Raw genomic sequence first — 57,671 nt, 5'->3', positions numbered from 1 at the left:
CGCTTGGTGAGATATTCTGCGAATGACGGCGACTTAAATGAGTCGAACTCACGCCTTTTAGACCATCGTAAAGAATAGTGTAATGTTTTTCGAACAAATCTACCGCGTTATGAGAAGAGTTTTGCTCATATGGAAGCGTTGCTCCCCAAGCTTGGTTATATTCTTGAGCTTCATAAAATTCAAAAAACTCAGTAAAACCTGCAATCAAATCCATTTTTGAAAAGACTAAGTAAACAGGTACTACCACTTCTAAACGTTCAGTTAGATCTTGAATACGAGCACGTAAATTTTTAGCAAGCTTTAATGAATTTTCAGGACTTTGACTAATTAGCTCAGCAATACTAACAATTAGAATCAAACCGTTAACTGGTGCTTTAGAGCGGTTCTTTTTTAAAATATTTAAGAAACCTAACCACTCAGAATGATCTTCGCTATAAACAGAATAACGGCCCGCTGTATCGAGCAAAATACCTTCTGTAGAGAAGAACCAGTCACAATTTCGAGTACCACTTAAGCCAGCAGATACCATTTTCTGATGTGTTTCTTCAAAAGGAAACTTTAAACCAGAGTTATAGATAGCTGAACTTTTACCGGCGGCTGGGTTACCAATAACCATATACCAAGGAAGTTCATATAATGCAGCATTCCCTTTTTTATCACCCAACTTAGATTTACGAATCAGTTGAATTGATTCTTTCATTTGTTGACTAACTAGCTGAAGCTCTTCTTTATCTTTATTTTTGCCATATTCAGCTTGGTTATCTTTTTCGATTGCCTCAGCTAACTCTTCACCTTGAGCAGCATGCTTTCTTCGTTGAATAAGCCAATAGATACCATAAACAATAAGACCCAAAGCATAGGCAGTTGCTAAAGCCCAGAATATATGACGAGGAATTGAAGTATATGAAGACATCAATGCCACGAACAATGACAAGGCGATAATTGCTTTAGGATTCGTGATGTACTGCCACAAGTAGCCTAAAATTGTATGCATTCTATTCTCGTTCTAAGTCCAAAGTTTAAATTAGTTATTCAACACCATCGCATCATCTTCTGTGTTTTCAGTGATACTCTGCACAAACGTATGTGCTGACACCGTATTTTCTCCAAAGACAAAAGGAATGATATGTTCAGGGAAATGCATGCTCAGCATAAAGCCATAAATATCAGCTAAATTTTGGGTATGCCCTAATGAAGATTTCACATAAATATAGTGATGCGGTTCTACAGGCGTTTGAAGAAAGTGTTGTTGCAATTTCTTCGAAACTTTTATATCGGTTTGATCTGACAAAATCAGTACATAAGGCTCATCACCTTCATGCTGAGGTAAATCATTAAATTCAAAATTATTAAAAAGCTTCGCTGTATCTTGTTGACCTACTACCACTTTCAGTACTTTAGTCGGTTCTAATTCTTGAATTTTTACTAAAGGATCTGCGAGTAAACAGCTTGCTGCAAATTCAGCAGGAATATAATCTTTAATCATCCAAGATTTTTCATCAACTAGATCTTGATCAATTTCCGAATCGGCCACGACCAAAAAGAACATCTCATGCTCTCTTTTATGAATACCCTTTAATAAATGCATTAACTCTTGGTAAGCCAGTTGCTCTCCAAAAAAATGATATTCAATATGGATTTTTTGAGCAGGAATACCAATCTCAGTAAAAAACTCTAAAATTAATTCATTACTGTGGTCATCATTCCAGATATGTAACAAATCCTCCGAAAGAAGGATGTGTAGATTTAAGCGATTTAAGCGATAAACTTCTACGATCGGCATTTCAACATCGTCATATTCAGACTCGGGATTTACCCATGCCGGATGCATATGATATTCAAGGGCTTGCTGCGACTCATAAAATAAAGTTGAACGCTTTAAATGCTCAGCTAGAAGATATAAATTTTCTATATTTTGATCGAGTTGCTGTCTTATTAATGACATCATACGAACTTGTCGTGGAGATGAGTAATCACTCTCCTCATGATTCTCTTCATCCAAATCTTTAATACGGTAAGATAAAAGAGGTAATCCGTAAGAATTTAACAGTTGATCATCCAGCTCTGGACTTCTAAAATTTTGTAGCTGCTCAATAATGCTTTCATTCTCACCAAAAGCATGTAAAGCAAAACCAGAATAAATATTAAAATCTAGCTGTTCTAATGGTTGATCAGTTACCGCGGTTTGTTTTGAATTAACGTCATCTTTATCTTGATTTATAGCTTGCTCTTTTTTGTCTTTATACGTTGTATAAGCGCTATAAATTAACCATGGCGATAAAATCACCAATGTAATTATTGCTGGTAAAACTAAGAAATAAAGGAAAAAATCTCCTTTATCAGGGTTATATTGAACATCGCGCCAGTAGAAAATAATTATTCCACTAACCACTGAAAAAATAGCAATGAATGAGAGTAATATTTTTTTAATCATATTGTCTCTCCAATAAGGCTATAGCAGGTTTCATGACTATGTACTTTTGGTTGTCGTGATATGAGAAAAGAACCCTGCCCTAACCCACTCTGATTCTTATGAGTGAGACAAATAGGTTGTATTTCTGATTCATCCAAGATAAGCCGTAAATCTATTGATAAAGTTGGACTACACCACGTTTCTACAAGTTTTTTAAGCTTTAAGCTTAACTCTTGATTTGGTAAGAAACTGAGATATTGATGACGTTTTAATGGTCCAATTTGAATTTCAATTTTTCCGTCAATCTGCTGAATGGTTTCCCCACAAAAAGTATTAACACCAAGTAGGCTCGGCTGACTTCCACCTAAAGTTGTTAACTGATCACTCGCTAACTTAAATGATTCTTGTACAAATTCTTTAATCGTAATTTCATGTTTAAAAATACACGACAGCATCGTTTTTAATGCATGAACTGTATTATTTTGCCCCTGCATTAATCCAGAGAATTCTGCAAAATATTCATCAAGATCAGCTTGTTGATGCTGCGAACGCACATAACCATTCAAAGCATGCAGAATATCTAAATAGTCATTTTTATGCTCTATCTCATATCTAATCGGCAGATTATAAGTAATACTAGACTCTACATATTGAGCAGTAAGCTTATGATTAAATAAGCTTAAAAACTCTTTGGTCTCAGCTCGTTGCTGACGCGGAGCTTGCTTAATCTTATTCGTATACGTATAAGGTAAAGCACCTTGTATACCCGTAAGACCAACGATTAAATTCGTGATATAAATCCGGTCGTCCGTTAGTTCTAAATTTTCAATCTCTGTAGCAGGAAAATTTAAATTAAAAGATGTCTCAAACTTAAAATGATCACTCCAAAATGAACTAACTGTACGACTTGAATCGTGTCTTAATAGCCGTGTTGCTTGGATAAACTCAAAAGACTTTGGTTTTGTAAAGAGCTCAGCTGTTACAGAAGAGTCTTGCCACCAACGTTCTGACTGCATTGGTATAACTCCTGCTGAGATGAATAATCCTTAACAACCAAATCAACAAAACTATTAATTTGAACCTTTAAATTAAAAACACGACTTAATAACTGACTAAAAATGTATAGGCTATGACCTCTAAATACCGATGAATCAATTTGTAACTCTGCCTTTACTCCTCTTACAAACATTGGGAATGGCTTTCCATCTACAAGTTTGTGAGTAAGTGAAAATTCAAGATGTTTGATTGATTCAATAATTAGATAATTTTCTTTTGATAAAGGTAAGTTATATAAAGCAAGTAATTCTTTAATATGAGATACCGCATCACCTTTCATTAACGCTAAACTATTTAATGAAAGGTGTGAAATAACACGCCACTGCTCACTCTGGCTTTGACCAAATTGATAAGGCTTCGTAGGTCTTTTTAAAACAATGGCACGACGAGCCAGACTACTATCATTAAGGTTTAATATATTATTGGATTGCCCTAATGCTTCATGCGGCAAGTCACGATTTGAGCATAATAGTTTTGTACTAATAAAATCCGAACGTGTTGACGAAGGATTTAAATTTTTAGAAATAATTGAATAACCCATTTCGACAAAATTGGGTTGTAGCTTTTGATAGTTCACTGAATAGAAAAAACGCGCCGTGTCAGCATGATAATGACTCATGGCAAAAAAAGGCAGCACCGGAACATAGCTTTCTTCTTGACTCGTTTTTTCACGAACCATATTCATGTCAAGTATTGAATACACCTGATAAAACTCAGGATGATGAGCATCTGTAATCAGCGGATATTCTAATTGCTTATGTACAATTTTTTGTGGTTCAGCATATTTTTCAAATAAATTAATAACTGGGGTAGTAAACAATTTAAAATTAGCGACATTTAATTCAGAATAATTTCGCACTACAGCTTGATCATTTAAATTTAATTTAAAATGTATAAGCAGTTCAAAATTACTATCTTCTAGAGATAAGCGCTTTAAAAAACCTAAATCGAGTTTTAGATAATTAAATTTTTCAGGGAAACAAAAATACTCCATCAGCAAACGATAAGCATGATGAGTATGCTGATCGAGTGGCAATAGACTTTCTTGCTCGGAAAAACCTGTTAACTCAAATGGATTTTTATCCAGTTCAACAATTTTCTGTCCTATTTTAATAGCAAAAGTTGTTCCCTTCTTAAAAATACTGTCTAGTACTTGAAGTGGAAAATTAGAAATTGCATCTAAATAAATAGGTAGTTTTTCATTTATTAAACATACATGAGCATGATTAAAAATTTCAAACTTAAAAGTTAAAGTCGCATTTTGACTTAAATGCATGTGTGCACTAGGTGTACTTTTAAACTCTAGCGTTTGTAAATTTATAGGGAGTAATTTGACTTCTTGGGTAGTATTAAACTCACACTGAACCCCTTTAAAGCTACGTGACTTCAAGACTGTGTGAGCAGGAACAATATGCGCGTCTGTGAGCTGCTTTATTTTATTTATATCTTCAAAACTTATTACTGAACAAGCAGGAAAATGACGTAAGTATTGAGGGAACATTACCTCAAATAAGGAACGTGTAAATACATCATAACTATCAGCTAGTTTTTTATCAATACGAGCCGAAATTAATGAAAAAGCCTGTATAAGACGTTCAATATGCGGATCATCGATCTGCTCTTGATTTAAAGATAGACGCTGAGCAATTTTCGGATATTTTTGAGCAAATTCACGAGATTGCTGACCAAATTCCTGTAGTTGTTTTTCGTAAAAAGGTAAAAGCTCTTCTATCACAACACACCCACTATGCCTAGGTTCTCGCTGAAATTACATATTGCTGCGTTGTCGGTTTTAACAATGCATCAAAAACGACAGGTTCATACAGTGGATGAATATTTAGATACGCCTGAATACTTAAACACAATGCCCCCATATTGTGCCCATCCAACAACATCTCTACCCGTATTTGTCTTAAACGAGGTTCATGAGCTGCAATTGACTGTTCAATAGATTGGCAAATCTTGTCACGATCTAGCGGATTGGCTGTAGAAAGCCCCACAAAATCAATAATACCGAACTGAAGTATAGATTTTTTAACTAGCGGGTAATCATCAACTACATGATCCAATTTAGCGACCCGACTATTAAGCAAGTCTTCTAAATCTTTTGCTACTGATTCTCTTAATTGCTGAATAGAAAGACCTTTTGCATAATCTTCACTTTCAGGAATTAAGCGGTCAAACAAAGTTGAACGAAATCCATATGGATAAAGCCGATCTAAATTCATTCGAGTTCACAACAAGCATACTTAAAGACAGCAGAGGCTAACTTTAAGTCAGCCTCCACCAAATATTCACTTAAACAATTACGCTGCGTAAGAAGCCGTATTGTTAGAAAGTGACCATTTCTTAGTAACAGCACCTTTAGCAGTACCGTTAATATCTTGTTGATTGTAAGTCCATTCAACAGCTGCGTATTTCAAACCAAACGCTTCTGTTGGAACACCTTCTTCATTAACTGTTGGAGTTACACTAGAAACTAGAACATGTTTCAATTTGATTTGTAAGTACTTGATGCGCTTATCACCATTTGCACGGTAGAAGTCGATTTGTACTTCATCAAATGTATAACCAGCTGAACATGCTTCCCATAATTTCGGGCTAGTTGCATCTAAATCTTTAACAAAAACCATATCTGAATGTTCAACACGTTCAGCAGTATGACCACCAACGCTACTTGAAGTAGCAGATTTAGGTTGACGAATGTTATGAGACCATGAGTTAACTTCTAACCAGCCTTTGTGCTCAGCGTCACGAGACTCTCCATCAACTTTGTATTTACCGCGAAACTCAACGTATATATCTTTCATTTAGAACTTTCCTATTTGTAATTTAAAGTTATTCTTTCGCTGACCTTTATTAATTTGAGGACTGAGGTAACTCAGTGACAAGTCGTAAAGAAACTGACAACTCGTCCAGCTGGAAGTGTGGTCGCAAGAAAACCACAGATTTGTAGTGACCTGGTTGAGCAGGATCTTCTACAACTTTTACAGACGCTTCACGTAGAGGGTATTGAGCTTTTGCTTCTTGAGAAGCGCCATCGTCAAGCAATACATACTGTGACAACCACTCATTTAAAAATGCTTCAACATTTCCAGCAGAAGCAAAGCTACCCACTTTATCTCTCATCATTGCTTTTAAATAATGAGCAATGCGTGAAACGGCCATGATGTACTGAATTTGACTCGATAAAGCAGAGTTAGCATTTGCTGTATCATTGTCATATTTTTTAGGTTTTTGAGTTGATTGCGCGCCAAAGAAAGCAGCGTAATCAGTATTTTTACAATGCACTAAAGGAATAAAGCCTAAATCGCTTAATTCTTTTTCACGGCGGTCAGTGATTGCAATTTCGGTTGGGCATTTGAATACCACTTCGCCATCTTGTGTTTTAAAAGTGTGTACAGGCAAGCCTTCGACTAAACCACCGCCTTCAACCCCACGAATTGCAGCACACCAACCATGCATATCAAATGCATTTGTTAAACGAGTACCGAAAGCATAAGCAGCATTCATCCACAAATATTCATTGTGGTTTGCGCCAGAAACATCTTCAGCAAAGTTAAAACCTTCAGTAGCTGTTCCTTCCTTTGGATGATAAGGAAGACGACCAAGCACATGTGGCAATGTTAAAGCAACATAACGAGCATCTTCACTGTCACGGAATGAACGCCATTGTACATATTCAGCTGTTTCAAAGATTTTTGAAACATCTCTAGGACGGTCAATATCAGTAAATGACTCTAGACCAAGAATGCTTGGGCTAGCGGCCGAAATAAATGGCGCATGGGCTGCTGCTGCCACATGAGAAATTTGCTCAAGCAAATACATATCAGAAGGTGTACGGTCAAATTCAAAATCACCAATGAGCGCAGAGTATGGTGCACCACCAAAAGATCCGTATTCTTCCTCATAGATTTTTTTGAATAAGGTACTTTGATCGAAATCTGTAGCGCCTTGGAAATCTTTTACCAACTCTTTCTTAGTCGTATTCAACATACGAATTTTAATAAGAGGGTTAGATGGTGTCTCTTGACAGAAATAATAGAGACCACGCCAAGTCGACTCAATTTTTTGAAATTGCTCATTGTGCATGATCTGACTTAATTGACTTGAAATCAGAGCATCAATTTCTGCAATACGCTTATCAATCGATAAAGTCATATTTTCAGAAACGGTAATTGTTCCTGCCATTACTTCTTTAGCAAGCTCACCGATTAAGCTTTTTGCACGCGAATGTTCTTCTTCATTTCGGGCAATACGGCTTTCTTCAACGATCGAATCTAAGAGATTAACCTGTTCGTTTTCAACAAGAGGCATTGCTGCTGATTGAGTATTATTCATGATCAGCCTCCGCACTTAATTTACGAATCTGATCTGTATTTTTAAGAACTTCATCAAGTAAATCTTCTAAACGTTCACTGTTAGAAATTTTGTTTCTTAAATCAGTTAAACGCTCACGTGCTTCCACAAGTTTCTTTAATGGATCAACCTGTTGAACCACATTTTCTGGACGAAAATCTTCCATTGATTTAAATGTTAAATCAACAGCGATCTTACCACCCTCTTCTGTTAACGTATTATCTACTTGAAAAGCAGCTCTTGGAGACAAAGACTCCATAACTTCATCAATATTATCTAAATCAACATTAATGAATTTTTTATCTTTTAATTTTGTACGCTCAAGCTCAGATGCAGCTGAAAAATCACCCATCACACCTACAACGAATGGTAATTCTTTCGCTTCTTTTGCATCACCAATTTCGACATCATATGTAAGCTGAACACGTGGAGGTCGAATTCGCTGAAGCTTCTTTTGTACGCTCTCTCTCTTAGCCATAAGATTCTATTCCGGATTATTTAATTAAAGGGTCAAAAGGCGAACTTTTTGATTTATTAACAGTGGCTGCAGGTGCAGTTTTAGGTTTTACTGTAGTCGTCTTTGCTGGGCTTGATACTCGTTTATTTGAAGTTCGAGAATTACTCGCTTTATTACGCGTTACATACTGTTTTTTATAACTTCTCTTTTCATTATCATCCGAGCTACTATCAGAACTCGCTTTAAAGCTCGATGGAGCTGGAGCAGGCATAGCAGTATGAATATTTTCAATTAACTGCTTTGCAGGAGGATAAGTCACATCATTGCTTAAATATCTCATTTCCTGAGTACGCATTTGCTGCAAAGAATTATTTGCAATGCTCACACCAGATAAAAATAAAACATCTGTTATTAATGAACCGCGTATATTTTGACTTTGCAGTTGACTTGCTAAATTCAATGCTTTAACTGGTTGATTGGTCTGATAAAACCGCATAGCAGCTTTAGCTAATAAATCATTTTTTTGAGTTGTATTATCGCTATCACAAACTTGTTTAAAAATATTCAATAGCTCAGGATCATTTTGGCCTTCTGCTAAAGGGTTCTTCTTAATACAACTTTTTTTAAGTTTTACAGGCTCTAGTTCTGCTGCTTGAGCATATGATAGACCGATAATGTTTCCAGTCAAAAAAAGTATCAAAATACTTCGTTTCAACACAACTTTCATTCCTCTGTTTTCTTATTTATTCAAGGCTTTACTGAAAAGTTAATATTCTTAAAACATTAAAGAATCAGTCTAAAAACCTTATATTCAAAAAATTTAGACGCAGTTTATCATATAAACAAACATATTTTATATAAAAATCATATCAACTTAAACCAAAAGTAAATAGTTAAGATGCTTATAAAATATAGCTTAATAAAGTTATTCTTATAAAAATATAATATTGTTATTTTTTGTAATTAAAAATAAGTTATTGAATTTAATGGATTAAATAAAAATTAAAACTAAGCTAAAAATTATTATAAATATCGCTTAGTTAAGATTTATGAAACATTTTCTTAAAAAGATTTTATTTAATTTAAAAGATAAACGAATTAAATGATTGTAAAAGATACATTTCGAATTTATGAAAGTAAAAACTCAATATTAATAAAAATAAAATTGTCAAGACTAATCAGTCTATTTAGTATATTTTGTTTCAGTTTTAATTTACTTGGCAACTTGCTAAAAGAGAAGTTCCTATAGACACCAGATACTCTTATTACAACTTTGAGTAACATTTGTATAATTCCCCCCTAACTAAAGTTTTTAATCTATATAGATTCTCAAGAACCTCTCTGATCGAAGGAAATTTACGTGAACGTATTTCTTTTAAAGAAAGCATTAACATAATACTTCTTTATAGCAAATTTGATTTCCTTTAAAGTATACATTTAATATATACAACCCAATGATTTTCAACAAAATGATGAAACGGAATATAGCTGTTATCTTATTTTCAAGCATTGCTTTAAGTGCTTGTGCCAAATCTACTGAATCAAATCAAAAACAAACAAAGCCCTCACCTGAACTGGAGCAAAAAATTCAGAAATTAGTTGAGAAAACGAAAAAGAATATGATTTTTATCGAAGGTGGTAGCTATCTCATGGGAGATTTTGGGCTAGTAACTGCTGAATTAGAAAAAACTGTACCTGATAGCATGGCAGTAAAAAATCCTAAAGGTAATACTGAAAAACCTAGTAACCAACCATTCTCTCCAGGGGCCGATAATAAAACACTTCATAAAGTCACACTGAGTAGCTTTAATATGAGTGCCTATAAAACAACATTAGAAGATTTTAATATTTTTACTGAGGCAACCGGACAACCTAAGAGCTATTACAATGAACTCTTTACTCCAGAGATCGCCCATGAAATTGCGACAGGAATGGATTGGCAACAAGCCAAAGATTATTGCCAATGGCTAGGCCAACAAGTAGGTACGTCTTTTGACCTGCCGACTGAAGCACAATGGGAATATGTTGCTCGTAATAAAGGTCAATACACAGCTTTTGCAACCGATACAGGAAAAGTGGAGCCGGAGAAGAACTTATGGAAACTAAATCAATATGACAATTATAGACATAGTAATAACCCTGATTCAGTACTTGAAATTCCAGTACTTGGAAGAACACCTCCAAATCCGTTAGGTTTTTATGACCTTGTCACCAATAATTATGAATGGATGAATGATTGGTATGATAAAGATTATTATAAACACTCACCTACTGATAACCCAACGGGACCTAAGTCGGGAACTGAAAAAGTATTGCGTAGTACAGCTCCTATGGGTGCAGATAATTTAATGATGGCTGATGGACTCAATATAGCAAGAGCGCACGCTCAACCCAAATCAAATGAAGAGAATAAAATGACTTATCGTTTATATGGAGTGCGCTGTGTTGCCAACATCCAACAGCCAATTAAATAACTTTAGGCTGTATATGAGCCATCCGAATTTTGTTCATAGTTTGCTGCAATAAATAACTCCGCATCAGTACCATCTACCTCAATAGATGGTACTGTTTCTGTGTTCAAGGCAACCAAAGCATCTGCGTTGATAATACTTGGTTGTTCAATCATTTTCTCTCTTAATTTTTTCAACTCTCTAGGATTATTCATTGGTGCTTTTTCATGTAAGGGAATAGTTTTTACGATTTTAGAGCGTAATTTTTCATATTGATCAACATATTCACTTCCACGACCAACAGTATCTGAATTAAAAGTATATTCTTTTACAATATCAGTTAATTGTTGCCACGCCCCATCATGTAAAAAAACTAAAAGTTGTTTTTCTAAATACTTAATACTTACTTCTGACTTTGCACCATCAATTGAAATTCTTTGGAGTACATTAAACCACTCTCCTTCTGTTGCAATGGTTTCAAAAATCGCAATAACAGCCTGTTTATGCGTTGGTAAATACGGAGAAATTGGAGAACTAGGTTTATCCACCCAATGCGTCACTTTGTTATGACGTGTCATTTGATAGATCAACATGCCTTTTGCATCAGGAGTAGCAGATTTCAACCATGGTGATTGTCGTTTAATTTTATTCGCCAGATCAACCGAGTTTTCCGCAATGGAATATTTCATATTAAACTTTTGGAATTCCCCGGTAACATCATTTAAAGCTTGCGCTACTCTTGAATCACTCCCTAAAACAATGACAGCCAATCGACTTAAATTTCTAAAGGCGTCTTCAGCAATGAAGCCTAGTAATTTAAATTGCGCACGACTAAGTTGATAATGTACCCATCTTAGTACTTCAAGAACTTGGCTAAAATCAATTACAAAATCTAGCGCCCCTTTTGCCCCCAATCCAACACATAAAGCAGCCTTTGCTCTAAAACGGAATTGATTTCGCTCTAACCAATAAAATAATTTAAAATTTACCCCTGCCCCTAAACCTGCACTTACAGCAAAATCAACAGCTAAGCTCGCTAAAGGTTTAAAATCTTTAGCTTCCGGTGAAAGCCATTGAAATTCACCCGATGGTTTGATACCTGCCTCAGCCCCAGCAAATGCCTCAATTTGCCCCTCAGAACTTGCACCACTACCAGGAATAATACTTTCATCACGATCCATTGGTACAAATCTTGGGCGGTTTTCCCCCATATTATTGGCGAGTGAAGGATTTCGGTTTCGCCTACCATTGGCAGCTAATTGTTGTTGACCATCTTTACTGTAGCTGATCTCTAAACCAATTCCTGCGGCCACTTTTGCACCAGCAAAACCATAGAGCTCCATGCCAACAATAAACCGGAATGCCCCTAAATCAATATCTTCAAAGTTCAGCATCCAACCTTTATCACAGGGAATAACATAGGTAGTTTTTGCTTTCCCCTCAAACAAAACCAGCTTACCTTGGGCATTCACATTTGCCTTAGCATTCACTTCCCCACTTTCAGGTTTCCAACTCGCACTTGATGAGAAACCAGCACCACCAACACATCTTAACCATTGAGATTGAATATCTACCGTTAAACTATCTGAAAGTTTAATTTGTTCAACAAAACCTGCACTAAAAGCAGAGAAGTCCCAAACCTTTATTCCAGTTTGCTTGGAATATTTAGCTAAATCTAGACTGACTTTTTTAAACTCATTATGAATAGCCTGTTCATTAATTTTCTTAAAGTCTTGCTTTATATCTTTAAGCTTCTTTAATTCAGATCCTAAGACTGTAACCTTAAAACTTTCTTTATTCTTTTTCTTTTGTTGTAATTGCATATATCTATCAGTACGTAAATATCGACGTCTGAAATCAAACTCTTGCGTGTTACCACTTGGATTTTTCTTTTGGCGTGCCTCAAAAGTAATAACCTCTGTCAAGTCAGCCGCTTTTTTGAAGTTTTTATTTAGCTCCTCTTCAATTTTCTTCTCTGCTTCTTTTATTTCATCTTCTGCTTTTTTAACACTAGAAACACTACCAGATTTTATTGCCTCTGCTAATTTATTTTTAGCATCAAAAGAATTACCAAATAATTTATCTAATTTTGAACTTTCTTTTTCAAACTCAGCATAGTCCTCTGCCGAAAGAACAATCATTTCCTCTCTATGCATATTTAAAATAACAGGAGGTTTTCCATTTCCCTGTAATGTTACTGTCGTATTCTCTTTTTGCTTAGTGGTTTTAGCAACAGATTTTAATTGAACGGTGACATAATTATTTTTACTAATTGTGGTGAAATGTTGTATATCTTTTTTATCTGGCTGGACATCCATATTTATAAACTTAAACTTTACAAATATAACTTCACCTTTTGGTGAATACAGAGGTGGTGTAAAACCATTTTTATCTACGATTTTCACTTTGACATTCGGTAAACTAATTTTCTTTTCTTTACCCTCTTTGTCAAAAGTGAAAGTTTCAAATGAAATATTATCAGATAATTTAGAGCCTCTAAAACCTTCTATTTTATAGCGGTAATATTGCTTAATCTGATATTCTATCGTGGTTACTCCTTGATTTTCTTGTTTTATCTGAATGCCTGACGCACCATTTATATTGATGGCCTTTTCCCATTCAGAATCATTTCGCTTAATCCAAAGATCATATTCTCCAACTGGCAAATACATTTCTTTGGTAAAACCCTTCATATCAGTTCTGTCTTCTCTGTTATGAACGAGGGTTATACTTTCTTGTGTATCTTTATACTTTGCCATATTTTTCGCTATTGCTTGGCCAGTAATCTGAGTGTTCTTCTTATATATGGATTTCATATCCAATGGCTGCACAAGAGGCTTAGGACTTTTTGTACTCGCTATTGCTATAGCTAGTTTATTTGCCTCACCAGGTCTTCTACCCTTTTCCGTTACAGAATAAAGCATGCCATGACAAGCAATCGCATCATTATCAGGCAACACGTTAATAAATAGTTTTAATTTAATCTTATTCATCACTTATTCTTCTTCAAAAGTTACAAAACCATCATGAACATGATCTTCTAAGCTAATCTGGATTTTCTGAGGTCCTTTGGTTGTGATTTTCTGGGTTTTACCCTGACCATCCGTTACACCACTAACCATTTCTCCGTTTTGTAAAATCATCAAATACTTCTTATTTTTCAAAGGATTTCCATCCAAATCTTTCGCTATATAAGTTAAATGGTAGTCAGGTAACATCGCCAACTCAGGACTTTGCGTTGCCACCTTAGCCCCTCCCATAAACAAGTGCTGCCCAGCCTTCACCTCAAGCTTACCACCCGTGACTGGGAAAATGCCTGAACCATTCAGCTTAACTTGAGATCCGTTTGCTGTCAGATTAATCTCAGTTGGGCTAGTAATAAAGACCGTGTCTTCAGTTGAAGTAATCTGTACGCCCTTTCGAGCAATGACATCTAAGGCATCACCTTGTGCCTGAATTTCAACTTTACCTTGACCAGCAAAAAGCCGAGCACCTTCTTGCGCGGCAAACAGACTTATTTTTTGACTCGCATGACTCACTATATTCTTTTGCGTACTAATATTAATACTATCTCCAGCACTTTGAGTGAGCTGTCCATTTGCACTAAGGTGTATATCTTCATTACTACTTACAGCAATACTTTTTGGAGATGCCAGCAGCATCACTGCTGATTGAAACTCAGCAGCCTTTTTAGGATCTTCTTGTTTAAGAACTTCTAAAAAAGTCTGAATATTCTCAAGCATATCTAACGGGTCAGTTTGCTGATTTTTAGCTACTTCACTAAGTGCCTTGGCATTGTTAAGGCCACCTTCGATTTGCTGTTTAGCCTCATTTGCATCAAGATGTCCGCCTTGAGCTTGATCCTGTTTGTGGGTACTAACGAGTAAGCCACTACCAGCTCTTACCGCACCCCACTGGTCGGTTCTAAGTTCAAAACCTTCACCTCGGCCTTCGCTTTCTGGTTTGTCTTTTGGATGGCTTAAGTTACCCAAGTTGAGTTGGCTTGCAGCATGGCTACTTTGTAGTTGGGCACTGATTTGCCCTGTGGTGTCATCAAAGCGTAGCTGGTTAAAACCTTTGCCGTCGACTTCTTCGGAGCGAATGCCACTCAGTTTTTTAGTATCAGGTAACTGGCCTTTCTGATCGAACTGAGTTGGGTGACGTTCAGCCTCATGAATACGCCCCACCACAAATGGACGGTCAATGTTGCCGTCAAAGAAGTCGATGACCACGATCTCACCCACACGTGGTAAGAAACGTGCACCATAACCCGCGCCTGCCCACGGGGTGAGTACATCTACCCAAGCAGAGTCGGTGTCATTGTCGTTACTTCCTGCTCCACCATCATGGCTATGGTCGTCAGTTCGGGTAAATAGGAAGCGGACTTTAATACGCCCCCATTGGTCAACATGGATACTTTCGCCGTCCAATCCCACTACTCTAGCACGCTGCGGGTAAGCGGCTGGACGGTGCTCTAACGGATGATACTCAGGAACAGTTTTAATATTTCTACGCGACAAGATGAGTTCATTACCCTGACGCTCAGTCTGGTCATTTAGCCCTGATTGATTGTTTTGCCATTGGCTTTGACTAAAAAGTTGATTGATTTGCTGTTGCAAATCTTTAGGCAAATTATTTTGCAGATAGAAGCTTTTCCCAACAATCAGAAACTCTTTGTCTGATCCGTTATGCGTATCTATTTCTGGATGTTCATCCAATTCAAACCAATAGCCAACTTGCGCATCACGTACCGTAGTTTGTGCACGGAAATATTTTGATTGAAATGCATAATAATCAGATAGATTCTGATTGAGTTTTTCTAACTGCTGGTGGCCTGATGCAGTGGCTTGGTCTTCCCCATTTAAGTCTTGCATCCAAGCAGGACTGATATGCCATGCCTGTTCTAAACTTAAACTCGCATTATCCTGATTAGCACTATGACTATGCTTTGACTGAACACTACCCATGCCTTCTTCTTGACTTAAAGCATCAGCCTGCCAGCGTTGCACATGCACGGCTGTAGATTGCAAGCTTCGAGTTGGCACAAGACTCGTCATACTGTCTTGTTGTTCAACTGCGCTACTGCGGTGATAACGGATATTTCTTCGGTCTAATGCTAAATATGATTCATTATTATCAATTAAACGTAATTTTTGCGGTTGAATCTCATCCGAGCTATCAGCGACCCAAAGCTGAGTTTCATCAACCAACCAGTTAATGCCTTCACTACGCCAAAGTCGAGTTAAAAACTCATAATCCGTTTCGTTACTTTGCAGGATAAAAGGTCGAACATCGTAGTCTTCGGTTAGACCTTTTAAATCCAAAGTTAAGCCAGAAGCAAACAACGGGCTTTTGTTCTGCCACTCAGTAAATAGAATTTCAGTAATGTCCCGTACACTTTTATTCATAAATACACGGCTATTTCGGCGTTTATACCATAGCGCGGTCGGGTCTTGTAATCTCAGTTTATAGAATGTTAATGAACCATCACTCTGCCCCTGACTGGCTTCTGTAATAATTCCTGTAGTTCTAAATAATTGCCCCTGATCAGTTACTTGATCGACTGCAACCTGACAACCAATAAATTGTTTTAATGAAATATGGGCATTGGTAGAAAGACAAAATAAATCGGCAGTCAGTCCTTCATTTAACTGATGCTGCCCTTCGATAATTTGTAAAAAGACTTGAGTATTCAATGATGGATTAGAAAACTGAACATGAAGCACGCGTTTTTGCGAGCTGATACCCAAATCTTCTAGAATTCTATGTATATGAGATAACATCTTTTTTATGAAAACTTTGTCAGGATTGGCATTATTTTATAAAATACAGAAACATCTGTCTATTTTATAAAGAAAAACTTAACCATATGAATACAAGAGTGAATGAAGATAATAAACGTAATAAAGATATGAAGTGAATTAAAAACTTACGCTATTAATTCACTTTTAAAAGTTGTTAATATTTTAGTATTCTAAGAAATTAATTTTTAATTTAAATTTATTAATAGCATCCACAAATTTTTGACTTACTACATAGATATAAGGTTTATCCGTATCTCTAGCAATAAAAAAGTCATCTGTTACAAGATCTTTTTTTATGAAGTCATCCTCATCTAATAAATTGTTTTTTCTCTTAATATACATAGCATAAATATCTACCTCTTTATTCCTCACATAGCACTTATAGAAATCACACTCATCTTCAAGAATTTCTTTCATTTCATTAAAAAATCTTTTTGAAAATAGTAAAATTCCAGAAGATGAATAATAAAAATCAGTCTCTAATATCTCATTTAATTGATCAGAAAAAATATTATCATAATCTAAATTTATTCTAGGATTTTTTAAAAATTGATTACTTAAGTCAAATTTAAAATAATCAATGACAATTTCTTGCTTCCCTTTCAAATCAAAAGAAAAATCTCTACCAATATACTCAGATGGATAAATTGTATAAAAGCTCATAAAACCTACAAACTAGTTAAAAAGTCATGAATATTTCAACTATATATTAATTAACATTCAAAACTTTCAGAGTATTTGACTGTTAATTTTTTAATTACTTACAATTAAATAAAGTTTTTTTCATAAAAAATATTATTAAAAAAGCTATTAACTGAATCCCCAATTTTGCAAAAATAGTCATCATAACCACCATAAAACTTAAATGATGGATCTATAAAATATGTTAAATGTTCACTATAGCCCAATCGAATTGGTAAAAGGTCACTTCCTGCCTTTAATGAATACTCTTCAAATATCCAGGCAGGATCTATACCTTCTGTTGCTTTAATAGAATTAAAATACGAAAAATCTTTTTCTTTTCCTCTATATGCCTCATGAGCTATATTTAGTCCATTAAAACTTTGGACAAAAACTATAGCAGAATTAAAAATTTTATATTTATCCGCTTTCCATGCTTCTATGATGTGTTCACTATCTATTTTTCTTCCTGTATACCAACCGCAATTGACTAAATATTCCTCAATATTGGCACTTAAATCAAAATTGGATTCTTGCATCCAGTTCTTTCCTATTAATGCTTTATATATTAAAGAGGGGTTCACCCCCAAAATTAGTAACGTGTTCACTACCTAAATATTATTAGATATAATATTTGATATATTTTCCTTTAAACTTTTTATATCTCCACACTCTTTTTCAATTATAGGTGAGTCCCAATTCATATCTTTTATCAATACAATTTTAAAAAACCATCTACCTCTAGATCTGGATACCACCCGACATCCAACATTTTATTGTTATTAAAAGAAATTTGTAATAAATCTTCAGACAAGTCAAAAACTGTATCTTCATTTATTTCAAAATTATCATCAATCCAAGAAATGGAGTCATGACTAACAACTCCATCTTTAATATCAATATTCCACCAAATATTCATTTTCCACTATTAAGCCTAATATTTATGTAATTACTTAAACTGAAGCCTTACTTCATGTCTTTTCCTAATAATTACTTAAAAATACTCTATGATATCTAATTAATAATTTAAATTAATCATTAGATATCATAATTATATTCTTTTAAATTTACTTTCCGGCCTCCCAGAAATCTATATTCTCCAATGCTCTTTCAATATCAGACATATTATCCACACCTAGATCATTATTAAATTTACGAGATAAAACTTTTCTAACATTAGCTAACCTATCACACACATTATTATTATCTATAAAATTAGTGGTTTCTTTTGCATATTCTTCATAAGAATTAGGCAGAGTTTCAGCATAATAGGACCCAATTTTATGTAATGAAATTAATATAAACTCTATCTCTTGTAAAACACTCAAGACTTCATCACCTGTATATACCAATTTTTTGTTAGCTTCTAACATTACCTTCTCCTATTAACAACTAAATTACACGGATTAATTACATCACCTTTAATGGTAAGTTCTTCTCTATGGTAACGTGGATTCTTAACCCATTCAGTTCTACTTTCTAAAACATCAAACTCAACATAATCTCTTCCTTTACCTTGTTTAATCTGATACTTGTCTTCAGCTTCAATTTGAGATAAAGGTTTTTTATTCGCTGGCTCAACATATACTCTATTATTATCTACAGCAAGTATTTTCTGTGTAAGTTCAATTGCATTCGAACCCTTTCTATTCGTGTAGTGTCTTACACGAATCATCTTACCAATTGTACAGGTAGTATTATTATTTTCTTTTTGACTATTCCCTTTTTTAGGTGATAGACCAAAAGGATCAACCCAGCCTACTGGATTCGGTACATAAGAATACACATTAAATCCACCCAATAATCCAATCGGGTCTTTACTAATAAACCGCCCTACATACGGCGAATAATAACGATAACGGTTGTAATGAAGCCCTGTTTCGCCATCAAAATACTGACCTTGGAAACGAATGTTATTACTAATAATTTCTGAATTTTCAAAGAAATCTGACTTAGCCCGTTCTACCTTACACTCACCCCAAGCTTTATATTGAGCTTTCCAGACAATGGCGCCTGTCTGGTTACTCATTTCTTGCGGTGTACCTAAATGGTCACAGTGATAGAACCATACATCATCAAAACCTTGGCTTTGTTTTACCGTATTCCATAGTGGATCTTTATAAATACTATATGTTTTATCTGACCAGTCTTGGGTTTGATGTAGCTCAATGGGGTGATGATACGCCGCTTGTAACAAAGGCACGAAACTATCTTTTTCGTAGAAATAGTGTTTTGTTAAATCAGCACTAGATTCATACGCTAAAGTATCACCATCCCAACCATAAATAATGTTCTGCTCTTGACCTGTATGGTGATGCTTACTGGTTTTTTGAATACGTCGACCTAAAGCATCGTAACGATAATCCGCCGTGTATTGATTGTTTCTACTACGAACAAGACGTCCCAACACATCCCACTCAAGATTTAAATCACCTTGTGATGACTTTTGTCGAATCAGCTGCCCAAAAGCATCATATTGATATTGCTGGTCAAGATATTCTTGTACGACGTTATTGACTAAGCGGTTATAACCAAGACCATTTTCAGTGGCAATATGTTGTGAAGATTGCTCTTTGGTACTGTTATATCGATCTAGAATATTACTTGCTGGGTCAAAATTAAATGTCTCTTTTCCAAGTTTACTGGTTGCCTCTAATAAACGCCCAACAGGATCATATTTATAATGAATGGTTCCACGACGAGTATCCTTAATGAGCGTTAACTCACCTGTTTTATCGTAGTGATATAAGCGTTCAATCAATTGATTGGTATTCTGGATGGCATTATTTTGAGTTTGGGCCTGATAGCCTTTGTCATGTCCATTCAACATTAATTGCTGAGTTAAGCGCCCGACCTCATCATAACGTTGTTGTTGACTAAGACCATTTGCATAGTGTCGTAATGTCTCTCTATGTAAATCATCACGCTCAAAACTAACAACATCTTCACCATTTAAAGCCATGCCATAGACATGTCCACTTCCATAAGTGAGCCAATCTATTTTCTGCCCATCTGGTCGGATGGTTGTGGTTCGATTATTTAATTCATCATAAACATGTTTCCACACAGCAGTTTTCTGAGTTACAACATCTTGATGATGTTCTTTAATTAAATTGCCTGCTGCATCATAAAACCATTGCAAGTTAGTTTCGGCATTTTTAGCCTGAACTAGATTACCTAAGCCATCATAGGAAAATTCTTCTGTTTGCTTTTCTTCAAGCTCTTGCCCTTGATAACCATACCCTGCTGTACGTTGTTCTAAACGTCCCATGCTGTCAAAAATAAATTGCTGAATACGGTCTTTAGGAGCAGCGCGATCTTTGAAATCTTGACCATAGGCAGAAGCGACTTCAATGCTACTAGTTAAACGACCATTATATTCATCGTACGTATAAACAGTTTCTTTGCCATCAAAATCAATTTCTTTTACTAATCGACCCGCAACATCATAAATAAATTCATAACTTGCACCATTTTCATTAGTTAAACGTTTTAAGCGACTCAAACGGTCCCATTGATATTTTAAGGTTTGATTTAATGGGTCAATACGCTTAGTAATTAAACCAGCCGCATCATATTCATAACGTGTCTGCTGGCCTTTAGGGTCAATATGAACTAATAATCGACCTTCTTCATCATGAATAAAATGCTCTTCAGCTCCATCAGCGTGTTTAATTTTCTCGAGTTGTCCAAAAGCATTCAGCGGTAAGCCTTTTGCTAGAGGCTGTCTTGGTTCAGCAGTTAATTCCGTATAGAAATATTCAACTTTTTGCTTTAAAGCATTTTCAATAAATTTGACACGCCCGCGATCATCATAATGCCAGTGCGTTTCTTTACCAGAACAATCTGTATAAGTAACCAAGTTCCCTTGATCATCATATTTAAGTGTCTTCTTACCGCCTTTAGCATCTTTAATGGAGGTTACCAATCCCATCGCATTATAGGTATAGGCTGTTTCATGCTTCAGCGGATCAATTTCTTTAATTATATTTCCTGAAGCATCGTATTCTTTAAACCAACGCCCCTGTTCAGCGTCAACAAAACCGGTCAGATTATCTTTTTCGTCATATTCATAATAAAAGGTTGAGCCATCGGCCTGAACCATACTTAAGACATTACCGCGTTCGTCGTAGGTATACGATGTTTCAGTTCCATCTGTAGCAATATGCGATGTTATATTTTTTGCTTGGTCTCTAAAGAACCATTCTTGCAAATTGTCTGGATAAATAATTCGATAGGTATAACCAGTAATACCATAATAGTATTCAGTCACGTTACCATCAATATCCATGACTGAAGTTACGCGAATGTTTTCATCCCAATCTAATTTAGTCGCAGAGCTATAATCATCAGCCCATTCCTCTATAGCCTTAGAGCTTGGTAAATTTCCATCCCACTTTAAGTTCATTCCTCTTTGAGTAAGATCGGTATAACGAGTCAATAAGTGAGCTTGGTATTGATATTCATAAGAAGCAGCAAACTCATTGGTTGCCTTAATTAAATCGCCTTGCTCGTTATATTGATATGCTGATAGTTGTCTAATGAGTTGACCATCTTCAACCAACCAAGCTGCAACAACTTTCTGCATATCATTAATTTGTAATGCAACATGCGCCAGTGTTTGTTGTTGCTGTTTAAATATAATGTCGGATAAATAGCTATCACCATTTTCTAATTCATGGTCATAACGCAGCCCAATACTAAATCCATTTTGACGTTCAATGGAGACTAAACGAAACTCATTTTTATATTTTTGATAGAAGCGAGTTTCTGAAACACCATATGAAATTGCTCTAATTTCAGGTGAGACAACTGTATAAGTAAAAGTTTCTACTTCATCATAGTAACTCTGCCCAACTTTTAGCTCTGGTAAGCGAACAGGACGGCCATCGCTGCCAATATACTCCCAGCCCTCTTGCTCAATCGGTTCTTTAGGTTCATTAATGTTGTAACGAGAACAACGAGCAATCTTGGTTGTAAAAGGTGTAATCCACCGCGCTCCGAAAATCGATTGATCATATTGATATAAGTTTGATACATACGTTCTCGAAAATTGCTCTAGCAATAATGGATGAATTTGTGCATCGGTATGATTTAAAAATTCAGTACCCATGGCAAAGGTAATCGATCGTTTAGTCGCCCCCCCTTTACAGTTTTTACATGCATTCGCATTATGAGTCGCAGCATGTTCAGTATTTGCCTTTTCTAACTTATCATTCTTCTTGTCATGTCTGACTTGTGTGGTTTGGGTTGGCTTAACTTGGCCGGAGGCTTTTTTTCTAAATCTGGCATTACTTAAACGTAATATTTCAAATAACCAACCAATTGTTTGCGGCTGCGCTGTATTTCCCAAGCCCTTAATTTTAGTATTGGCAGTGATACCAATTTTATTAATCGTTGCACCCACATTTAATATCGGCTGCTTTAAATGTGCTGGAACTAAAGAGGTAACAACTTTAGCATTGGAGTTTGCTCCTGTTTTAATAAGAGCTTTTCCCAAGTTTTCGGTCATGTAAACCAAGTTTTTTCCAGCTCGTGTTAAGTCACCACTTTTTATTCCTTTAATAACACCAGCAGCTTGCTGTTGAGCTCGGTTTGCATTTGACCCCGCATTTGTAAATACTTGGCCTTTTGTTACAACTCGAACAATTCCACCATTAATTTGTGTTGTGGCATTTTGGACGGTTCCACCACAAGTGGCTAAAATTGAATTTAACTGTTGTAGGCCTGTTTTACAGAATTTATCAATTTGTCCAGCAACCTGATCATTTAAATGATTGGAGATCACTACGATAACTGCTTCTCCTAAAGCAGCTTTACCCACACGTTTAACTTCTTGACGGACTAGAAACAGGGCTGGACGAGCAGACATACGAATTGCTGTTGTTCCTGGTACAGGTGCAATCCCAATAAGGTCAATACCCATTGTGGACCAATCCATAATATCGGCATTTTGAAAACCTTTATCGTAGATATAGCAAATGTCGGAAACCACATCGATAGCAGCCATCACATTTCCAATAATTGGAACTGTCCCCATTACACTGGCGAGCAAGTCTAATGTCACAATTTGATGCGTATGACTCTTTAACCAATTATCTATTTTTTGTTTTGAATGACTAACATCTTTAATAGCAACTTCTGTTAATGGCTTAACAACTTCTGTTTTTCCAGACATTTTCTTTCTCTATGAATTCTTTTTAAAAGGACTTTGCAAATATTGAGGAAGCGCGTTAGTCAGCAAACTACCGCTATCAACAGAACTTAATTTGCTGAAGTCATTTATTTTTTGAATTGATGCAAGATCAATATTACTCCCTATTTTTTGACCTACTTCTGAAATAGGTAAAAAGCTTTTCACTTGATCAGTTACTAATCCCTGCGCCTCTGTTTTTAATATTGGCATTAAAGCCTTTGCTCCTTCAGATTTTATGCTTTGTGCAGTTTGAATATTTTTCATAATATTCGCAGGATTGGTTAATTGTTTAGATAATTCACCGAGTTTGGACTGAGCTGTTTTACTCATTTGTGCAATTAAGGAATCTGATTGCTCATTATCCGCGTCATTCTTATTTGGCCACTCAACTGGACGTTTAAAGTCACTTGCTGCATCCCAAGGATCACGGTGATCTGGTTCGAAGAAAACTTTTACTGCTCCTGTTGCTAAGCCAGAAACTCTTGCAAATCCCTTATCATCTAACTTGCCAGTGACTTCTTTTCCTAAGTTGTCAACAACCGTATAACTTCCACCTTTAACAAACTCACCATGCGCATAATCATGGATGAGCTCTAAATTTCCTGGGCTACGTTTGGGCGGAGGCGGTAGTGAAGAACTAAAATTCGCACTTCCTCCTCCCATAAATAAATGCTGCCCAGCCTTCACCTCAAACTTGCCACCAGTGACAGGGAAAATTCCCGAGCCATTAATCTTGATTTGAGATCCACCCGCCGTGATAACGATTTCTTTAGAAGCACTAATTTCAATTTTGTCTTCTGTTGAAATAATCTGCACAGCTTTACGGGCAATTAAATCTGCTCCATCGCCTTGTGCTTGTATCTCAACTTTGCCTTTGCCTGCATAAAGTCTTGCCCCTTCTTGCGCTGCGAAAAGGCTGATTTTACTTTGGGCATGTGCAATCAGGTTCTTTTGAGTGGTCAGGTTAATACTGTCTCCAGCAGTTTGACTTAACTGAGCATCTGCACTGAGGTGAATGTCTTCATTACTGGCTAGAGCAATACTGTTAGGTGCAGTTAATATCATCAAGGCTTGCTTAAAAGCGGCAGCTTTGTCTTGATCTTTTTCTTCAATTTGTTCTATGAACGTTTTTAAGTTCTCAAGAACTTCCAATGGATCAGTTTGCTGATTTTTAGCTACTTCACTGAGTGCCTTGGCATTGTTAAGGCCACCTTCTATTTGTTGTTTGGCCTCAGCTGCCTCTAGATGTACACCTTGGGCTTGGTCCTGTTTATGAGTGGTAACGAGTAAGCCGCTACCCGCTCTTACCGCGCCCCATTGATCTGTTCTTAGCTCAAAACCTTCACCTCGGCCTTCACTTTCAGCCTTGTCTTTTGGATGGCTTAAGTTACCGAGGTTTAGTTGGCTTGCTGCATGACTACTTTGTAGCTGGGCACTGATTTGGCCTGTCGTGTCATCAAAACGGAGTTGGTTAAAGCCCTTACCGTCGACTTCTTCTGAGCGGATACCACTGAGTTTCTTGGTATCAGGTAACTGGCCTTTCTGATCGAACTGGGTTGGGTGACGTTCAGCTTCGTGAATGCGTCCCACCACAAATGGGCGATCAATATTGCCGTCAAAGAAATCGATCACCACGATCTCACCCACACGTGGTAAGAAGCGTGCACCATAACCTGCCCCTGCCCAAGGAGTGAGTACATCTACCCAAGCGGAGTCAGTGTCATTGTCGTTACTTCCTGCTCCACCATCATGACTATGATCATCTGTTCGGGTAAACAGGAAACGGACCTTAATACGTCCCCACTGGTCAACATGAATGCTTTCGCCTTCCAGCCCCACCACTCTAGCGCGCTGTGGGTAAGCGGCTGGTCGGTGCTCTAGCGGGTTATATTCAGGGACAGCTTTAATGTTGCGTCGAACCACGTTCAGCTCAGCATAGTGGCGCTGCTCTGGGTTTTGGTTGTCGAGCTCGGCTGCCTTGAGCTTGTCTTTTGGTAATAAGCGCTCAAGTTGCTGTTGTAATTCTTTCGGTAAATTATTCTGGTTATAGTAGTGCTTGCTTAAGATTAAGAACTCTTTATCGGCACTGTCATGTTGGTCAAGTTCTGGGTGGTCATTGAGTTCAAACCAGTAACCGACCTGTGCATCACGGACATTGCCTGAAACGGTAAATTGTTTAGAACTCAGGTGATGGTAAGCATTAATGTACTGGTTGAGCTGTTCAATCTGGCTATTGCCTGAAGCTGTAGCTTGATCTTCACCGTTTAAGTCCTGCATCCAAGCGGGGCTAACGTGCCATGCATCTTCAAGGTTTAGGCTGGCATTGTCATAGTGTTCGCTGTGCTGCTGCTTACCTTGTACACTGCCGCTGCCTTCTTCTTGTTGCAGGGCATCGGCTTGCCAGCGTTGCACATGAACAGAGGTTGGTTGTAAACGGCGCTCTGCCTTGACTTGAGTAATGGTATCAAACTGTTCCGTGGCACTGCTGCGCTGGTAGCGTAAGTTACGGCGTTCAAGAGCTTTATAATTCTGATTTTCATCAATCAAACGTAACACTTGTGGCTGAATAGAAGCATTCGGATCAGCGACCAAAAGCTGTGATTCATCGACTAACCAGTTAATGCCTTCGCTACGCCACAAACGGGTTAAGAATTCATAATCACTTTCGTTTGACTGCATCACAAATGGACGCACATCGTAGTCTTTCGTTAAGCCAGATGTGTCGAGTGTTAAACTTGAAGCAAACAGCGGACTTTTCCCCTGCCATTCTTTAAACAGAATTTCGCTAATATCGCGCACGCTTTTGTTCATAAACACGCGGCTATTACGGCGTTTATGCCAAAGTGCAGTTGGGTCTTTTAAGGTTAAGTTATAAATGGTGAGTGAACCGTCACTTTGCCCTTGGCTCGCTTCGGTAATAATTCCTGTTGTTCTAAAAAACTGCCCCATGTCAGTGACTTGATCGACGGCAACCTGACAGCCAATAAATTGTTTTAATGCAATATGCGCGTTTGTCGACAGACACAGTAATTCAGCAACGCTACCTTGGTTGAGCGTATGTTCGCCCTCGATGCGTTGCAAGAAAACTTGATTGTTTAATGATGCGTTGGAAAATTGCACATGAAGAACGCGGTTCTGTGCGACCAACCCTAAACTATCTAAAATTTGAAATATTTTATGGGACATCATTATTATAAAAACTGAGTCATAATCATCGATATTTTATAAAAAACAGACAGAATTGTCTATTTATATAAAATAGCTTATCTTCCCTTAACTTACATACTTTTTAGTTTATCTAAAAGAAAGATGGGACACCAAAAAGTCTATAAATGCTCTCGTTTTGGCCGATAAATTAGAAGTATTAGGATAAAGTAATTGAATATTTTGTAGCGGTAATGAGAAATCGGGAAATAATCGAATTAACCGGTTTTGTTGAATATCTTCATCAACTAACCATGCTGGGCAAATCGCAATACCTAAAGATGAGAGAGCCATTTGATGAATTGCAGTGACCGAGTTTGATTCATACTGACTTCGAATAAAAGGTAATGAATATTGCTCACCTAAACTATTTTCCAAAATATATTGTGAATCTTGCCAGTTCAATAATGTGTGACCAATCCACGGAACATTTGCTAAATCAGATATATTTTCTACAGGATGGTTTTGTATAAATTGTGGAGTAGCAACAATATAAATTGGATATTCCCCAATTTTCCGAGTTTTTAGAGATGAGTTTTTTAAATTCCCTAGGCGAATAACCAGATCTAATTTTTCAGTGATTAAATCATCGAGAGATGAATTAAATGAATACTGTAAACGTAAATGTGGGTAAAGCCGACAAAACTCAGGAAGTAAAGGCAAAATGAAACGTTGGCCAAATTCATTGGTAGACGAAAACCGTAAAGTGCCTGTAATGCTTGTACCTAAGTGTTGGCTTCGCTCAAATGCCTCATCAATCTGAAGTTGGATTTGTTTAAAATCCTCATAAAAACGCTGACCAATTTCAGTTAATGCAATATTACGGGTATTGCGAATTAATAGGCTTGTATTGAGCTGCTTTTCTAATTGTTTTATATCGATACTCACCATTGATCGGCTTAAGCCTAAAATTTCAGCAGCCTTGGTAAAAGAGCCAGAATCAACGACTTGTAAAAAACTGGTAATTTGCTTGAGGTTTTTTTGCACAATTAAGCCAATTGTTTAAAATTATCAAACAATGATTTTACTTCGCTTGCATCGACAATAAAAGAGCTGGATCTTACCCTGCCTGCACGGAGGTAGGTATGTCTTATCGATATAAAATAGCGACAGTGTTTTTACTTGGGTTCTTTATTGATTGCATCAACATTTTTATGTCCGCAATTGCATTGCCTAATATTGCATCGTCATTTTCAGTTAGTCCATCCATGGTCGCTTGGGTAACAAATGCGTATATTCTCGGCCTCATTTTAATTATGCCCATGAGTTTATGGTTAGCCACCAAACTTGGGAACCAAAAGTTATTGTGTTATTCGATGCTTTTATTCTCGATAAGCATTTGCTTTATTGGCTTTAGTGAATCGATTTATAGCTTAATTTTTTGGCGATTTATTCAAGGCGTAGCTGGAGGTTTATTAATTCCAGTCGGGCAAGCACTCGTATATGCCTTATTCCCGAACCAAGAACGCCAACGCATTTCTACCATGATTATGGCAATTGCGCTTATTGCCCCTGCATTTTCACCTGCGATTGGCGGTGTGATTATTGATTCATTGAATTGGCGATGGGTATTCTTATCTAACCTTCCTTTTTCTTTACTTGCATCAGCCCTAGCATGGTTCTGGATTAAAAAAACAGAGAATGTGTCGAGTGAAAAACCAGACATAAAAGGGTTAGTTATTTTTAATATAAGTCTGTTATGTTTGTTACTCTCCTTTTCATTTTATAGTGATTACCATAACGCCTCATTCGCTATAACTAGTTTTCTAATTTCAGTCGGAATGCTTATTTTTTATATTCGACATGCGAAAAACATTTCCCATCCTGTTCTTAATCTTGAGTTATTAAAAAATAAAAATTTACGTAATGCATTTATTGTCTATTACGCTGTTCCGGGTATTTTTACAGGCGTTAATTTACTCAATATTTTTAATTTACAGCTTAATTTCGGCTTTAATGCAAAACAAACTGGTTTATTCATGTTGCTCTATGCAACTGGGGCACTCACTGCCATGATTAGTGGTGGTCTGCTCTATCAACGGTTAGGAAAAAAGTCTCTTCTTATTATTGGAATAACCCTACATAGCTTTGGCATATTTCTTTTGTTTTGTATTTCAAACACAAGCCCTTTAAGCTTTTTAGTGATTTCATATTTATTGATGGGTATGGGTGGCGGTCTAAGTGCCAATATTGCCCAAATTAGCTCATTGATTGATTTTTCAGGCCAAGATTTATTACAAGGAAGTGTGCTCTGGAATATTAATCGACAAGTTTCATTTACTGTCGGTACTGTTGTTCTCATTTCGATATATAACTTGATGTCTAGCTCAAGCGATTTGCTTCGTTATCAACATACTTTTTTAATTGCAGCTTTGCTCTGTTTACTTTCACTCATTCCCATTTTAAAGGAGAAAACCCATGCCTAATCAAATGGATCAAGCCATTCAAAGTGTCATTGACCTACATGTTTTAATAGAAAATGTATTTACAGGAAAAAATGCAGAGCAAAGTCTAAGCCCGCTTTTAGATAGTTTTGATCAAAATTTTAAGATGGTAACGGTTCACGGTCAGAGTATTGGTTTCGCCGAAGTGAATAGTTTATTTAGTCAAAATATTGGAAAGAAACCCTCTTTAAAAATCGACATTATTAAGAGTACAGCTTTATACAAATTTGAAAATTATTGTTGGGTGCAATATCAGGAACATCAGCAAACTGATGAAACCGAGACAGTGCGTACCTCTACGGCCTGCATTAAAGTAGAAGATAAAAAATGTTATTGGGTGTATTTACATGAAACTTTAGTTCCCTCGTCTTCTTAACTCATCTGATGCACCTTAAAGATGGCACCTATTTTGCTTAACAATATTACGTTTTATGAAAATCGTAATACTGATCAAAATGGGGAGCTCTCGATATGGGTTATGTTGCAAAGGAATTTACGCGAAAGAACAAGCTGATTCTCAGTATTTGTTCTTTCGTGATTCCAATATGTCTTTGGTGCGCAATCAGTTACTTACCTTTTGTTTGGCATCCTCAAGTACAAATCACGAGTTCGGGAAGTGTTTCTTACTTACAAGTAGGAAGTCGCATTGATAAAAATGTGTTCTATCTCGAAGCACAAAATGCAGTCAATCGAAATTCTGCACCACCACAAGGTATTTTGGTTAATCCGATTTATTTACCCGCTCCCCATGAAGTCGCTAAGGCTTTGGTCACCGCCTTTACCACGCCACCTGAACAACCTGATTCACCGTGGTTTCATCAAAGTTTATGGCACAGTATTAAACTGGTTTTTTCAGCCTTTTTTATCTCTTCCTTGATTGGGATTCCACTGGGTATTTTGTGTGGTTTTTCTAAGCGTATATCCCTGTTAACAGAACCGTTTGTCGAATTTTTTCGTTACTTACCCGCACCTGCATTTGGTGCGCTTGCTGTGGCAATTTTAGGGATTAATGATGCGCCTAAAATTGCCATTATTGTGATTGGTACGCTATTTCAGCAAATTCTAATTATTGCCAATACCACACGAATGGTAGATCGAAGCTTAATTGAAGCTGGCTATACGCTTGGTACCAATAAGCTCAAAAGTTTATTTCACGTGGTGATTCCTGCGGCCTTACCTGATATTTACCGCGACTTACGTGTGCTATTGGGCTGGGCATGGACCTATTTAATTGTTTCAGAGTTGATTGGTACGACCTCGGGTATTACATGGTTTATTACCCAACAGGCACGCTATCAAAACTTTGACAATGTCTATGCAGCTATTTTGATTATTGGGGTAATTGGGCTGGTCTGTGATTGGTTATTAATGAAGTTAGGTGAGCGGATGTTCACTTGGAAAGTAGGAGCAAAATAATGAACGATTCAACATTTAACGCGCATGAATACTTTCAAAAAATTTATGACCGTCCTGTTATTTTAGAAGCTAAACAACTGAGCCAAGTCTTTAAGCATGGTCAAAGCGAACGCACCGTTTTAAATAAGCTCGATTTAAAAATTCATAAAAGAGAATTTATTTGTGTGATTGGCCCTTCTGGCTGCGGTAAGTCAACACTGAGCCGTGTTATCGCAGGTTTAGACCCATACCATAGTGGAGAAGTTTTAGTAGACGGCGAATGCATTACAGGTCCATGCCCTGAACGCGGCATGGTATTTCAGGGTTATACCCTTTTCCCTTGGAAAACTGTAAAAGAAAATGTGATGTTTGGTCCGCAAATGCGTGGGGCTAGCCAAATGACAGCCGAAGCTCAAGCACGCGAATGGATCAATATTATTGGTTTAGAAAAATATGAAAATCAGTATCCACATCAACTTTCTGGCGGCATGAAACAGCGGGTTGCGATTGCTAGAGCCTTGGTTAATCAACCTAAAATTTTACTCATGGATGAACCTTTTGGTGCGCTCGACCCACACACCCGTCAAAAAATGCAAAAGCACTTGATGGATTTATGGCAAAACATTGATATCACCATTATTTTTGTGACCCATGACATGGATGAAGCTATTTTACTGGCAGACCGAATTGTGGCACTCAAAGCCAATCCCGGTGAAATTAAGGAAATTATTGAAGTTAATTTACCCCGCCCACGCTCACTCGATTTAATGAGTACACCTGAGTTCAAACAGCTCCGTTCACGAGTTGATTATCTGGTACATGCTGAAGAAGATGAGCTTGACCCTGCGTTGCAAGACTTACCAAAAATACCGCGTATGACTCAAGTCAGTACAGAAAAATAAATCAGACACAAAAAAGCCCAAGTTCAACTTGGGCTTTTTGCTTTATGGAGCTTATTTGAGTTGTTCTATGAGTGTCGGATAAATCAGCCCATCTACATTTTGTTCAGTTTTATAAATACCATTTTCGACATTAAATTTATTGACGTGATAGCTAGAGCCATAAATTGAGTCAAAACCTTGAGATTTAGCAAATACTTTTTTATTGGCATTGATATCTAATAAATGCGTACCGCTGACCATCAACTCATATTGCTTTGGATCAACCCCTGAACGGTTTGCCATAATTTTAACCGCATCGGCATGGGTTGCAGGGTCATTAATATATTTAACTGTTTTATCCCACACCTGAATGACTTTTTTCCATTCCTCTTGATGAGCAGTTAAATGACTCATGTTGACTGTTAATGTGTCGTAAATTAAACCCGGCTTGTCTTTAGAGGTATAGATAATTTTAGAGCCTGCCACTGCTTTTAATGCCTGACCTGCAACAGGTTGCCAAACAGCAATAGCTGAGATATCGGGGCTATTAAACACTTGAGGTAATTGGTTCGTCGCTGAATTTACCAGCTTCACCTCATTCGCTTTAATGTTATGGTCAGTCAAAGCTGTTGCTAGCAAAAGATGATCAACCAAGCCTTTTTCGACACCGATTGATTTTCCTTTTAAGTCTTGAATGGTATTAATGCCCTCTTTTGCAATAATGACATCATTGCCCGCAGAATAATCCGTTGCCAAAATCATCATGCCTTGAGTACCGCCGGAAGCAGTTACCAAGTTATCGCCATTGGTGACCAACACAGCATCGAGCTGATTTGCCGAAAAAGCTGAAAGAGAAGCCGAATAATCAAACCATTTAAACTCTACATTTAGCCCTGCTTCTTTTAACCAGCCTTTCTCAATAGCCACTTGCCAAGCCACCCAGCCCGGCCAATCGCTATATCCAATGGTAATTGGTTTTGTATTTGCGGCTGCCTGAGTGTCTTGTTTAGCCTCAGGCACTTTAGCGGTATTGTCACACCCGCCCAATACAACTGCCGATAAAATAGATACGGATAACAACGCTTTTTTAATCATATAGAAACTTCCCCAACATTTTTACTAACAACGCTTTGAGCGGTTTGATTGAGTGACTGTATATAGGCTCGCCAGCCTCCAAAATGGCTAATATCGGTTGCATCTTGAATGGCATAAGCTTCGCAAATAAAGCCTTTGACCCATGTTCCATCTTTTAGTTTCAGGTTCCCAATACCAAGTGGTGCAGGCACTTCAGCCACAATGGCTCCAAAATTTGCTAAGGGAACATCCCACACTTCGACGTCAATTGACGTACCTGTCACGTCGCATTGCAGCCCCGGTTTTGGTGGCGTGGTATTTTTTAAGGCAAAGAGTTTATAAGTCTCTGCGGTCTGTGTTTTCTTAAGCAAAGTGGCATTGCGACTAGTGAGCTGAAAATTAAGCGGCATGCCTGTTAAGTGCGCTCCCACCACAGCTAGCTGCACTGAATGATTCGACTGGATGTTTATACTTTTTTGATAATGTTGAGTTGATTTACCTAAACCCAGCGATGTTTCGGCTTGCCAAAGCTGCGCAAAATTAGCCAGTGCCTGATCGTGCCAAGCTGGTGCAATAAAGGTTACTCCGCTTGGTAGGCCGTCTGCACGGAGTACATTGGGTAAGGCCAAAGCAGAAAGATCGGCAAAATTGACAAAGTTGGTATAGGCTCCCATGTGTGCATTTTTAGTCAACGGGTCGGCTTCAACTTCGGCAATGGTGTAAATGGTTGGTGCTGTCGGAACCATCAAGGCATCAAAAGGTTGTAATGCCAAATTAATTTTTCGAGCAAGCACGGCGCGGTTATATTCAGCTTGAAGTGCATCTGTTGCCTTGAATTTATCTGCCTGCGCAATAATTTGAGCAATGACTGGATGAGCCTTTTCACGTGTGGTCATGCGTTCAACGGCGACTGTTCTTTCAGCTACCCAAGCATCGTTATACAGTGCGGCAGCAAGCTCATTAAACGCACTGAAATCAATACTCTCAACTTCATAGCCCAGTTTTTTTACGCGCTCGACTGCAACTAAAAAAGCTTTTTCAGATTCAAGATCGCCATAAAACTCAAGCTGAGCTGGAATAGCTATTTTTCGTTTAGAAAACTGAGTCGGTACATTGGCTGGATGTACTCGTGAATATTCATCTGTTTCATCATAGCCCTGCATTAAATTCGCAATGGTCCACGCATCATCAATATGCAGCGCAAAAATAGAAATGACATCAATAGTTCGACAGGCTGGAATTAAACCTGTGGTAGAAAACCAGCCCTTTGTCGGCTTAAGGCCCACAATATTGTTATGGCCCGCAGGAACACGCCCTGACCCCGCCGTGTCTGTCCCCAAACTAAAAGGCACAATACCATTGGCAACCACCACTGACGAACCAGAGCTTGACCCACCGCTAATATATTCAGGGTTAAAACTATTTTTTACTGCACCATAAGGTGAACGAACACCAACCAGTCCCGTTGCAAACTGATCGAGGTTAGTTTTACCAACCACAATCGCCCCTGCTTTTTTCAGTTTGGCAATTACGGCAGCATCTTGGGTCGCTAAATATTGAGCTTCTTTACAGGCAGCAGTGGTGTGAAAGCCAGCGACATCAATGTTGTCTTTAACTGCAAATGGCACACCGTATAGAGGTAGGTCAGCAATATTTTGGTCTTTTAAAACATCAATTTGCGATTGGATCTGCTCGTTCGATGCAATTTCAATCCACGCATTATCATCATTTTTAATTTCTGCAACATAGCTAATCAGATCTGCAAGATAGATTTGCCCGTTTTGATATGCTGTTTTCCAGTCTTGAATTGTCCATAAATTTTTCAACACGCTACTCCTCATTTAGTCATTTTGCTGTATAGGCGGCATGACGGCATCCATCAGTTCTAAATGCCCTTTAATCACCCCTTTCAACACAATAAATTGCTGGCTAATTTGTCTAAGCTCAGAACTCGCGCCCTGCATTAACATGACTTGCAATATCTTTTGTTGGTCAAGCTGGATATGAAGTGAGCTAATCACCTGTGCTAAAAACTGTTGCTGTAAATCGACCAATTGATTACGCAAGGTCATTTGGCTAGCGTCATAAAGCAGCGTCAACGTGCCTACCATGACTTCATTGGCCTGCGCCTGCTCTGCAATCAGGTGTTTATTAATCATGTCGACAATGGCTTGCGAGCGACTTTCATAGTTCTGCTCGACAATTTTTTGATCGAGTGCGTTAAGTGTCGTTTCAGGTACGGTAATACTGATTCGAGCCAACTTTTGTTTTGCCACAGTCTTATCCTTTTGTTTTAGGCGGCTGATTGTTTTGCTTGATATATACGCCTGCACGTACGCTGAGCAATTCGACTAAAAAGGCTTTTAAAGTTGGCTTTGGTTGAACCACAGGTTTTACATCGTTCATATCGCACCTCTAGTTTGGTATTACCAAATTCAGTTTTTGTATTACTGATAAGAGATGCAGAAAATGTGCCAGTTTTTAAGTGTGGTTTGAGAGATTAAACGGGTATTTATGAGTGATTTTTGGGCAGGAAAAAGCCCCATGCACAGGGATGGGGCTAATATTTATATTTTTAAAAAGTTAATTTTTCATCTTATGACTGATTAATCATCGTATGTGCCCATAGCGATAAAGACTCTAAAACAGGCTTAAAAGACTGGCCTAATTCGGTCATTTCATAAACCACTTTAATCGGTGCTTTTTCACCATAAACAGTTCGAGAGATTAAGCCACTTTGCTCTAATTGCTTGAGTTGAAGGCTTAAGGTCATTTCTGTGATGGTTGGCATTAATTGATTGATTTCATTAAAACGTTTTGGCCCATCTTTTAGATAATACAGAATAACGCCTTTCCATTTTCCACCCACCAAATCCATAGCCATACTGATATGACATGGATAGGTTTTTCCATTCATGGTGATTTCACATTTATTTTCAGTATTTGCCATTTTTCATGCCACCTATCAACTTTGATAGTTATTGTACACCCATACTATAAAAATTATAGTGACTATGATTTTTATAGCTACAAGGCATTATTATGGCTTTACTTATTTTGGCCCATCCCTACTACGCTCAATCAATTGCAAATAAAACGATAGTGAATGAACTTATAAAAACCTATCCGGACCTTGTAGTCCGAGATATTTTTCAGCTTTATCCAGACTATAAAATTGATGTAAGTGCTGAACAAGAAGCGTTGCTACGCCATGACACCATCATTCTGCAATATCCTATGTTCTGGTTTAATATGCCGGCAATTTTAAAGTTATGGTTTGATGAAGTTTTTACTTATCAGTTTGCTTATGGCTCTCAAGGCGACAAATTAAAAGATAAAAAAGTCATTATTAGTATGACGGTCGGGCAAAAAGAAGCCGATATGGTGAATGACCGAGAAAACTTAGCGGATAGTTTTTTAAAAGCGGTTCAATATTCAATTCAATATACACAAATGCAGTTAAGCGCCACTTACTTGCTTTATGACGTTTCGCCTTTATCAGGTAATCCAGAGTCGAAAATTAAATTAGAAGCTGTTGAACATGGTCATAAAGTATTAAAGCATTTGACCGAAGCATAATAAAAAAAGAGAGCATCAATATTGATGCTCTCTTTGGGTTTAAGCGACAGGTGCTAAGGTAAATAGCACTTGTCCTGTTTTTACGGTTTGCCCTTTTTCAATGGTAATGGTTTCGACCTTCATACGTTCGGGCGCAATAATTGGAATTTCAATTTTCATTGCCTCAATCACCGCAAGAGTTGCACCTTCTTCAACAATATCTCCTGATGCACATTCGATTTTCCAGATTGACCCCGGCATGTGTGATTCGACTGTACAGCCTCCTTCAGGGATCACCACGGTTTCGCCATCATCTACAGCATCTAGGCTTTCAGAAATATATTCTTGCAGGCCTGCTTCGTGCCAACGGCGGCGTTCAGCCTCAAAGTTAGCTTGCTGTGTATCTTTAAAGGCTTGAATGCTGTCTTGATGTGTTCTTAAAAACTCGTTGTATTCTTTTAAATTGAGCACACCATCTTCAATACGAAGTTGTAGACGACCTGCCTTAAAGTCTTCTCGCATTTGCAGAAGTTCAGCCTCAGAAACTTCATAAAACTTAACTTGGTCAAAAAAGCGTAATAACCACGGTTTGCCATCTTCGAAGTCGGCATTTTTACGGTAACGACTCCACATTTGAGTGGTACGGCCAACAAACTGATAGCCACCCGGCCCTTCCATACCGTACACACACATATACGCTCCGCCAATACCGACGGCATTTTCAGGTGTCCAAGTTCGTGCTGGATTATATTTTGTAGTGACTAAACGTTGGCGTGGGTCGAGCGGTGTTGCAACAGGTGCTCCTAAATACACATCGCCTAAACCCATTACTAAATAGTTTGCGCTATAGACCACATCTTTAACCGCTTGCTTAGAAGCCAAACCATTAATACGACGAATAAACTCGACGTTGTCTGGGCACCACGGCGCATCTGGTCGAACAATTTGTGTGTAGCGCTCGGTGGCAAGTTGAGTTTGTGAATCTTCCCAAGCCAAAGGCAAATAGACCGTTCGTGAAGGCACCTGCATATTTTGAATGTCAGGTAACTCGGCTTCTGCTTGTTGAAGTTTCTGTAAAAGCTCCAGTTGATCGAGTTGAATTGAATCAAAATGAATTTGCAGTGAACGAATACCCGGTGTTAAGTCGATAATACCCTGAATGTTTTGATCTTTGACCCATTGCATGAGTGCATGAATACGGAAGCGTAAATTTAAATCAAGTACTAACTCACCATATTCCACCAACAAATAGCTATTTCCTGCTGGTCGATAGGTCACGCTTGGTAAGTCAGCTTCACCTTCTAAAGTTGCCAAAACTGCATCTTTTAAAGTGTCGGGTTCTGCTTGAATGGCTGGGTTAAAATCGATCTGAGTTGTATCAGCCGCAGTTAAGCTTTGATAATATTTTTGATCAAGTGCTTTTGCTTGCGCATAACTCACAGGCACAAATTTGACTTTATCACCTGCTTTTAATTGCCCGATTTTCCAAAGCTCGGAATGAATGACTACCGCAGGGCAAACAAAGCCGCCTAAGCTCGGACCATCTGGACCCAAAATAATTGGCATATCGCCCGTAAAATCAATTGCCCCAATCGCATAAGCATTATCGTGAATATTGGATGGATGTAAGCCTGCCTCACCGCCATCTTCACGTGCCCACTCAGGTTTTGGACCAATTAAGCGAATGCCTGTACGGCTTGAGTTATAGTGAATCTCAAACTCATTGGCAAAGAAGATATCAATATCTTGTTTGGTGAAAAAATCTGGTGCGCCATGTGGACCATACATCACTGCAATTTCCCAGTTTTGGGTAAAGCTAGGAATTTGCACTTGAGCTAAAGCTGTGGTCGATTGAGTAGAATATTCAGTAATCGGCAGCATATCGCCAATTAATAAATTACGGCCTGCGTGCCCACCAAACTGCCCTAAAGTGAAAGTCGCCTGTGACCCTAAATACTCAGGAACATCAAAACCACCTTTCACACCTATATAGCTACGGCAACCTGAACGGATAATCCCACATTTTAAAACTTGGCCTTTTTTCACATTGATGGTTTGCCACATCGGCACCAGTTCGCCATCAAGTTTTGACGGCATATCACCGCCTGTAATAACAATTTGGCTGTCGCAGTGAAACTTTAAAGTTGGCCCTTGCAAGGTACATTCAAGCCCTGCAGTATTTGGTTCATTGGCCAAAAGCTGGTTTGCCACCGTTAAACTGAGTGGATCAATAGCACCTGATGGCGGTACACCGACATCCCAATAACCTAATCGACCTGTTACGTCTTGAATTGCGGTTTGAATACCAGACTGCAATACTTCAATTTTTTGAGTTTTCCATTCAAACGTATTTAAAAATCGGGTGGTTTGAGTACCCAAAGCAAAGACATCGCAAGCAATAATGTTTTGCAAATATTCCAGATTGGTTTCGATGCCTGCGACTTGCGTATTTGCAAGACTAGCATTCATTGCCTCTATGGCTTGGTCCCGTGTTGCAGCAGTCACAATGATTTTGGCAATCATTGGATCATAAAAAGATGACACCGTTGACCCTGTTTCTACCCATGTTTCGACTCGTGCTTGCGGGTCAAATTTAACATGTGTGAGTAGACCTGCACTCGGCTGGAACTGTTTAATTGGGTCCTCGGCATAAAGACGAACCTGAATGGAATGTCCTGTTGGCTCTAACTTTTCAGTCGGTGCTGACCAGTCACCGCTTGCTAAAGTAACCATCCACTCGACCAAGTCGACACCAAACACTTGCTCAGTCACGCCGTGCTCGACTTGCAAACGCGTGTTGACCTCTAAGAAATAAAACTCTTGCGTTTCGGTGTCCATGACAAACTCAACCGTACCTGCCGAGCGATAATTCACCGACTGCATCAATTGAATCGCAACTTTTTGTAGATAGTCGCGTTGCTGTTCATTTAAGTGTGGCGCGGGTGTTTCTTCAATCACCTTTTGATTACGGCGTTGCACCGAACAATCACGCTCACCCAAGGCTAAAACTTGTCCTTGCCCATCACCAAAAATTTGTACTTCGATATGGCGTGCATGTTGTACAAATTTCTCTAAATACAAACCTGCATCTTTAAAATTGACCTGCGCTAAATAAGACACGGTTTGATAAGCATCTTTTAACTCGGTTTCATTCCAAACCAGACGCATGCCAATACCACCACCGCCCGCGGTACTTTTCAGCATGACTGGATAACCAATACGGGCTGCCTCAAACAAGGCCTCGGCTTCATCGGAAAGTAGTGAACTGCCCGGAAGTAAAGGTACATTGCTTTTAATAGCGAGTTCACGCGCAGTATGCTTTAAGCCAAAATCGAGCATTTGGCTTGAAGTTGGACCAATAAAAGCGATACCTTGGCTTTCACACAAATCACAAAACTCGGCATTTTCAGACAAAAAACCATAACCCGGATGAATGGCTTCTGCTCCCGACTGTTTTGCGACCTCAAGGATTTTTTCAATATTTAAATAGCTTTGATGCGCAGGTGCAGGGCCAATCAGAAAAGCCTCATCGGCCAAAGTCACGTGTAACGAATCACGGTCGGCTTCGGAGTAAACTGCAACCGAAGCGATCCCGAGTTTGTTAAGGGTGCGAATGACGCGACAGGCAATTGCACCGCGGTTAGCAATCAGAACTTTTTTAAACATGCTTACACCCCTTCCGCTTCACGGACAACCAGTTGAATTTTGGTTGGGTTATAGGCATTACATGGGTTATTGAGCTGCGGACAATTTGAAATTAAAACAATCAAATCCATTTCCGCCCGAACTTCGACATATTTCCCCGGTCCTGAAATTCCATCATCAAATTTAAGCTGGCCGTCTGGTGTCACAGGCACATTCATAAAAAAGTTAATGTTTGGGCCAATATGACGGACATTTAAGCCATGCTTTTTTGCAATCGGATGTTTTGCCAAGGCATACATAAAATTGTTACGGCAACTATGCATAGGATACGTTTCATGTGCATAGCGAACCGTATTACTTTCACATGAACAGGCACCGCCAATGGTGTCATGGCGCCCGCAGTTATCATCATGAATAACGGCAATTGGACGACCAAAGTTACTATAGAGCTTGGTGCCCTTTTCTAAATAGATTTGTTGGTTGATAGCCAAAGTGTCCATTGCGCTATAACGCTCAGTTGGATTTTCGGCACTCATAAACAAAGTATCGACCGCTTGGTTTCCCTCAAGGTCAATAATTCGAAAATATTGGCCCTTTTTAACCTCGCACATCCACGCTTCACCCGCAGGACAAACTTCATTTAAAACTGCTTTTTCAAATGATTGTAAAACTGTCATGATGCTTCTCCTGATTTAAATATTGCTAAGCGCGTAGTAGCGGGCTGTGTTTTGAAACGCACGCTGATTTTGCGAACACGCATCACGACAAATATCGTTGTCTGTTAGTGAATTGGCTTTAAATAAACTGAGTTGAATATCGGCAGGTTGATAGCTTTGGCTGGTATCTAAACCGTGCGGTGCGGCAGATAAAAATAGCAGGCAGTCCATTTCAAAACGCAATTCAATGGTTTGATCAGTATTGTCAGAACTGACATAAGACAAAGCGCCGTTTTCGTCTGGTACAACTTTAGAAAATAGATTAACCGCGGCACTCAGGTCTTGGCTGGCAAGTCCGTATTTACACATTTCAATGAGCAGGCTGTCTAAGCCGTTTTGATACATATCATTGCGGGCATCTTGAAATGTGCGCGCACCAAATTGCTTTTCAATTTGCTCTGGTCGGCTTGGGCCACAAAGTGCATCGTTCCAACCATGGTCATCATGAACAATGGAAGCCATCACACGGCCAAGGTCTGAATACAGCACATTGGAAGCTTTTAAATAGGCGGTGTGTTGCCCTTTTAAACTGTCGGGCATGTTAAAACGTTCAAGCACATCGGCAGCATTTACACAAAACAAAGAAACATTTGCCTGAGCGCCAAGCGATGTAAATCTAAGAATAGTTCCCTTTTGAATACGACCTGACCAGTGATGTCCGCCGGGTAAAAGTTCGGTCCAAATCGCCTGATTGTGATGATAACTTGCAGTGTTCATAGCTACTCCTGTCGGATAGTTTTAGACTTCCTCCCGGGCTTTTATCCCTCCGTGTAGTTCGCTAGGAACCGTGAACTCTCGGTCCAGACATACTGTAAGTATCGGAACCCTAGATCACTTTTGATTGATTATGACTATGCAAAGGACATGCCAGCTTAGTATTACGTTTTTAGCTAAAAGTAATACTAAACTTGGGCAATTTGAGTGCGTTTTAAGTTCAAAAATAAAAAGCTGCACTAAAAATTGTGCATTTCATAGAAGTATAAGAAAGCTAATTCTCAACACAATTAGATAGCAGGACTATAAATTGTCTACTTAATCCAAATCTAATTTATGTCTGAGCTTTAAGATATCGACCAGACCTTTATCTCTGGTTTCATATAAATCGATATCTTTATATTGTGTTAATAGCTGGTTGGTTTGTGCTTCCAATAACTCTGTTGTCTCGTCTGAATGTTGAAATGCGTGCATATCATTCCACCATTCCGTCATTGGCGGGCCTAAATGATGAATTGCTTCTTTAAAGCCCTTTTGGTTGGCAAGCTGCATATTAATGTAGGGGCCAAAGAGAGCCCATCTTAAACCCGGGCCACTGGTAATCGCGACATCGACATCTTCGGCAGAGCATACGCCTTGTTCAACTAATGAAAAAGCTTCTCGCCATAGCGCAGCCTGCAAACGGTTTGCGACATGCCCTTTTACTTCTTTATTTAAAACAATTGGATTCTTGCCTAGTTGTTTATAGAACTCAGAAGCCTGTTTTAAAATTTGAGGAACAGTCAGATTACCACCGACAATCTCGACCAAAGGTAAGAGATGAGGTGGATTAAAAGGATGACCTAATAAAATACGTTCAGGATGTTTGGCCTCTTTTTGAAAATCAGACACTTTTAAGCCCGATGAACTTGAAGCAATAATGGTGTGTTTGGGGCAATATGCTGTGATTTCTTGATATAGCTGTTGTTTCACATCGAGACGTTCAGGGGCATTTTCCTGAATAAAATCTACATCTGAAACAGCATCTTTTAAATTATTAAAAATTTCCAGATGGAGTAGCACATCTGATAAAGAATGAGTGTGTTCAGCGTTTTGGTCCAAAGCCAATAGATCATTTAAATTTGCAGATATTCTTTTTTTAAAGACCGCTTCATCTATAGGATACGGGTCGTAAACATTAACTTTAAATCCTTTATATAAAAATAAGGCCGTCCAACTCGCACCTATTACACCAGCTCCAACAACACCAACTGTTTTAATGACTTCCATATTTTCCTCGTAGAAATGTTGTTTTATCCGAAATTTCTTTACTCAATTGAATGCTAAATAAACATAGCAGATTCAACCAATCAATAAATTTAATTGTTTATATTTTATATAATTTGTCCTATATTCCTTAGCTTGAAAATTGATTCCTTTCATCCATATAGCTTCATCTTTTACCATTTTTTAATCGTTATTTATTGAATTTTATGTCAAAAAATCTAGCAACATTGATTGGTTTAAGTGCCATTCTCATGTGGGCATCTCTGGTGGGCTTAATGAAACAAGTGAGTGCCGCCATTGGGCCTGAGCTAGGTGTTACCTTTATTTATTCTTTAAGTGCGCTACTGTTGCTTGCCATTTTCAAAGTCCCAGACTTTAAACAGATCTCTAAAAAATACTTAATATTTGGCACAATTCTGTTCGTGGCTTATGAGGTGTGCTTTTCATTTGCGATTGCTTATTCTCAGACAACAAGGCAAGCAATTGAAATTAGTATTGTTAACTATCTGTGGCCTAGTTTAACGGTTTTAGCTTTTGTTATTTTTAAGGAATTAAAGTTTAATTTCCTTATTATTTTGGGTTTAATGCTTTCAATTTTCGGCATTGTTTTTATTCAAACTGGAAGCGGTGACTTTAGTCTAAATAGTATTGTCGATAATTTTCATAGCAACCCACTGAGCTATATTTTGGCATTTGCAGGCGCCATCATTTGGGCTTTTTACTGTGTACTCACCAAAAAATTAAGTAATGGGCAAAATCCAATTTCCATTTTCTTTGTTGGTGTCGCGCTCACGCTATGGTTCAAGCTGCTTGTATCGGGGCACTTTACTATTCCTTCAATGGATATTCCAGCTCTCCTCACCCTTTTAGTGGCATCTGCTGCCATGGGTTTTGGTTATGCTGCTTGGAACATTGGCATCATTCATGGAAACATTACCGTGCTTGTGGTGGCCTCTTATTTCACCCCGATTATTTCGTCTATTTTGGCAATGTTTGTTTTACAAACTCAACTTTCAATGAGCTTTTGGCAAGGAACAGCAATGGTGACGGCTGGTTCCTTTATTTGCTGGGTTTCAACCAACTGGTCTGTGATTCAGCCCTTCTTTAAAAAATTAAGAAAAGGCCAAAAAGTATTGTAGATTGATCGCAATGCTTTTTTCGGACTTAAGATAACTCCGACGAAGAAGAATTCCCCCATTGCCCAAAGCGTGCTAACATCCAAATTCTGACAATTACCAATGTCAAAATAATTTCTAGAGGGAATAAGATGTTAAAAACTCAAAAAATCAACATCGTACAAGAATTTGATGCACCCGTAGACAAGGTCTTCGCGACTTTAAGTGAGCATGAAAACCTAAGTAAACTTTTCGCTCCTGCTAAAGTGACTCGCATTAGCAACGGAAAAGACGCTCGTAATGGTGTTGGCTCTGCGCGCAAAATGTCTATTCCATTGACCCCTTCATTTGTAGAAACCAATTTAGTCTATAAAGAAAATGAACTGATCGAGTATGCAATTACGAGCGGGATTAGCCCAATTAAAGGTCACCGTGGTGTCATGAAATTTACTGACTTGGGAAATAATCGAACTCGTTTGGATTACACCATTAGCTTTAAAGGCCGCGTTCCTTTTATTGGCCCTATCATTAAAGCCGCTCTACAAAATGGTGTGAGTCGTGGACTTAAAAAACTTAAGTTTTAATAGACCAATATCCACAAAAAAAGCCCAGTGATGGGTTTTTTTATTTTTTAAGTAAATGTAAAGAGATAAAGTATGTACTAATTAATATGCTTGATAAGAATTTTCTTTACAAACTACTTAGTTTTATCATTTTTAATGTCTCCCGGAAGTGCCAATCTTGGCTCACAATAACTCGGTATATTTTTATTCGATTTCAGTTTTTCTTGATCTATAGCCAAACCACCTAATAGCAATGATCCACCCAATTTGTATTGTTCTTTTGACTTACTATCTTTAAGTCCGACAATATTATCTTGATCATCAAATATGATTTCATAGTTCTTAGGCACTACTAAGGTATGAATAATTTCTTTATCATCACTTTTCACTAGAATGGATAAACAGTTGTTGTATAAGATTAATTTACCAGACCATATCGCTTCTAACTGATGTAAATCTTTATCAAACTTTAAATCTTTTGAAAGAACAAAAAACTGCTTATAAGATGTGTTCGTATTTGCTTCATGACTAATCTTATTAACTGAAACTTGATCAGGCGTAATAGGTATTGAGTTGACATTTTTTTCTTCGGTAGAACATCCGTGTAGAAATGGCATACATAGTGGAAAAATAGAAAGCAATATTCTCTTCACAAATTAAATCCTTGTATATGATATTGATTGTAAAAATATTTATTCAGTTTATTGGCAATAGAGAAATTTTATCATTTTTTATATTTTTAAACTTCCCCACCTATGATAATGCATGTAATGGTCAAACCTGTAGTCCTGTTTGGGTTCGAGTAAAAGGGACTTCCGCTTCGGGCACTGAATTTGGACAATGTAATGAATACTATTACATGTCTACTGACGAACTTTATAATTTAGGCTTTTCATTAGTATATTAAATATGAATAAACGAAATATTTTAATTACTCTTCAAATTGGATTGGTCATCTTGCTTAATGGATGTAGCAATCCTCCTCAGTCTCAAAACAAGGTTATTGTACCGAAACATGCATACACTGGCGGTGCTGATAATGCGAGCTATAGTGAGGCACAGATCAAAATCGAGGGCTCTTGTATTTATTTAATGCATGCAAGTGATCGAGTCTTTCCCGTTTTTGCAACTAAAGATGCTCATTGGGATAGCAATAAGCATCTTTTAATTGTTGACTCAAAACAATATAAAGAGGGTGACACTATTGCTTATGGCAGTGGAGAAGCTTATCCCCTTAATTTGAATGACTACAACTGGATCGTTAAACCTGATACGACTTGTGATCTGAATAAAGGGATTATTATCAATCAACTTATAGATCCTATTACTAAAAAGTAAATAAAAAGCCCAATCACGGGCTTTTTGTTTTAAGGTTTAAGTTGAATGCTCAGATAGCATAAATAAAAAGTAATCTAATAATTTATCCCGTTCATCTACGCTATTGGCACTTAACAGCTGAACCATTGCCCCATCAATTGCAAATAGAAACATGTGTGCGTCTTTTATTGAAGCGGTAGTTTTGACGGTAAGAAGCAGCTTATAAAGCTCATTTATAAACCAGTTTCTATAATCAACAACCACTCTATAAGCCGTTGCATAACACTTTTCAATTTCAAAAATTGCTTTAAATGGCAAACGGTAAAATCCTTCTAAATTGGCATGTAAAAAGTAAATTTGCTTGAGTTTATCGAACACCATAAGTTCGCTGTATGAATTGATAATTGAAAGGACTTTTACTTTGAGCGCATCCGTTTGAAAAGTTAGACACATCTCGATCAGTCGTGCTTTTGAATGAAAGATGTTATAGAAAGTAGCTTTGGGGATGTTGGCTTCAGCAATAATTCGGTCAACTCCCACCGTGTTAAACCCATCTTGAATAAATAAATCTTTTGCCGTGTGCAGCACTCGTAGTGCTCTAAATGAAGATTCTAAATTTTTCATATATACCGCTTAAAATAATTTTTTGTTGTATGTAAAAGAGATAGAAATGCCGTCACTCTTAAATTGAGTGCTAAAAACAGGCATGCAAAAGCGGCACTAAAATGGTGTGCTCTTCTATCTCGGGTTTATTGTTGCTATGTTTTAGTCGTAACGATATTTAGGCGTAAAAACCTAGAGTCGATTAAACCGAGTTATAGAGTATTTAAACGATATAAATAGAGAGATTTTGGCGTAGGCCAATAAATGAGAAGAATTAGTACGCATAGCGGACTCCTTTGGCTATAAAGAAGTTTCACCGCATTACTGCTAAATAATGGTGGCGAAACGAAAGAGGGTTAGCAGACTGGAGCCAAAGAATCCAGCACACCCGAAGGTGTCCCCCTCCCGTTCCGCCGCAGAGGGGGCACGCAGGGATTTCCACAAAAAAGTTACTACTTTTTCGTGTACTTTGGCTGATGGTCTGCTAAAACCAACTGGCAATGTAGGCCAGCACGCAAAGGATAGTATTCGCTATTGTTGGCGTCAAGCGTGGGAAATGACAATCGTATTAAAATAGATCGTTAAAAAGTAAGGGGAAGTAATTCAGCTTTTCCCGTTAAAAATTAGTTTATAAAATACAGAAATTGACTATCGAAATTGGGATTATATATTCATAAAATAAGAATATACCTTTTATGCTTTATTGATTTCATAGCTACATACCAAACTATAGATTAGCTTTAGAGATGAATTATGTATTTGGCTTATTTTAAACATAAGTCTTTTAACGTAACGAGAATAGTAAAATGGGATATATTTAAAAAAACTAGCCCTTATTAGAGCTAGTTTTTCAATCTTCACACAAATAAAAACTTATCAGGCTACCAGATCATTTACCCCTAGATGAGCAAATTTACCATTTATGGTACGACCATCATCTAACTGCACATTTTTAAATTCAATGGTTCCTTCTGACTCATTGACAGTTACACCAGTACAATGATCATTTGTCAATTTACAATTCCATTTCAAATGAATATTTACATTCAATTGATCTTTTTTAGGTCTTTGATACGCTACATTTGCTTTTTTAGTAATAGTATCGTATTTCACCGTAAACTCGAGATCAGACTTATGATCTCTACTCATAAAACGAAAATATTTACTTTCATTTTCTGCATATGCAGCTGCCGCAACTGTCTCATCAATTTTAAAAACTTCACTTCCTACTGTAACTTGCCCATAAGGAATTTTTTTCTCGAAACCGCCTGAGACCTTTAACTCTGGAGATGCAACATATTCAATAGGGTTAGTAAATGAATTATTGATAAATTTAAAGGTAGTTAGACCATTTTCATAATCTGTATTTAATATAAAATCCCGATTAAAATATCCTTTGTATATATAAACTTCTTTTGGCTGTTCATTACTAAAATAATTTCCCTCAGTTAATATGAACCTATCATGTTCAGGATCCAGAGGATTAGAAAAGTTAAAATAATATTCTTTATCTGTGTTAAAAGTTAAGACAGAACTAGTTGTCCAATTCATAAATCTTTGTATTGTCGCCAGCTTACCATTAACGACTAAATCTGATTTAGCTGGATATTCATTAAAACGTTTCGTGTTCCATACTGGCCAATCAGAATTTACTTCGAATTTAATAGAGCCTTTAATTTTGGCAGTCGAAGCAAAGTCAATATTATTTAAACGCCCTGATACAGCACCATTTGCGCTTATAATAAAGTAAGTTTTACCATCACTTTGTTTTTCGAATTTATAAGAGAATGTATCACTACATGAGTTTCGGCATTGGACAGCCAAATGGCCTTTATCATTCTCTGAATAGCTAAAAACCCCAACTTTATCACCTTTAGGATAAAAATAAAGACCAGCCAAATTGTTAATATGCGCAGATAAATCATTACTTGGAGTAAGAATCTCTAAATCCCACATACTATTATTTGAAGCGGATGCCTCAATTACACTGTTTGTATGAAATGGTGAGAACTTAATAGTTGAGTTATTAGTAACTCCTGAATTTTCAATTTCAAAATAGCCATGTGCCAAATCTGGGCTTAATACAGACGCTTCTACAATAGGCTTCGGTACAGGTGTATCTGATGTCGCTGAACCACCCCCTCCACCTCCCCCACATGCAGCTAAAAGAATAGAAAAAAGTGCTAAGGGTAATAATTTTGTTTGATTATGAAGCATAAAAAATATTTCACTTTTATTAAAGATTTAAATTAAGCTCAAAGAGTCTTTTGAACGATTCATTGAGCTTCTATAAAATTATTTTTTTGTTTGTATCTCCCAAAATTTATCGCCCTCAGAATTAACATAGTCAGTTATAAAATTTTCAAAGTTGACTGAACAATACCAATCTGAGCGATTATCAAAAGGTAAAGCGATAAGTACAGCGCCATAATCCTTACTTTCAGGATCACACCTTAACAGTAACAAATCTGAATCACCATAAAACTCACCAATTATCAAATCCCCCTTAGTGAAGTCTTTAGGTCTTAACTCTCTATAATATTTATTAGATGACTGTAACTCATCAATACTAAATATTTTCGCTCCCCATTGCCCATATTCCTCATCCTTGAATAAATCAGCCCCATTACTAACTAAGAGAAACTCCTTAAACTCTGTTGGTAATTGCAAATCGATATCACCAAATCTATCTGGTGAAATACCATTATTCAAAATACAACGAAACTGAAAAAAAGTTTTTTCTCCTCTATGAACAGCATGCTTTGGTTCTTTACTCCAAAGAGTCTCTATTTTTCTTAATGCTTCATTCACATTTTTCTCCAAAAAGAATTAAACTCTTGTTGAGAAGCTTTTCTTTGCACAGGCGTTGAATTCTAAAATTCATTTGTTCTACCAAACTCTCTCGCTTTTGAAAGATTCTTTGAGATTCAATAAAATTTATTCAGCATGCCACCATTTTAAGAAATTTCCATGCTCGTCATATATTTTGTGGGCTAAGGAATAAGGGCAAAACATTAAAAAATACCATCCTAGATAACCATTTTCCTCATCCATTTTGTCCATTTCTGCCTTACCTACCCAAACTTCTTTTAGCAAAGCAAGCTGTTCTTCTGGTGTGCCTGTTAAATGTTCGCCATCTCTTGATGGATCTTCACTATTTAAATTATAAAATAAACATTTATCTCCACTTTTCAATAAGACTTCTAAGGCTTTAAAAAAAGCAGTATCTGGATCATATTCCATTTCTAATTCTGGATAAAACTCTTGAGTCTCACCATCACAAGAAATCCATAAATACCGCAATCCCATATTGTCATGCCATTCTTGAAATACTTTTAAAATTGCATCTACTTGATTCATTGGAACTTTAACTCCAAAACATTTTTCTTCATGCCAGCAGGCTTTTGAATCTCAATTGTGAAACGGGCTTTAGAAACATCCTGTGAAAAAGAAAAATTTCTTAATAAAATAGTACTACCATCTTCTTGAGGAACACGGATAATATATCCTGGTTGCCCATTTAATGAGGTTCGCCCTTTAATAGGTTGATACATGGGACTAGTACTATTAGGTAATGTTCTAATTCCTGCAATTTCTTTAAAGGCTGTATAAATATCTTCATTTGAAGCACCTTTGTAAACAGCAGCTCCTGAAGAGACCGATGAATCCGGCTTAAACACTTTACCATTTACAGATAGTTCGAAGCTTTTAATATCCGATTTTTTCGCCGCCGCAATAATTGCATTTTTTGTTGTTGACGTCCCCAAATTCTTCACAAGAATTTTTTGATCGCTTTTTAAGGCATCAACATTTTTAGCTGCCTTTAAATCAATACCTATTAGCAAATCAATTGCTGCAAATGCTCTATCCCCAGGTGTGGATGTAGGGCTAATCAAAGTTTTGATATTATCCCCAATATCAATTACTCCCTGAACACCTTCTTCCTTAAAAATCTTAATAACATCGTCGGGTTTAAGATTTGCTCTTACTGAGGCTGGCATATCAGTAATTCTTTTAGCTACTCTATATGCCGCTTTTCCTGCGGTTGTTGCAAGCTTACCCAATGTGTTGTTTTCAACAGCTATATTCGCACTATTTGCAGCGGTGTTAACATCATAGCCAGCAAAAGCGGCTGTCGTACCCGCAACAAGTTTACTTGTATCTTTAATTTTTGTTCTTTCGGCATCTGTTAGGTCGAGTGCAGTTTTACCTGCTGGAATCATAAGCTCTGCAACTATTTCACCAACCCCAGCACCAATTGCACCCGCTTCACAACTCTGTTTTGTAGCTGCCGCCGTAGCACATCCTACAACAGCATGGGCAATTTTATGAATTGTATATTCAAATACATTAGGATCGACTTTATCTAAACTCGTTCCAATCTGATTAGCCAACTCTCCTTGTAATGCCCCTGCTAGACCTGCAAGTAAGGCAACCTGTAAATTATCTCCCAGATCTCCACCATTAATCGCAGTTTGTACTAAAGTTGATCCTACTGAGGATGCAAAATTATTCGCCAATCTGTCTGACAGAAGAGTACTGTCTGGTTTTAAATTTAGAGCAGTACCAACTTGACTTAATAAACCTGCTGTTACCACAGATGCAGCCAGATTTTTAATAGAGTCTTTACTTCCCATCTCTTTTAGGGTCTTACCAATATCCCCACCGTTATTAATCAGACCAATACTTGCCTGAGCAGCTAGACTCGTGACTGCTGCATTTGCCATTACCCCTAATGTTGATGGAACAATTGCTCCTGCTGCTGTGGTCGTCACTCCAGCAGTTCCAAGCATACTTGCACCCAGTCCTACAGTTGTACCACTTGCAGCGGTTCCTCCCGCTGCTCCAGCCGCTGCAGCAGTACCTGAACCCATCGTAGCAATTGTTACAATGATAACAATAATGGCAGCTCCAGCCGCTGTGAGACCTTGTGATTTATAATCCCAATCCTTTTGGGTTAATAAAACTGTTTGCCAATCTACATCTTTGCGGTTTACTAAATCTTTAAGATAGGTGCTTCCCGGTTGATTTGCTAATTTTAAAATTGCATCACGTAATTCGACTTTATTAACATCTTTTTCACTAATAGGAACTTGTACACTTAAACCACCTGCTGCATTAAAAACTGGGGGTTGTGGTCCATTAAAATTAGGGAGCTGCGCAGTTTCAGTAATTGATCCTTTGTCCTGCATAGACTGCCAGACAACAGAGTTCTTTTTTCTATTTAGGCTTTCTTCAACTAGATTCTTTGCAGGAACTAAAGTAATCGTTCCCCCTGCCTCAATTGTGGCACTTTTGAGATACGTAAACTCGGTCCCTTCAAGTCTTGTGTCATATCCTGATTTTGTACCAATATAATCAGCTTTTAATTTTGCAGGTATTTCTGTAGTTTGATTTCTGGTTGCATTGGTTTTTGATGTACCAAGATTAATCCCTAACCATGAAGATTTTTTAACCTGATTTACGTTTGAGTTATTCACAGCAGCTACAGTTAAAAAATTCAGGTCTCCGCCAGATCGAATTGAAATTTTTCCACCATTAGCATTAAATCGTGCAGAATAAATATCTACAGATGTATTCAGAGCAGGATCTCTTGTACCATCTGCTCGTAACGGGTTTTTAAATTGGCTGATAACGTTAATATTTTTACCATAAATATCAACAGAAGCAGGTGTTACAACATCTCCAATCGTTGTTGTGGTGGTAGTTTTTTTCTTACCATACCACGATCTTTTCGTTTCTGTTTTTGTACTACGGTCATATAAAGTTTCAAGTGCCGTATCAAACAATATACTTTTATCTGCTTCAATATTTACATCACCTTGAGCAGAATTAATCCCTACTCCTTGCAGTACTAAATTGTCATTAACAGTTTTCCCTATAGCACGTATGTTTACCCCTTTATTTCCATTTATATTTGTTGGGTTTACATACTCTCTATAACTATAATTCTGGTCAGTATCCTTACCTTTTTCATACACATCTAAATTACCATCAATAATGATACTTGCACTTATTTCTTTAGCAGCAGTACCTTCTTTTTTTGCAGTGGCTCGATATTTCCCATTTAAAACACCCTGAGCTTGAATATTGACTATCCCTTGTTTTGCATCAATATTTGCTCCGGTAATTGAAACTCCCTTTTTTGAAGAAATATTAATATTTCCAGCATTAGAGGATAACTCGCTATTGAAGTTTTCCACTCCAGTGATCGTATTCGCGATAAAATTCTTCTTTTCCTGATCATCCTGACTGTTGATTAAATCTTTCTTCTTGGATACGCCATTGACTTTATCAGCAATCCCATCAATCACAAGGTCTCCTTTTGTTGAAACGATATTGATATCTTTTTGAACATTTATTTTTGTTCCTTTAATATCGACGCTTGTACCTTCTAAACTAAGACCACCTTTCCTAGAGATGATGCCAACAAAACCTGCTTCATTTAGATTAGGTGCAAAATTTTCACCCTCAATCCTTATGGCTCCTTGTTTAGAACGAACATCAATATCATTTTCTGCAACTAATGTGATTGTATCATGCCCATGAGTTGGTTTAATGACAAAGTCTTTATCAAGCTGAATCGACAAGTTACCGTTTATATTTTTTAGTTTAGTATCTAATTGAAGCAACTCACTTCCAGTTGCCCTAAAATCGATACCATTATTCGATAGCTGGTTTGCTTCAACAACAACTGCTCCGCCATATCCTTGCCCATCAATGCTTCCACTACTAATTGCAGATAAAACACCTTTAGCATTCAAAATATAATTTTTATAAGCAGTGATATTTCCTTTTGAGCTTAAAGCAATATGTTGATTTGCTCTTGTATTTGTGCGTTCTAAAACGAGATCTTTATTTGAATTTATTTCAATGTTCTTTGTAGCGTTTAAATCAATATCATGTACTTGAGCAATGTTCCCTGCCCGAATTGATATTCCACCATTCAATGCATTAATTTCACCACTGCTTATATCTAAAACTCCAGTTTTACTCCACAAAGTTACGTCTTTTGCATTAATAAAACCCGATGCAACAGAAGCTTTCATACCTGTTGTATAGCCATTATTGCCATCTAGTGTTAGGTCCCCTCCAGAAAGAAGCAATACATTTCCATCTGTAGACTTAAGATCCACTGTATTTATTTTTGTAATAGCATTTTCGCCTTTTGATCCTAAAACAATTCCATTTTTTGCATTTATTCTATTTTTTAAGGTATTCCATCCATTATTTTGAGTTTCAAGATTTACATTCCCATTACCTAAAATTGAAACTTTACCTTCAGATGAACTTACATTGAGACTTTTTGCATACAAACTTCCAATTTCAGTTTGCACATCAATATCTTTCTTTGTTAGTAAGCTTGTATCAGTGCGAAGGATAAGATTATTTTTTGCAGCTATATTGATCGTACCTTGTGTTTTTAAGCTCACAGGACTGACATCATTACCGATCTCAATATCATTATCAGCGTATAGATTTATGTTATTAGAATTTTCCTGAATAATAGAGCTATTTAGTTTTATATTTTTTGCACCCTTAATATTAAAATCTTTTCCAGCATAAAGCTTAGTATTATCAACACCTAACAAAGAACTGCCAGTATTACCCAAACTTATTAAATTTACATTTCCAGCTTTAGACTCAATGCTAGAGTTAGCAATATTCAAATTATTTTTTGATTGGATGTTAAGATCATTATTACTAGTGATCCCTTTTCCATTTTGTATATCAATATTATTGTTTGCTAATAATGAAATATCACCTTGACTTGAGATGTTGCTGTCCTTTCCTAAGTTGAAATTCAATGAGTCACTATAGATGCCCCCTCCGACTCCAGCATTTTGAATATTTACACCATTTTGTAAGCTAACATCTCCTTTAGACGATAAGAAAATAGAGCTTATCGTTGTTCCTAATTTATCTATTTTCCCTCCACTCAATGCCAAGTTTCTATCAGAACTTATAAATATATTGCCATTGGATTGGATTGTCCCGGAAGAAGTAAAATCTCCATTATTTTGGCTAGATAAATTTAATACAGAATTTTGGCTACCTGTAGTTTTGACGACTCCGCTATTTTCAATTTTCCCTGCACTAGTAATCACCAGATTGTTGACTGCCTGAAGTGTCCCCGCATTAGTAACGCCGAGGCCCTTTTCTGTCCCCATCAAATAAATATTATTGGCATACATTCCACCCAGCGCTTTAACATCTACTGCCAATGTCGGTGCGGTTCCTGTGCCTGTTTTAGCAGTAACATCCTGTAAATCTGCACTGACATTATTTGCCCCGGCAATCACCTGAATATCATTTTTGGCACGTAGTTCAGCACTAAGTTCTAATGCACGAGCATAGAGGTCCACATAGTTTGCATCATTATTATTTCCCCCTAATCCAAACTTAGAGTTAGGATTTGCTGAAACCGTAATTCTTCCTTGATCAACTGTGAACTGTTTGATACTGCCATCAGCATTTAATTGAGGTTTACCCGTAGTAAAAATTGCCTTATTGGCATTAATAAAGCCACCGCCTTTAATGTTAATACCAGACGGGTTGGCAATAATCACATCTGCCATTTGCCCTGCGACTTCTAAGTTACCTTCAAATCTTGAAGCAGCTGTTGAATTTACCTCATTTAAAATAACTCGTGCTTCACCTGTGGCTAAAAATGGGTTTGCCCCCACTGTCCCTACAGTTTTAGTGGTGGCTCCTGTTCGGCTATTATTTAACACAGCACCTTCGGCCAACACATCAAACTGTTTATAAATATTGTGAGAAATACCATTTTTGGGAGTCTGAATATTAACCACTGGAACTGTTGTGCCTGCTGAGTTTTTACCAGCACCAATGACAGCCCGATTTGCAGCATTCGCTGCGCTATCCGCAACAATAGCAGCATAGACTGGAGCAAATGGCACCAACAAGCTAATACTTACAACCAATGCCTTGACGTGCCATAGTTGATGAAATGATTTTTCTTGTCCCGATGATTGTCCAGAGCTCACCATTTCTGAGGAGATAGATTGTCCTGCCGCCTTGCTCTGGCTTCTGACATTCTCGGCAACTGCCATAAACATGTTACGGGCTTTGTTAAAAACAATTCGATAAAGATTTTTATTCATAAGTCAGTTTTCTCTAATTAAAATTAATTTTGTTTCTTAAGCAAACTTAATAAAAAGCATTTAAGCTAAATCCCAAAATCCAGTCTTTTTTTATACTTTTAGGTGCGATTAGGCCTCGCCCTGTAAAGGCATCAATATAAAAATGGTTGAGATAACTTCGTAGTCCTACGACACTTCCCATCAGATGACGCTGCCCAGCAATACTGTTCTCACCGTTCACCCACCCCTGATCTACAGCCATGTAAAATTGAGTATTAGGAATTTGTGTATTTACGCTGATTTCCTGTTGTAAATACTGCCCGTTATCGCCTGATAGCATCAGTTCACCATCAAAACCTCGAACGCTATAACGACCACCGATATAAAAACGATCATTAGGTACTAAAACTCGTGGAGCATATTGTCCACGCCAGTTCAAACGGTATTGAGCAGGCGTATCTAAAAGCAAAAATGGCATTTGAAAACGTAAATCGGCACTCCATATCGGTGCACGGGAATACCCTTCTGACGGTAATGGATTTTTATCAATGTCCTTAATTTGTTCTTCTGGTGCTAACAACGCATCAAATGCGCCTGTGCCATGCCGATAATCCAAACCAGCATCTAATACAGCATCACCCAGATATTGGCGATGTTGTATCCCCGCATTCCAGCCTGAAGTTTTTCTACGTTGTACTTCGATTTCAATATCATCAATAAAGTTTGAATTTTGCTTATGGTAGAGCTTGCCATAGAGGCTGGTTTTATGTTGCCCACTTCGGCTAAGTACACGGGATACATTCAAATTACCCTGCTGACTTAAGCCGTGATAACGTAGTACACCATTTGCACCCAATACATTTTGCTCGTATTGATAACGGCTATAGCTAGTACTGAAATCATAATTTCCTAACGGAAGCTGATAACTTACAAAGTAGTTTTTATTTAAGTCTCGATGTAAGTTATCTAATGAATGACTAAAATTAAAAGAAAGAGAATCACTTAAATAGAATGGATTATTAATATTGAGTCCTAGACTACCTATATAACGACCTGTATCTTTACTCCCTGAATTATCCAGACCAAAATTTAAATTGATTTTTGATTGTGGCTGTAACTTAATAATCAGATCACTATACCCTTTAGCTTCCTGAACAGACTCATTTGACGGCACAATTTGTATATCTACCGTATAAGCTCGTTTTAAGTTTTCGAGACCCTGATCAAGTTGTTGTAGATTAAGGACATCGCCTTCTTTAAATGGTAAAGATGCTTTAAGTTGTAATAAGGAGAGTTGCTCACCTTCTACGATGATCTTACGTAAACGCCCAATCTGCACACCAAGTCGCAAAGAACCTTGCTGAATATCTTGGGGGTCAACAGTAACCTGACTGGTAATAAAACCCTTTTTAATCAATTCATTTTGGGCGAAATTAACGAGGTTACGTAAGCTTTGCGTACCAATACACTTGCCAATAATCTTCTGCGGATGATTCCAGATTGCCCGAAGCATAAAGTGAAATTTATAGTGTTCAGGGTCCTGTAACGTCTTTCTATCAAAATCAATATTCTTGACTTTAACGCATGGCTCTTCCGAAACGACTATAGTTTTAAAATCCTGCAATTGGGTAGTGACAGGTTTAGGTACAAGCTGAGTGATTTGCTCTTCTAATTGTTGATTAAGCTCTTTTAAACGTTGTTCCTGACGTATACGATCTGGTAAAGAAATATCATCGATAGCATAAGCATGTGTAGCTAACCCATACAAAAGAAAAAAAGCGTGAGTAAAAAAAATTTTGTTTTGCATAAAATGTTATTTTTAATTTACCAAATGGATAAAAAATCAAACAAAAACTACATGAATCATTCACAATCAACAATAAATGTCATAAAAAATTCATAATTGAAACATTTTGGAAATTTTTTTAAATATTTTTTAATTTTTATTAATGTATATCTATAGTTTAAATATTTAGGAAACAATAGTTGTTCATTAAAATTAATTTATATCTTCTTTTATAAAGATATAAATTCAATTCTTTTCATATTTTTAGAAGTATTTCATTTACTAGGCCAATTTTTATTATTAAAAAAAATATTTAATAGGAGTTAAGCAACCTAAAACCACTCAACTCCTTAGAAAGGCTTAATCAATCCATCAACTTTTTACGGCGGTACAACCCACAATTCCCAGAAAACAACGCTGCCAACAAACAAGTAATAATGGCATACGTGGCAACATTCATTCCAAATAGCTCAACAGCTAAAATAATAGATGTTAACGGTGCCTTACTTGCTCCAGAAAACAGACTTACCAAACCTAAGCCAGCAAGCAATGAAATTGGTAAGTCTAAAACCGCCCCTAAAGCATTTCCTAATGTCGCACCTACATAAAAGAGTGGCGTAATTTCACCACCTTTAAAACCTGAACCTAAAGTGATGGCAGTAAAAATGGTCTTGTTAAAAAAGTCGTAAAACTCAATCGGCACATAAAAAGATGAAATGATTTTATCTGTACCCAAACCATTGTATTGCTGATGTGCAGTGAACAACGTAAGTAGCATAATGACAATACCACCCGCCATCGTTCTTAATGGCAAATAACGCACATATTTATAAAAGACGTCACTCGCAAAATGAATGGCTGCAATAAAGA

Annotated in this window: 43 protein-coding genes, 1 pseudogene and 1 riboswitch (2 of these 45 cut by a window edge); of the genes and pseudogenes, 9 read left to right on the top strand and 35 right to left on the bottom strand. The window is 37.4% G+C overall.

Features of this window, described 5'->3' with window-relative positions:
• From tssM to ACXM0J_RS08570, 9 genes are all read right to left on the bottom strand, one after another.
• Positions 1–994: the 5' portion of a type VI secretion system membrane subunit TssM gene (tssM, locus tag ACXM0J_RS08610; protein WP_479750411.1), read on the bottom strand. It extends 2,828 nt beyond the left edge of the window; the window shows 994 of its 3,822 coding nt (coding positions 1–994); the start codon lies at positions 992–994; the stop codon falls past the left edge of the window.
• A 30-nt stretch (positions 995–1,024) separates the two neighbouring features.
• Positions 1,025–2,434, bottom strand: coding sequence for a hypothetical protein (locus ACXM0J_RS08605; protein WP_479750410.1), 1,410 nt, complete (start codon positions 2,432–2,434; stop codon positions 1,025–1,027).
• Positions 2,431–3,429 carry a type VI secretion system baseplate subunit TssG gene (gene tssG, locus ACXM0J_RS08600; protein WP_213688485.1) on the bottom strand — a complete coding sequence of 333 codons (999 nt, stop codon included), beginning with the start codon at positions 3,427–3,429 and terminating at the stop codon, positions 2,431–2,433. Before tssG ends, ACXM0J_RS08605 begins: the two co-directional genes overlap by 4 nt.
• On the bottom strand, positions 3,393–5,204 hold the full coding sequence (tssF, locus tag ACXM0J_RS08595) for a type VI secretion system baseplate subunit TssF (RefSeq protein ID WP_057085972.1): 1,812 nt from the start codon (positions 5,202–5,204) through the stop codon (positions 3,393–3,395). The genes tssG and tssF overlap by 37 nt, the downstream gene beginning before the upstream one ends.
• Before the next feature lie 16 nt (positions 5,205–5,220).
• Positions 5,221–5,697, bottom strand: a complete 477-nt coding sequence (tssE, locus tag ACXM0J_RS08590; protein WP_002048404.1) for a type VI secretion system baseplate subunit TssE — start codon at positions 5,695–5,697, stop codon at positions 5,221–5,223.
• Between the two features lie 78 nt (positions 5,698–5,775).
• Positions 5,776–6,279, bottom strand: coding sequence for an Hcp family type VI secretion system effector (locus tag ACXM0J_RS08585; protein ID WP_016141469.1), 504 nt, complete (start codon positions 6,277–6,279; stop codon positions 5,776–5,778).
• Positions 6,280–6,328: 49 nt separating this feature from the next.
• Positions 6,329–7,810 (bottom strand): type VI secretion system contractile sheath large subunit, encoded by a 1,482-nt coding sequence (gene tssC, locus ACXM0J_RS08580; protein ID WP_032003316.1) that lies wholly within the window; start codon positions 7,808–7,810, stop codon positions 6,329–6,331.
• Positions 7,803–8,306: a type VI secretion system contractile sheath small subunit gene (gene tssB / locus ACXM0J_RS08575; protein WP_005041656.1), complete on the bottom strand. Its 504-nt coding sequence runs from the start codon at positions 8,304–8,306 to the stop codon at positions 7,803–7,805. Before tssB ends, tssC begins: the two co-directional genes overlap by 8 nt.
• A 16-nt stretch (positions 8,307–8,322) precedes the next feature.
• On the bottom strand, positions 8,323–9,012 hold the full coding sequence (locus tag ACXM0J_RS08570; protein WP_447511520.1) for a hypothetical protein: 690 nt from the start codon (positions 9,010–9,012) through the stop codon (positions 8,323–8,325).
• A 742-nt stretch (positions 9,013–9,754) separates the two neighbouring features.
• On the opposite strand from ACXM0J_RS08570, the gene ACXM0J_RS08565 reads away from it, so the two are divergent.
• Positions 9,755–10,759 (top strand): formylglycine-generating enzyme family protein, encoded by a 1,005-nt coding sequence (locus ACXM0J_RS08565; RefSeq protein WP_479750407.1) that lies wholly within the window; start codon positions 9,755–9,757, stop codon positions 10,757–10,759.
• Between the two features lie 2 nt (positions 10,760–10,761).
• Here ACXM0J_RS08565 and ACXM0J_RS08560 read toward each other — a convergent pair whose 3' ends face one another.
• From ACXM0J_RS08560 to ACXM0J_RS08520, 9 genes and pseudogenes are all read right to left on the bottom strand, one after another.
• Positions 10,762–13,728, bottom strand: coding sequence for an ATPase (locus ACXM0J_RS08560; protein WP_479750405.1), 2,967 nt, complete (start codon positions 13,726–13,728; stop codon positions 10,762–10,764).
• Between the two features lie 3 nt (positions 13,729–13,731).
• Positions 13,732–16,518 carry a DUF2345 domain-containing protein gene (locus tag ACXM0J_RS08555; RefSeq protein WP_479750403.1) on the bottom strand — a complete coding sequence of 929 codons (2,787 nt, stop codon included), beginning with the start codon at positions 16,516–16,518 and terminating at the stop codon, positions 13,732–13,734.
• Positions 16,519–16,863: 345 nt separating this feature from the next.
• Positions 16,864–17,202: pseudogene (locus ACXM0J_RS08550) on the bottom strand (hypothetical protein); the annotation flags it as partial.
• A 104-nt stretch (positions 17,203–17,306) separates the two neighbouring features.
• Entirely contained in the window at positions 17,307–17,759 is a 453-nt protein-coding gene (locus ACXM0J_RS08545) for an SUKH-3 domain-containing protein (RefSeq protein ID WP_479750401.1), read from the bottom strand.
• Between the two features lie 173 nt (positions 17,760–17,932).
• Positions 17,933–18,139: a hypothetical protein gene (locus tag ACXM0J_RS08540; protein ID WP_479750399.1), complete on the bottom strand. Its 207-nt coding sequence runs from the start codon at positions 18,137–18,139 to the stop codon at positions 17,933–17,935.
• 148 nt (positions 18,140–18,287) lie between these two features.
• Positions 18,288–18,593 carry a hypothetical protein gene (locus ACXM0J_RS08535; RefSeq protein ID WP_479750398.1) on the bottom strand — a complete coding sequence of 102 codons (306 nt, stop codon included), beginning with the start codon at positions 18,591–18,593 and terminating at the stop codon, positions 18,288–18,290.
• The gene (locus tag ACXM0J_RS08530; protein ID WP_479750396.1) at positions 18,593–23,398 is read right to left on the bottom strand and encodes an RHS repeat-associated core domain-containing protein; all 4,806 of its coding nucleotides are present in this window, start codon (positions 23,396–23,398) and stop codon (positions 18,593–18,595) included. Before ACXM0J_RS08530 ends, ACXM0J_RS08535 begins: the two co-directional genes overlap by 1 nt.
• A 9-nt stretch (positions 23,399–23,407) precedes the next feature.
• Positions 23,408–26,605 carry a type VI secretion system Vgr family protein gene (locus tag ACXM0J_RS08525; RefSeq protein WP_262470412.1) on the bottom strand — a complete coding sequence of 1,066 codons (3,198 nt, stop codon included), beginning with the start codon at positions 26,603–26,605 and terminating at the stop codon, positions 23,408–23,410.
• 105 nt (positions 26,606–26,710) lie between these two features.
• Positions 26,711–27,607, bottom strand: a complete 897-nt coding sequence (locus tag ACXM0J_RS08520; protein ID WP_479750394.1) for a LysR family transcriptional regulator — start codon at positions 27,605–27,607, stop codon at positions 26,711–26,713.
• A gap of 98 nt (positions 27,608–27,705) precedes the next feature.
• Here ACXM0J_RS08520 and ACXM0J_RS08515 point away from each other — a divergent pair, with 98 nt between their 5' ends.
• The 4 genes from ACXM0J_RS08515 to ACXM0J_RS08500 all read left to right on the top strand — a co-directional run bounded on the left by ACXM0J_RS08515 (position 27,706) and on the right by ACXM0J_RS08500 (position 31,361).
• Complete coding sequence (locus tag ACXM0J_RS08515; RefSeq protein WP_262470416.1) at positions 27,706–29,046, top strand: MFS transporter; 1,341 nt, start codon at positions 27,706–27,708, stop codon at positions 29,044–29,046.
• Positions 29,039–29,440 (top strand): hypothetical protein, encoded by a 402-nt coding sequence (locus tag ACXM0J_RS08510; RefSeq protein ID WP_262470417.1) that lies wholly within the window; start codon positions 29,039–29,041, stop codon positions 29,438–29,440. Before ACXM0J_RS08515 ends, ACXM0J_RS08510 begins: the two co-directional genes overlap by 8 nt.
• 95 nt (positions 29,441–29,535) lie before the next feature.
• Positions 29,536–30,480: an ABC transporter permease gene (locus tag ACXM0J_RS08505; protein ID WP_009389057.1), complete on the top strand. Its 945-nt coding sequence runs from the start codon at positions 29,536–29,538 to the stop codon at positions 30,478–30,480.
• Positions 30,480–31,361, top strand: a complete 882-nt coding sequence (locus ACXM0J_RS08500) for an ABC transporter ATP-binding protein (protein ID WP_262470418.1) — start codon at positions 30,480–30,482, stop codon at positions 31,359–31,361. The genes ACXM0J_RS08505 and ACXM0J_RS08500 overlap by 1 nt, the downstream gene beginning before the upstream one ends.
• A gap of 51 nt (positions 31,362–31,412) precedes the next feature.
• Here the strand turns inward: ACXM0J_RS08500 and ACXM0J_RS08495 are convergent, their stop codons facing one another.
• The 5 genes from ACXM0J_RS08495 to ACXM0J_RS08475 all read right to left on the bottom strand — a co-directional run bounded on the left by ACXM0J_RS08495 (position 31,413) and on the right by ACXM0J_RS08475 (position 35,364).
• The gene (locus ACXM0J_RS08495) at positions 31,413–32,435 is read right to left on the bottom strand and encodes an ABC transporter substrate-binding protein (RefSeq protein ID WP_104075763.1); all 1,023 of its coding nucleotides are present in this window, start codon (positions 32,433–32,435) and stop codon (positions 31,413–31,415) included.
• The gene (gene atzF / locus ACXM0J_RS08490; RefSeq protein WP_262470420.1) at positions 32,432–34,243 is read right to left on the bottom strand and encodes an allophanate hydrolase; all 1,812 of its coding nucleotides are present in this window, start codon (positions 34,241–34,243) and stop codon (positions 32,432–32,434) included. Before atzF ends, ACXM0J_RS08495 begins: the two co-directional genes overlap by 4 nt.
• 12 nt (positions 34,244–34,255) lie before the next feature.
• On the bottom strand, positions 34,256–34,690 hold the full coding sequence (locus ACXM0J_RS08485) for a CopG family ribbon-helix-helix protein (RefSeq protein WP_001118705.1): 435 nt from the start codon (positions 34,688–34,690) through the stop codon (positions 34,256–34,258).
• A 4-nt stretch (positions 34,691–34,694) separates the two neighbouring features.
• A complete protein-coding gene (locus ACXM0J_RS08480; RefSeq protein ID WP_001000625.1) occupies positions 34,695–34,820 on the bottom strand; it encodes a hypothetical protein in 126 nt (41 codons plus the stop codon).
• 190 nt (positions 34,821–35,010) lie between these two features.
• Entirely contained in the window at positions 35,011–35,364 is a 354-nt protein-coding gene (locus ACXM0J_RS08475; RefSeq protein ID WP_019457567.1) for a winged helix-turn-helix transcriptional regulator, read from the bottom strand.
• Positions 35,365–35,456: 92 nt separating this feature from the next.
• Between ACXM0J_RS08475 and ACXM0J_RS08470 the strand changes: the two genes are divergently transcribed.
• Positions 35,457–35,993, top strand: coding sequence for an NAD(P)H-dependent oxidoreductase (locus ACXM0J_RS08470; protein WP_262470422.1), 537 nt, complete (start codon positions 35,457–35,459; stop codon positions 35,991–35,993).
• A 39-nt stretch (positions 35,994–36,032) separates the two neighbouring features.
• On the opposite strand, the gene uca is transcribed toward ACXM0J_RS08470, so the two are convergent.
• From uca to ACXM0J_RS08450, 4 genes are all read right to left on the bottom strand, one after another.
• Positions 36,033–39,638 carry an urea carboxylase gene (uca, locus tag ACXM0J_RS08465; protein ID WP_262470423.1) on the bottom strand — a complete coding sequence of 1,202 codons (3,606 nt, stop codon included), beginning with the start codon at positions 39,636–39,638 and terminating at the stop codon, positions 36,033–36,035.
• A 2-nt stretch (positions 39,639–39,640) separates the two neighbouring features.
• On the bottom strand, positions 39,641–40,294 hold the full coding sequence (locus ACXM0J_RS08460; RefSeq protein WP_000217380.1) for an urea amidolyase associated protein UAAP2: 654 nt from the start codon (positions 40,292–40,294) through the stop codon (positions 39,641–39,643).
• A gap of 15 nt (positions 40,295–40,309) precedes the next feature.
• Positions 40,310–41,050 carry an urea amidolyase associated protein UAAP1 gene (locus ACXM0J_RS08455; RefSeq protein WP_262470425.1) on the bottom strand — a complete coding sequence of 247 codons (741 nt, stop codon included), beginning with the start codon at positions 41,048–41,050 and terminating at the stop codon, positions 40,310–40,312.
• Between the two features lie 28 nt (positions 41,051–41,078).
• Positions 41,079–41,174: riboswitch (guanidine-I (ykkC/yxkD leader) on the bottom strand.
• Between the two features lie 191 nt (positions 41,175–41,365).
• The gene (locus tag ACXM0J_RS08450; protein WP_262470427.1) at positions 41,366–42,316 is read right to left on the bottom strand and encodes a 3-hydroxyacyl-CoA dehydrogenase NAD-binding domain-containing protein; all 951 of its coding nucleotides are present in this window, start codon (positions 42,314–42,316) and stop codon (positions 41,366–41,368) included.
• A 203-nt stretch (positions 42,317–42,519) separates the two neighbouring features.
• Here ACXM0J_RS08450 and yddG point away from each other — a divergent pair, with 203 nt between their 5' ends.
• Entirely contained in the window at positions 42,520–43,452 is a 933-nt protein-coding gene (yddG, locus tag ACXM0J_RS08445) for an aromatic amino acid DMT transporter YddG (protein WP_262470429.1), read from the top strand.
• A 128-nt stretch (positions 43,453–43,580) separates the two neighbouring features.
• Positions 43,581–44,012 (top strand): SRPBCC family protein, encoded by a 432-nt coding sequence (locus ACXM0J_RS08440; RefSeq protein ID WP_002114206.1) that lies wholly within the window; start codon positions 43,581–43,583, stop codon positions 44,010–44,012.
• 113 nt (positions 44,013–44,125) lie between these two features.
• Here ACXM0J_RS08440 and ACXM0J_RS08435 read toward each other — a convergent pair whose 3' ends face one another.
• Positions 44,126–44,644 carry a hypothetical protein gene (locus ACXM0J_RS08435; protein ID WP_139112242.1) on the bottom strand — a complete coding sequence of 173 codons (519 nt, stop codon included), beginning with the start codon at positions 44,642–44,644 and terminating at the stop codon, positions 44,126–44,128.
• A gap of 256 nt (positions 44,645–44,900) precedes the next feature.
• Here ACXM0J_RS08435 and ACXM0J_RS08430 point away from each other — a divergent pair, with 256 nt between their 5' ends.
• Entirely contained in the window at positions 44,901–45,329 is a 429-nt protein-coding gene (locus tag ACXM0J_RS08430) for a hypothetical protein (protein ID WP_479750390.1), read from the top strand.
• Between the two features lie 36 nt (positions 45,330–45,365).
• On the opposite strand, the gene ACXM0J_RS08425 is transcribed toward ACXM0J_RS08430, so the two are convergent.
• From ACXM0J_RS08425 to ACXM0J_RS08395, 7 genes are all read right to left on the bottom strand, one after another.
• On the bottom strand, positions 45,366–45,932 hold the full coding sequence (locus tag ACXM0J_RS08425) for a TetR/AcrR family transcriptional regulator (RefSeq protein WP_262470430.1): 567 nt from the start codon (positions 45,930–45,932) through the stop codon (positions 45,366–45,368).
• Positions 45,933–46,787: 855 nt separating this feature from the next.
• Positions 46,788–48,128: a hypothetical protein gene (locus tag ACXM0J_RS08420; protein ID WP_262470432.1), complete on the bottom strand. Its 1,341-nt coding sequence runs from the start codon at positions 48,126–48,128 to the stop codon at positions 46,788–46,790.
• A 78-nt stretch (positions 48,129–48,206) separates the two neighbouring features.
• A complete protein-coding gene (locus tag ACXM0J_RS08415) occupies positions 48,207–48,722 on the bottom strand; it encodes an SMI1/KNR4 family protein (RefSeq protein WP_262470433.1) in 516 nt (171 codons plus the stop codon).
• 126 nt (positions 48,723–48,848) lie between these two features.
• Positions 48,849–49,271, bottom strand: coding sequence for a hypothetical protein (locus ACXM0J_RS08410; RefSeq protein WP_086265012.1), 423 nt, complete (start codon positions 49,269–49,271; stop codon positions 48,849–48,851).
• Entirely contained in the window at positions 49,268–55,036 is a 5,769-nt protein-coding gene (locus ACXM0J_RS08405) for a two-partner secretion domain-containing protein (RefSeq protein ID WP_262470437.1), read from the bottom strand. Before ACXM0J_RS08405 ends, ACXM0J_RS08410 begins: the two co-directional genes overlap by 4 nt.
• Positions 55,037–55,082: 46 nt before the next feature.
• Positions 55,083–56,822, bottom strand: a complete 1,740-nt coding sequence (locus ACXM0J_RS08400) for a ShlB/FhaC/HecB family hemolysin secretion/activation protein (RefSeq protein WP_086265087.1) — start codon at positions 56,820–56,822, stop codon at positions 55,083–55,085.
• 343 nt (positions 56,823–57,165) lie between these two features.
• Positions 57,166–57,671, bottom strand: partial view of a chloride channel protein gene (locus tag ACXM0J_RS08395; protein ID WP_139841471.1) — the 3' portion only. It continues 715 nt past the right edge of the window; the window shows 506 of its 1,221 coding nt (coding positions 716–1,221); its start codon lies off the right edge, out of view — the gene reads right to left on this strand; its stop codon occupies positions 57,166–57,168.

Source organism: Acinetobacter sp. GRABPA_MV_2, assembly GCF_056725885.1.
Note: the sequence above shows the minus strand (reverse complement) of the source record. Positions and strands in the feature narration are given on the sequence as shown.

Coding starts and splice junctions, on each gene's coding strand:
- ACXM0J_RS08605 (WP_479750410.1), bottom strand. CDS start 2,434: ATGATTAAAAAAATATTACTCTCATTCATTGCTATTTTTTCAGTGGTT.
- tssG (WP_213688485.1), bottom strand. CDS start 3,429: ATGCAGTCAGAACGTTGGTGGCAAGACTCTTCTGTAACAGCTGAGCTC.
- tssE (WP_002048404.1), bottom strand. CDS start 5,697: ATGAATTTAGATCGGCTTTATCCATATGGATTTCGTTCAACTTTGTTT.
- ACXM0J_RS08585 (WP_016141469.1), bottom strand. CDS start 6,279: ATGAAAGATATATACGTTGAGTTTCGCGGTAAATACAAAGTTGATGGA.
- tssC (WP_032003316.1), bottom strand. CDS start 7,810: ATGAATAATACTCAATCAGCAGCAATGCCTCTTGTTGAAAACGAACAG.
- tssB (WP_005041656.1), bottom strand. CDS start 8,306: ATGGCTAAGAGAGAGAGCGTACAAAAGAAGCTTCAGCGAATTCGACCT.
- ACXM0J_RS08570 (WP_447511520.1), bottom strand. CDS start 9,012: ATGAAAGTTGTGTTGAAACGAAGTATTTTGATACTTTTTTTGACTGGA.
- ACXM0J_RS08565 (WP_479750407.1), top strand. CDS start 9,755: ATGATGAAACGGAATATAGCTGTTATCTTATTTTCAAGCATTGCTTTA.
- ACXM0J_RS08560 (WP_479750405.1), bottom strand. CDS start 13,728: ATGAATAAGATTAAATTAAAACTATTTATTAACGTGTTGCCTGATAAT.
- ACXM0J_RS08555 (WP_479750403.1), bottom strand. CDS start 16,518: ATGTTATCTCATATACATAGAATTCTAGAAGATTTGGGTATCAGCTCG.
- ACXM0J_RS08545 (WP_479750401.1), bottom strand. CDS start 17,759: ATGCAAGAATCCAATTTTGATTTAAGTGCCAATATTGAGGAATATTTA.
- ACXM0J_RS08540 (WP_479750399.1), bottom strand. CDS start 18,139: ATGAATATTTGGTGGAATATTGATATTAAAGATGGAGTTGTTAGTCAT.
- ACXM0J_RS08535 (WP_479750398.1), bottom strand. CDS start 18,593: ATGTTAGAAGCTAACAAAAAATTGGTATATACAGGTGATGAAGTCTTG.
- ACXM0J_RS08530 (WP_479750396.1), bottom strand. CDS start 23,398: ATGTCTGGAAAAACAGAAGTTGTTAAGCCATTAACAGAAGTTGCTATT.
- ACXM0J_RS08525 (WP_262470412.1), bottom strand. CDS start 26,605: ATGATGTCCCATAAAATATTTCAAATTTTAGATAGTTTAGGGTTGGTC.
- ACXM0J_RS08515 (WP_262470416.1), top strand. CDS start 27,706: ATGTCTTATCGATATAAAATAGCGACAGTGTTTTTACTTGGGTTCTTT.
- ACXM0J_RS08510 (WP_262470417.1), top strand. CDS start 29,039: ATGCCTAATCAAATGGATCAAGCCATTCAAAGTGTCATTGACCTACAT.
- ACXM0J_RS08505 (WP_009389057.1), top strand. CDS start 29,536: ATGGGTTATGTTGCAAAGGAATTTACGCGAAAGAACAAGCTGATTCTC.
- ACXM0J_RS08500 (WP_262470418.1), top strand. CDS start 30,480: ATGAACGATTCAACATTTAACGCGCATGAATACTTTCAAAAAATTTAT.
- ACXM0J_RS08495 (WP_104075763.1), bottom strand. CDS start 32,435: ATGATTAAAAAAGCGTTGTTATCCGTATCTATTTTATCGGCAGTTGTA.
- ACXM0J_RS08480 (WP_001000625.1), bottom strand. CDS start 34,820: ATGAACGATGTAAAACCTGTGGTTCAACCAAAGCCAACTTTAAAAGCC.
- ACXM0J_RS08475 (WP_019457567.1), bottom strand. CDS start 35,364: ATGGCAAATACTGAAAATAAATGTGAAATCACCATGAATGGAAAAACC.
- ACXM0J_RS08470 (WP_262470422.1), top strand. CDS start 35,457: ATGGCTTTACTTATTTTGGCCCATCCCTACTACGCTCAATCAATTGCA.
- uca (WP_262470423.1), bottom strand. CDS start 39,638: ATGTTTAAAAAAGTTCTGATTGCTAACCGCGGTGCAATTGCCTGTCGC.
- ACXM0J_RS08460 (WP_000217380.1), bottom strand. CDS start 40,294: ATGACAGTTTTACAATCATTTGAAAAAGCAGTTTTAAATGAAGTTTGT.
- ACXM0J_RS08455 (WP_262470425.1), bottom strand. CDS start 41,050: ATGAACACTGCAAGTTATCATCACAATCAGGCGATTTGGACCGAACTT.
- ACXM0J_RS08450 (WP_262470427.1), bottom strand. CDS start 42,316: ATGGAAGTCATTAAAACAGTTGGTGTTGTTGGAGCTGGTGTAATAGGT.
- yddG (WP_262470429.1), top strand. CDS start 42,520: ATGTCAAAAAATCTAGCAACATTGATTGGTTTAAGTGCCATTCTCATG.
- ACXM0J_RS08440 (WP_002114206.1), top strand. CDS start 43,581: ATGTTAAAAACTCAAAAAATCAACATCGTACAAGAATTTGATGCACCC.
- ACXM0J_RS08430 (WP_479750390.1), top strand. CDS start 44,901: ATGAATAAACGAAATATTTTAATTACTCTTCAAATTGGATTGGTCATC.
- ACXM0J_RS08425 (WP_262470430.1), bottom strand. CDS start 45,932: ATGAAAAATTTAGAATCTTCATTTAGAGCACTACGAGTGCTGCACACG.
- ACXM0J_RS08420 (WP_262470432.1), bottom strand. CDS start 48,128: ATGCTTCATAATCAAACAAAATTATTACCCTTAGCACTTTTTTCTATT.
- ACXM0J_RS08410 (WP_086265012.1), bottom strand. CDS start 49,271: ATGAATCAAGTAGATGCAATTTTAAAAGTATTTCAAGAATGGCATGAC.
- ACXM0J_RS08405 (WP_262470437.1), bottom strand. CDS start 55,036: ATGAATAAAAATCTTTATCGAATTGTTTTTAACAAAGCCCGTAACATG.
- ACXM0J_RS08400 (WP_086265087.1), bottom strand. CDS start 56,822: ATGCAAAACAAAATTTTTTTTACTCACGCTTTTTTTCTTTTGTATGGG.